Origin of the sequence: Actinomadura hibisca NBRC 15177 (assembly GCF_001552635.1) — a bacterium.
Lineage (GTDB): Bacteria > Actinomycetota > Actinomycetes > Streptosporangiales > Streptosporangiaceae > Spirillospora > Spirillospora hibisca.
On the sequence record NZ_BCRO01000058.1, the window covers coordinates 1 to 57353 of the forward strand.

Genomic DNA, 57353 nt, shown 5'->3' on the forward strand with positions numbered 1-57353 from the left:
GCAAGCCCCCTACAACCCCCGAATCGAAGGCGCTACGCGCCTGCCCTGCCCAAAAGCGCGCGCTGGGACTCTGTCCCCCGCAGCCCCTGGCAAGGGGCGCCGCCCCCTGCACCCCCGTCCCCGGTGGCCGGGGTCGCTGGGCATGTTCGCGCGGGGGCTGAGGTTGTTGGTCTGGTACGGGGCGCGGGGCTGGTGTCGTTGGGCACGCGCGGAGCGCGGGCTGAGGTAGTTGCGCGGAGCGCCAAACGCGGAGCGTGCCTTTGGCGCGGAGCGTGCCTTTGGCGCGGAGCGTGCCTTTGGCGCGGAGCGCTGGGGTTGGGCGCGGAGCGCTGGGGTTGGCGCGGAGCGCTGGGCTTTAGGTCGTTGTTCGGGTGCGGAGTCGGGGCTAGGGCTGTTGATCGGGTGCAGAGTCGGGGCTGAGCTAGCTGGTCTGAGGGCGGGGTGCACCGACCCCTACACGCTTGGGACCGTGTTCCTTCGCCGTCGTCCCACGTACGCCGACGGCTTCTCCGGCTCCACCGGCGTCGGCACAGGACGCCGCCTTCTCCGCTCGTGCCTCGGGTACGCCGCCACCGCCGTTGCCGCCAGCAGCACGCTCGCCATCCGCAGCAGCAGCAACATCCAGTCATGCGGCCACGGTTCCCCGTACAGCAGCGTCGCCGACAGCAGCATGTGCAGCTTCGCCGTCACCGTCACCACCGTCACCAGGATGATCAGGCGGCAGCGTTGCAGGCCGATCGACATCAGGCCCAGGCCGAACGCGCCCGCCAGCAGGAACAGCACCAGGTAGGGGGTGCCCAGCACGTCGGTTCGATCTTCCTTTGGGAGGAGTGCCATGCCCAGGCCGAACACCTCTGCCGTGCCCAGCAGTGCGCCCGCGCCTATCCCGTACGCCACTCCCGTCAACGGACGCGCGTGGCGGCCCATCACCACCCTGTCCCGGGCGCAGAACATCCACACCGGGATCACCAGCGACGGCACCACGACCACCGCCAGCTCCCACAGCGGTGGCACGGCCGCCACCGGTGGTCTGTGCGGGGTGTCGTGCAGCACGTTGCCCGGCTCCAGCAGTACCGACAGCGCCATCAGGCCCATCGCCAGCGCCGCTATCACCGTCGCCGCCCACTCCGGTGCCGTCAGTCGTTCGCCGAAGCGGTGCGAGCCCGCCAGCAACAGCAGCACCAGGCTGAATCCGTACGCCGGTAGCGCCGTCGCCAGCGGCAGGGACAGCAGCGCCAGGTCGCCCATCGCGAAGCCCGCCAGCAGGATCACGAAGCCGATCAGCCACCGCCTGCTGCGCAGTATCCGGCCCACCGTCTGGAAGGGGCGGCGGGCTATCAGCGGGGGCATCCCCCGGGCCGCCGTCTTGAACATCACGAACGCCACCACGTACACGGCCTGCGCTGCGCAGGCCAGGACCACCGCTCGCATGGCCACCTCCTGGGGTGAGGTCCGCAACGGACCAGAGGTGAAAAATGGCTGATATCTCGGATGGTCGCATAACGGGAGCCTCAGATAATCGGCCCCGATGAAGGAGAACCCGCAGGATTTGTGGGCCTGACTGAGTAGCGGCGGACATTAGTGCGCACGGTAGCGTTGCCGCGCCGCCAGAACGAAGCCCCTGGAGCCGCCGTACCCGGCCCTGGGGGCTTCGTTCCGTTTCAGGGTTCGGCGCGCAGTTTTGCGGTGAGCTTTCGCCAGGTGTCCGTGTCCAACACGAGTATGCGGCCCTGCGGGTTCTTCGAGTCGCGGACGGTCAGCGTGGCGGGGCCTGCGCGCCGCACTTCCACGCAGTCCTGGCTGCCGCCGCTGTGGCTCGACTTCCTCCACCGTGTCACGCCTTCACTCCCTGCTCAGCTCCGCCAGGAACGCCGCCGAGTCCTTCGGTGAAAGGGCCGCACCACGGAGGCGTTCCCATGCCAACCTAAGCCGGGTGACCTCTTCCGCGGACTCGGGATACAGATCGCCCGCCGCCGACTCGATGTACGCCACGTCGGGGTCGTCCTCGTGGGCGAAGCCCAGCAGCACGAACCTGCCGTCCACTCCCGCGTGCGCGCCCGCCGAGAACGGCAGGATCCGCACCGTCACGTTCGGGCGGTGCGCCGCCGCCCATAGCTCCGACAGTTGCTCGCGCATCACGTCCGGGCCGCCGATGACGCGTCGCACCACCGCTTCGTCCAGCACCACGTCCAGGTGCGGCGCGCCGCTGGGTCTGCCCAGCAGCGGGCGGCGCGCCATCCTCGCCTGGACGTGCCGGTGCGCCTCCTCCGGGCCGCAGCCCCGGGCGGCCGTGATGACGGCGCGCGCGTACTCCTCGGTCTGGAGCAGGCCCGGCACCGTCTGCGGTTGCCAGGAGCAGATCTCGGCCGCCTGGTCCTCCAGCGCGACGAACGTCCCGTCGAACACCTCGCCGAAGGCCGCCCACCAGTCGCGGCGGCGCGCGTCGCGCGCGAGGGCGAGCAGTTCGTCCCGATGCGGCCCGGTGCAGCCGTACATGGCGAGCAGCGCCGCCACATCGGCTTCGCGGGGTTTGGTGCGCGCGGTCTCGATGCGGCTTATCTTGGAGCGGTCCCAGCCCAGGTCCCGGGCGACGGCGGCGGGGCGCAGTCCCGCGCCCTCGCGCAGCCGCCGCAGCTCCCGGGCCAGCCGGCGGTGTCTCACGGTGGCCATGGCGGATCATTCCCGTGGTCGGTCCCGGTCACCGAGTCCACAAAAGGTCAAGATCAAAGTGCACAGTGCATTGCCCGATCACTCACCGGAGGTGAATGATTGCGGTGCGCCTCGGATCTCTCAATGTGGTGATCAAGTGACTCTCGGCTCGACGCACACCGTCTCACGCGCGCGGTCCGCCGCGCCGCCCTTCGCCGGTACCGGCCGCGGCAGGCCGCGGTGACCCCGGGGATGGAGCGGCTCGGCGACCCCGTCTCGCTGACCGCCGACCGGCGGGCGGGGCAGGCCGCGCGCCGCACCGTGCGCGAGCGCGCCGCCAAGGTGGTCGGCGACGCCGAGACGCTCGACGACATCGAGCTGATGGCCGCCGAGGCCATCGCCAACGCGGTGCTGCACGGCTCGGGCCTCATCCGCGTCACGGTCTCGTCCGACGGCCGCCAGGTCCTGGTGGAGGTCCGCGACGAGGGCCCGGCCGGGCTCGACACCGACCTGCGGCGGCGCGGCGACCACGGCCGCGGCCTCACCGTCATCGACGCCCTGTCGGCCGAATGGGGGCTGGAGCAGTCCGCCAAGGCCACCCACCTGTGGTTCCTGGTGGAGATCCCCGCCGCCTGACCGGCCCCGCGGTCAGGGCTCCGGCGGGCGCAGGGCCCGGCGCACCACCTTGCCGGTCGCGTTGCGCGGCAGCTCGGCCACCACGTACACCTCGCGCGGCACCGCGAAGCGCGCCAGGTGCTCGCGGACGTGGGCGCGCACCGCCTCGGCGTCGATCTCCGCGCCGGGCTCGGCGACCAGGTAGGCGGCCAGGCGTTGCCCGTACCGCTCGTCGGGCACGCCGACCACCGCCGCCTCGCGCACCTCCGGCAGCCGCAACACGACCTCCTCGACGGCGCTGGGGAACACGTTCTCGCCGCCCGACACCACCATGTCGTCGTCGCGGCCGTGCACGAACAGCCGCCCGGCCTCGTCCATGTGGCCGAGGTCGCCCAGGCTCATCAGGCCGTCGCGCATCTCCTTGGCCGCGCCGCTGGTGTATCCGGCGAACAGCAGCTGGTTGGCGGCGAAGATGCGGCCGGTGGTGCCGGGCGGCACCGGTTCGCCCGCGTCGTCCAGGATCGCCACGCGGGTGCCGGGCGGCGCGGTCCCGGCGGTGTCGGGGCGGGCGCGCAGGTCGGCGGGGGTCGCGATCGTCACCCAGGACGCCTCGGTCGAGCCGTACAGGTTGTAGAGCACGTCCCCGAACGCGTCCATGAACGCGGTGGCCAGCTCGCCCGGCAGCGCCGAGCCGCTGGCGGCGGTGATGCGCAACGTCCCGGTGTCGTGCTTGGCGCGGATCTCCGGCGGCAGCTCCACCATCCGCTGGAGCATCACCGGCACCGCCACCAGCGCCGTCGTGCGCTGCTGGTCGATGGCGCGCAGCGTGGCCTCGGGGTCGAAGCGGCGTTGCAGGACGATGGTGGCGCGCAGCGAGATCGCCGTCTGCAACATCGCGTAGCCCCAGGTGTGGAACAGCGGCGCCTCGATCAGCACCCGCTCGTGCACCTGGAACGGGATGCGCGACAGGATCGACGCCAGCGGCGTCAGGCCGGGCCGCGAGTGCCGGTCGGCGCCCTTGGGCGTGCCGGTGGTGCCGCTGCTCAGCATGATGGTGCGGCCGGGCCGGTCGGGCGGCACCAGCCGCGCGGCGGGCGCGCCCGCGATCAGGTCCTCCATCGCGGCGCCGGTGGTGACGGCGTGCACGCCCTCGGGGAGCGCCTGGAGGAACGCGGCGAACTCGGGGTCGGCGATCACCACGCCCACGTGCTGCTGGCGCAGGACGGCGACGAGCTGGTCCACGCTCATCCCGGTGTTGAGCATGACGAGGTCCGCGCCGCGCTTGCTGCACGCCACCAGCGCCTCGACCATGCCGCGGTGGTTGCGGCACAACACCGCCACGCGCGGCGTGCGGCCGAACCGGCCGAGCGCGAGGGCGAGCCGGTCGGTGCGGGCGTCGGCCTGGCCGTAGGTGAGCGCGCCCTCCTCGTCCACCAGCGCGAGCCGGTCGGGGTCGCGGGCCGCCGCCGAGGCCCACGTGCCGCCCAGCAGCGTGCCCCAGCGCTTCAGCGCCGCGAGCTGCCGCGCGACCCGCGCGGGCGGGCCGGGCCGCCACAGGCCGCTGCGGGCGAACATCGCGCCCGTCCGGGCCACCTGCTGGAACGCGCCGCCGGGGTCCGATGGTCCGATCATGTGCCGTCACCGCCGCTTGATCGTTGCCTGCCGTGCGCCGAACGCTACGGGCGGGCCGCGTCCCGGCACTGCTGACCGGGGCCAGGGATCGCGGCGCGGGCTTGTCAACCGCCTGACAATTGTGCGCCGCGGGCGCCGGGACGGGCCGTGGCGGCGGGGCTAGGGTGACGGGCATGCCCGGAGCCGAGCCGCGCCGCCCCTCCTTCCGGCGGCTGCCGTCCGACCGCCGCCGCGAGGAGATCATCAGCGCGGCCGTGGCGCTGTTCGGCCGCCGCCCGGCCGCCGAGGTGTCGATGGACGACGTGGCCGCCGCCGCCGGGACCTCGCGGTCGTCGGTGTACCGCTACTTCGACGGCGAGGGCGAGCTGTACGAGGCCGCGGTGCAGCGCGTCGGCGCGGAGCTGGTCGCGCGGCTGGACGGCGTCGCCGAGCGGCCGCCGTCGGTGGGGCTGACCGAGCGGCTCCGCCTCTACCTGGACTTCCTGGAGGAGTACTCCGGCGGGTACGTCCAGTTCCTCGGCGGCGGCGCGGCGCGGGCCCCGGACGCGGCGCTGGCCGCCGCCCGGCACGTGCGCGACCGGATCGCCGCGATGACCTACCGGGTGATGGAGGTCGACGAGCCGGGCCCGGTGCTGCGCACGACCGTGCAGGCGTGGATCGCCGGGGTGGAGTGGACCGGCATCCGCTGGTTGCGGACCGGCGAGCCCGACCGCCCGACGCTGGAGGCGCTGCTGTCCACCCAGCTCGCGGTGATGCTGGCGGGCGCGGCGACACAGGACGCGGGGATCGCCGAGCGGGTGGCGTGGCTGATGGAGGTCGAGCCGCCGGACTCGGCGTTCGGCGCGATGGTGCGGACGGTGACGGGGTCGTTCGACCGGCGGGCGCTGGCCGGGCTCGCCAAGTTCCTGGTCTTCGAGGAGGGCGCGCCGGGCTGAGGACCCGTGCCGGAAGTCCGGTCAGGCCGGGGTCGTCAGCGGGGCGCGGTCGTCGGCCGTGCCCGCCTGCCGGGCCCGCAGGATCATCTCCAGCTCCAGGCAGCGGCGCGGGTCCTGGAGGTCGGCGCCGAACAGCTCCTCCAGGTGCCGCAGCCGGTAGCGGACGGTCTGCGGGTGGACGTGCAGGTCGCTGCCCGCCTCGGTGGCGTTGAAGTTGTTCTCCAGCAGCGACAGCAGCGTCTCGGTGAGACGCTCGGCCTGCACCGGCGACAACGCGCGCAGCGGGGCCAGCCGGGACGCGGCGGCGCGCTCGATGAGGTCCTCGGCCAGGAAGATCACCAGGGTGGGGACGTGGTCCATGCAGCGCACCACGCCCCGGTCGGGGATGCGGCCGCGCCGGGTGAGCGCCAGCGCCTGGCGGGCCCAGCGCAACGACTCGGCGGCCTGGGCGGGCGGCACCGTCGGGCCGAGCACCACCGTCCAGTCCCGCAGCAGGGCCTCCAGCAGCCGGGAGCGGCCGGGGCCGTCGGGGTCGGGCAGCAGCAGGCAGGGCTCGGTGCGGGCGAGGTCCACCAGGACGTCGGGCGGCAGCGCGGGCGACAGGGCCGCCGGTTGCGGGGACGCGCCGGGTTTGGGGGCCAGTGCCACCGCCGCCAGGGTGCGCGGCGGCCGCCACCCGGCGGCGCGGGCGGCGTCGGCGAGGGACTGGTCGGTGAGGGCGGGGCCGCCGTTCAGCAACGTCTGGAGCAGGCGCGTGCGGTGGCGGCGCACCGCCTCGTCGCTGCCCGCGATCTCGGTGTCGTAGCCGTGCGCGACCTGCGCGGCGACCGCGTCGAGGAAGCCGAACTGCGCCTCGGCGATGCGGCCGAGCGTGGCCCGGTCCACCTCCAGCGTCTCGGCCAGCGCGGTCAGGGTGCGCCAGATGGCCTGCGCGGAGCGGCGCAGCGCGCTGTGCATCTCCTCGGGGTCGCGGCCGCGCACCGCCATGCGGCGGCCGACCTCGCGGTAGGCGGCGGCGATGGCGGGCCAGGCGGTGCGCGGGCGCTCGGCCAGGTCGTAGAAGTGCCGGAGCCCGTCGACGATGGCGGCGCGCAGCTCGCCGGCGGACGCGTCGCCGGTGTCCGGCGTGCCGCCGGTCAGCTCGGCCAGCAGGTCGTCGGCGGCGGCGCCGACGAGCGGGCGCATCCGCCGCATCAGGTCGGGCGGGATGGCCTCGAACGGGCGCGGGTCCGGGTCGGGCTGTTTCATCGGACGACTCCCCATGAACGGTGCAGACCGCTGTGAAACCGTGAGTCCCACAAGGATGCAGCACGCGCGCCGGTCGATGATTGTCACAGAGTTGAGCAAGTTCCTCCGGGGTGCCCGAGGCATGCTGACAAGCATGTGAGAAAGGCGCAGCTCAGACCGTATTTGAGGAAGATTCAAAGAGGCTCTGGACGGCCGGGAAAAGCAGAAAAGGGCGCCCTTTCTTATGAGACTGGCAGTCCAATTATGGAACGGGCGATCCCGGTGCGCCCCCGGTGTCCCGCTGGTCCGGGCCCGCGCGCAGGATCAGTTCCAGTTCCAGGCAGCGGCGGGGATCGCGCAGGTCGTCGCCGAACAGGGCCTGCAACTGCCGCAGCCGGTAGCGCACGGTCTGCGGGTGCAGCCGCAACCGCCGGCCCGCCTGAACGGCGTTGAAGTTGTGCTCCAGCAGCACCCGCAACGTCCGGGTGAGCCGGTCGCGCTGCGCCGGGGACAACGCGCGCAGCGGGGCCAGCCGGGTCTGCGCGGCGTCCTCGATCAGCTCGCCCGCACGGAACACCACCAGGGCCGGGAGGTGCTCGGCGCCGCAGATCAGGCCGGTGTCGTCGATGAGGCCGCGCCGCGCCAGCGTCAGGGTGTCGCGCGCCCAGCGCAGGGACTCGGCGGCGCGCGCGGCGGGCACGGGCGGGCCGACGGCGACCGTCCAGTCGCGGACCAGGGGCTTCAACGCGTCGGCCACCGCGTCGCCGCCCGCGCTCGGGCCGGGATCGGGCAGCAGGAGGGCGGGTTCGGGCATGGAGAAGTCCACGAGTGCGCCGTCGGGTGCTTCCAGGGGGATGGGGCACTGCGTGGCGACGGCGTGCGGCGCGGCTTTTTCGGCGCTAGCCGCGCTGCCCGTGTTGCCTGCGTTGGCCGCAGCACTGCGCGCGTTGCCTGCGTTGCCCGCGTTGCTTGCGCTGTTCGTGCGGCGGTGTGAGCCGGGGCGGCGGGCGGCCTGCCCCGCGTCCCGGCGGCACAGCGCTACGGCCGCCACCCGGCGCGGGATCGGCCAGCCCGCCGCCGCCGCGAGCGGGCCCAGCACGGTCGGGTCGGCGGGCGGTTCGGCCAGCAGCAGCGCCAGCAGGCGGGCGCGCTGCCGCCGCAGGTTCTCGGCGGACTCGCGTGTCGCGTCCCGGCACCCCTCGGCGACCGCCTCGGTGACGGCCTCCAGGTAGCCGAACTGGGCCTCGACCACCAGCCGCAGCGTGCCGTGGTCCAGGTCCAGCGTGTCCAGCAGGTCGGTGACGGTGTGCCAGGCCGTCAGCGCCGCCTCCCGCAGGGCGCGGTGCGCGGCGGCGGGCTCGTGCCCGTCGCGGGTCAGGTCCCGGCCCGCCGTCCGGTAATGCGCCATCAGCCGCTCCCGGCCGGAGCCCGGGTCGGCGAGCAGGCCGCCGAGCCGCCGCGCCTCCGGACCGGGCAGGCCGTCCAGCGCCGTTCTGAGCACTTCACCGGCCCGGCCGGAAATCGCAGTGAACGCGCGCTCGTCCAATGATGCGGTCATTTCCGCACACCCCCTGGCCATCGGATTCGACGATTCAAGGATTGCCCATTCGGGCCGTCCCCCGATTGTGGCCAGGCAAATACGTTCCGCCGGAAACTGTCCAGCCGGATGACAATCGCCATTTCTAGAATGACGTTCTCCCAGCTCAGCGATGCCGGATCGACCCACGGCCGCTCGGCGGGTTCCTCGCGCACCATTACGCAAAAAGGCCCGCCCGCCGCGCAGGAGAGGAGATCCTGCGCGGCGGGCGGGTGGTCGGCGGAGTGCGCGAGGTCAGGGCTTCGCGGGCGCGGTCTTGCAGTTGTCGGCGTTGTCGAACGCCTTGGTCAGCGCCGGGTTGGCCCGCAGGTCCTCCTTCGGGCCCCGGTAGGTGGCGGAGGTGACCATCACCTTCGACAACTTCTGCATCTCGCGCTGGAGCGAGCGCTGGTCGGTGATCTGCACCTTGGCGAGGCGCGCGCGGGCCTGCTCGACGGAGGCGCGGGTGGTGCGCAGCTTGGCGAGGGCCTGGTCCACCGAGCCCTGGCCGCCCGACACCGGCGGCGACCCGGCGCTCTGGAGGCTGGCCTCCATCGACTTGAGGCGGGTGGAGACGTCGCCGAGGAACGTCACCACGTTCCTGCGGTACTGCTTGGGGTCGCTGCTGGTGGACGGCAGCGCGACCCGGGCGGCGCTCTGGTCCACCGCGCCGCACACCTTGGTCGCCCAGGCGACCTCGGGGCCCTTGGCGGCGTCCTTCTTGTCGTCCCCGCCGCACCCGGCGAGCGTTCCGGCGGCCGTCCCGGCCAGCGCCAGGGCGATGATGAGGCGTTTCACGGTCATGTCTCCTCGCAGTTGGGGGTGGCCGGCTTGCCGGCGAGGCGGTCGGCGATGAAGGCCAGCGCGTCGGCGTTGCCGCGGGCGACGCCGGTGATGTGGCCGACAGGGTAGGTCTTCCAGGTGTCGGAGACGCCCAGCGCGCAGTACTTGTCGCGCAGCGCCTTGTCCTGGGGGAAGGCGACGATGTCGTCCTCGGTGCCGTGGTAGTGGAACACCGGCACCTTGATGGCGGTGCCGCCGAGCTTGTTCTCGGCGACGCGGGCCAGCCACGGCTTGTCCAGGAACGGCGACTTGGTGAGGTAGTCGGTGGTGCGCTTGCCCTGGTACTCGGTGATCAGCTCCAGCGTGCAGGTGTCCTTCTGCATCGCGGCGAAGGCGGCGCGTCCGGCGTCGTTGAAGTAGGAGTCGAGCTTGAGGTCGGGGTAGGCGTTGTCCAGGCCGATGAGGGCGTAGGCCAGGAACCCGAAGCCGAGCTTGCCGTTCAGCGGCAGCGACACCAGCGTCAGGTCGGCCGGGACGCCGCCGCCGACCACGGCCGTCAGCTTCAGCTCGGGCGCGTACTCGGGCTGGAGCTGCCCGGCCCACATCGCCGCGCCGCCGCCCTGGGAGTAGCCGCGGAACACCACCGGTGCGTCCGGCGACAGCTTGGCGGCGGGCAGGCGTTGCGCGGCGCGCACGCCGTCCATCAGCGCGGGGCCCATCGCCTTGCCGGACATGTAGGTCGTCTTGGGCGTGGGCTTGTAGCCCTCGTAGTCGGTGACCGCGACGGCGTACCCGGCCTTGAGCATGCCGTTCAGCGCGGCCTGCTCGTAGAACGCGCCCTGGTCGATGAACTTCGACGGCGCGCACCGGAACGCCGGGCCGCTGGTGCCGGGCCCGAACCCGACGATCGGGGCGGTGGCCGGGTCCGCGCCCTTGGGCACCAGGACCGTGCCGGTGACGGCGTTGCGCTCGCCGAGCGCGGTGGTGGACAGGTACATGACCTGCCACGCGTCGGCGAGGGCGCGCGCGCCGGGCGGCCCGGCCTTGGCGGGACGCCAGCGGAGCACGTCGCCGGGCTTGCCGTCGGGCAGCGGACTCGGCGGCACGTAGAAGTCGTCGCCGGGCGGCCCGGGGTCGCCGGGCGCGGCCGTCACGACCGCGGCCTGCGAGGCGGCCTGCGTCGCGGCGCGCGGCGCGGCCGTCGCGACCGGCGCCGTGGCGGCCCATCCGCAGAGCGCGAGGGCTGCGGCCACCGGAACGAGGGCCCGGCCGGACCGGGGGAACTTTCCGAACATCGGTCGAACCTCCTTCACTGGCCGGTCGCGGGTTTGGGGGCGAGCTGGAGCGCGAGGGTGTTGCCGGGTCCGGCGAACGCGCTGCTGACCACGCCGTTCAGGACGCCGCAGCCGGTGAGGGCCGCCAGGTCGTAGGTGCCCTTGAGCGTGCCGCCCTTGGCCGGGTCGAAGGTGCCGTCGGCGGTCAGCGCGACCTCGGACGGCTTCTCGGTGGTGCAGGTGTCGCCGCCGCCCAGCGGGATGCCGAACAGCGTGAACGACGAGACCTTGGTGGTGACGGGGACGGGCTCCAGCTTCAGCGCGCCGCCGGTGAGGCTCCCGGCGAGCGGCCGTTGCGGAGCGAGGGCGATCCCGGCCTGGACGGGCAGGAAGCCGAGCAGCTTGAGGTCGGCCTTGGTGGGGTTGAGCGCCAGCGTGCCGGTGAACGCGCCCGTCTCGTCCGTGGTCGCGTCCAGGCCGCCGGTCAGCGGGGCGGTGCCGTTGCCCGCCTTGACGGTGGTGGTGCCCGTGACGCCGTAGGCGTACGTGCCGCCGCCGGTGCCGCCGCCGATGGTGATCTCCGCGAGCTTGTTGTCCTGGCCTGGCTCCTGCGCGCACTCGGACTCGAAGGTGTCGAGGCCGGTGAGCGTGCCGTCGCCCAGGCGCGGGGTGAGGGTGAGGAGCAGGTCGTTGACCAGGATCTGCGCCTTGCCCGCCTTGGTGAAGCGGATGGCGGGGGCCTGGCCGCGCGCCTTGACCTCGACCTCGCCGGAGGCGGGCAGCGAGGTCTTGTCCAGGACGGCCGGGATCTTCAGCTTCAGCTCGCCCTGCGGGTAGGTGACGGTCACGGCGGCCGACGCGGTGCCTTCGAGGGTGGCCGCGCCGACGACGTTCAGGCCCTGCACCGACTTGGCGCCCACGGCCGAGACGGTGTCCACCAGGATCGGCGGCAGCGGCTTGCCGGGCTCGGCGGTGTCGGGGATGTCGGAGCTCATCCGCACCGTCACCGGTTGCGCGCCGAGCAGGGGGAACTGGCACTGGTACTTCAACGACAACGACACCGGCTTGGCCGCCCGGAGGGGCGACGCTGCCGCAGGCGGCGCGGCCACCGCGACGCCCGGCAGCGCCAGGCCGGCGGCGGCCAGCATGGTCACGGCTTTCAATTGCCACCTCTCAGGGGGCGGGCTGGTGAGGGGGAACGGCCCCCGCCGCGCGCGGGCGGCGGGGGCCGGACGGGTGACCGGGATCCGGTCGCCGAAGGCGCGTCAGGTGCGCGGCTTGGGCGTCAGGTCCAGGTCGATGGTGTTGCCCTTGCCCGCGGTGAAGATGCTCAGGATCGGGGTGAGCAGGTTGCAGTCCTTGATCTCCGACAGCTCGTAGGTGCCCTTGAGCTTGCCGCCCTTCAGCGGCTCGAACTTGCCCTCGGAGGTCAGGCGGATGTCGGACGGCTTGACGGTCTTGCAGTTCTCGCCGCCGCCCAGCGGGATGCCGAACAGGGTGAAGGACGGCAGCTTGGTGACGACCTTGGAGTCGGCGATCAGCTGGCCGTTCTTCAGCGTGCCGGTGGTCTTGCCCTGCGGCTCCAGCACGATCCCGGCCTGCACGGGCAGGAAGCCCAGGATCTTGAAGTCGCCCTTGGTCGGGTTCAGCACCAGGTCGGCGGTGAACTCGCCGGTGGACAGCTTCAGCTTGGCGTCGATCCCGCCGGTCAGCGGGGCGGTGCCGTTGGGGGCCTTGACGAACGTCGAGCCCTTGAGCGTGAAGCCGTAGTCGACGACGGTGCCGCCGCCGTCGTCCGCCTTGGTCTTGATCTTGTAGGTGGTCGCCTTGGACTTGTTGCCCTTGTTGTCCTTGGCGGTCACCGCGAAGGTGTACTCGGTGTTGGCGGTCAGCCCGCCGACGGTGGCGGCGGACTCGGTCACCGACACGGGTGCGGGCCCGCCGGTGACGTCGTACCCGGCCACGCCGGAGCCCTCGTCGGTCGAGTCGTCCCAGTCGAGCGTCACGCTGTCCTTGGTGGCGGTGCCGGTGACGTTGGCCGGGTCGGTGGGCGGGGTGGTGTCCTCGCCGCCGCCGCCACCGGTGGTGGTGACGGTGACCGGCGCGGACGCCGCCGAGTAGTTGCCCTTGGCGTCCTTGGCCTTGACCGTGTAGGTGTAGGCCGTGTTGGCGGTCAGGCCGGAGATCGTCGCCGAGGTGGTGGCGCTGTCGGCGACCTTGGCGCCGTTCTTGTCGTAGACCTCGTAGCCGGCCAGGTCACCGTCCTGGTCGGTGGAGGCGGTCCAGGTCACCGTCGCCGAGTTCTCGGTGGCGGTGCCCTTCACGTCGGTCGGCGCGGTGGGCGGGTTGTTGCCCGGGTTGGTGTCGCCGTCCTCGACCACGAACTTGGCCAGCGTCTTGTCGGCGGTCAGGTTCTTGCACTGGATGTTCTTCATCGACGTGCCGTCGGGCTCGTCGGGGATCTCCACCGGGTTGCCGTCGTCGTCGGTCGTGGTGACGGCCATCGTCATGTCGCCCAGGTCGATCTGGCCGGGACCGGCCTTCTGGAACTTGATGGCCGGGGCCGCGCCGCTACCGGGGATGTCGAACTCGCCCTCGGCCGGCACCTTGGTGTCGGGCAGGACGATCGGCACCTTCAGGTTCAGGTTGCCCTGCGCGGACTTCACCACGGCCGCCGCCGAGGCGGTGCCCTTCAGGTGCGTCGCGCCGACCATGTTCAGGCCGGCGGTGATGTCGGCGTTGGCCCGCGCCGAGACCGACACCTCGATCTTCGGGGTGAAGGTGTTGACCTTGATGCGGTCCGGGATGTCGGTCTTGATCTTGGCGACGATGCGCTGCTCCTGCACCAGCGGGAACTTGCACTCGTACTCGATGGTCTTCTCGACGGGCACGGCCATCGCCGGCACGGCCGACACCAGGCCGCCGCCCAGCACCGCCGCCGCCACGGCCGCGACCGTGGCCGCGTTGCGGGCGGACCTTCTGTTCTCGTTCACTCGTTACCTCTCGTGTTACGAAGCAGTACGGGCTGGAACTCACTCGCCCCCGGGGGTCGTTCACCTCCAAAAGGCGGCCCTGGTACGGGGTGGGAATGGCTCGGGCCGTGACGGGCGCCGAGCCGGGAACTCCGTGGATCAAGAGGCCGAGTCGGCCGAAGAGTTCCCTGGCCGACGTCGTGCCGGCCGGTTCTTCGGCCTGCTCTGCCGGGGCTTTCGGGGGCTTGCCAGGCGGAAACTATCCGGCCCGGAACGCCAAGTCCATACATTCTCCGGCGACCCCGGAAATTTCATGAGTAGTGAGCGATAAAGGCGCGCGCACTATCACGGCCCGGCAATCGCGGCAGGTGGGTACCGGGCGCGGACGCCTTTTACGCGGCCCCAGTTTTCTGCGTCGGGCAACAATTCGCGGCCGGTTTTCATCACCCGGCGACGGGTTCACCGCCGAGCCGGGCGGACTTGTCGGCCGGTGAGCACGCGGCGGGCCGCTTTGTGCTTTTCGCGTACGGTGCGGCGCAGTGGCCTCTGTCACCCTTCGAGATGTCCTGGACCGCGGTGGGCCAGGCGCGCGGGGGTCCCCGCTCGGCGCGTCCCACCCCCCGCCGCGGTGCAAGAGCGACCGTGCGGGCCGCCCCCGGCCCGCCGGTGCACCCGCCGCGCACGCGGCGGTCGAGGAGGTGCCCCATGAAGCAGACGCTCGAACCGGGCGGCCTGGCGGAACCCACCTGGCAGCCCGCGCATCCGCTGCCGCGCCGGCTCGCCCAGATCATGCGGCCGGAGCTGCCCGGCCTCACCGACGAGATCGTCGCCGAGATCCGCCGCGCCATCCCCGAGTACGCGCGGCCCGCCGACAGCCCCTACGGGCAGGTGCTGCGCGCGGCGGTGCGCACGGCGCTCGGCGCGTTCGTGGACCGGATCGCGGCGGGCGCGCCGCTGCCGGGCGGCGCGCACGCCGACGGCGCGCGGCGGCTCGGCCGCTACGAGGCCCGCGAAGGCCGCAGCCTGGACACCCTGCAGGCGGCCTACCGGATCGGCGGGCAGGTGGCCTGGCGGCGGATCATGAAGGTCGCGCCGCGCTACGACGTCTCGTCGGCGATCATGTCGCGGCTGGCCGACGCGCTGTTCGTGTTCCTGGACGAGCTGGCGGCGCTGTCGCTGGACGGCTACCTGGAGGCGCGCGCCACCCCCGTCGCCCCGCTGGACGAGCGCCGCCGCGAGCTGCTGCGGCTGGTGTTGTCGGGCCTGTCGGCCGCCCCGGGCCCGGTCCTGATGGAGCTGGCCGAGGCGGCGTGCTGGCCGGTGCCGCGCGAGGCGACGCTGGTGGCGCTGCGGCCGGGCGCGCGGTGCGTGCGCGGCGCGCTGGACCGCGACCTGCTGGCCGAGTTCGGCGACGGCGAGCCGCACCTGCTGGTGCCGGGCCCGCTGACGCCGGGCCGCCGCACGATGCTGGCGGCGGCCTTCCCCGGCGGCGGGGCCGCCGCCGGGCTGACCGTGCCGCTGGCGCAGGCCGCCGACTCGTTGCGCTGGGCGCGGCGGGGGCTGGCGCTGGTCACCGAGGGCGTGCTGGACGGCGGGCCGGTGCTGGACTGCGCCGACCACCTGGTCACGTTGTGGCTGATGGCCGACCCGGGCCTGCTGGACCAGCTCGCCCGCCGCCAGCTCGGCATGCTGGATTCGATGACCGAGGGCCAGCGCGAGCGGCTGGTGGAGACGTTGCGGACCTGGCTGGTCACCCGGGGCACCGCCGCCGAGATCGCCAAGCTGCTGCACATCCACCCGCAGACGGTGCGGTACCGGATGCGCAAGATCGAGCAGGTGCTGGGCGACCGGCTGGAGGACCCGGAGGCGCGGTTCGGCATCGAGGTCGTGCTGCGCGCGATGGAATTGCGGGAAAGCGTCGATAACTGAGCATCGCTCCGGTCCCGGACGGCGGGTCCGGGACCGGAGTCCGGCGAATGCGAGCGCCTCGCCGGAACCGGAACACCCATTGAACGATATTCAGCCGGCACCATCATTGAATAGCCGATGCCGCACGCGCAGGCGATACTTTCCTTTGCACGTTACACTCCTCTGAATTATCAGCCGACTACCAAAAACACCCCTTTCCGCATGTCAGCGAGCGATGGGCGCATTGACCGGCAGCGGACAAGGAGGATCCCTTCTGCATCCCCTTCTCGGAAAGGCAGTATCGAGAATTCGATCTTCCTTACCGAGGAGGTTTGGTGGCCGTTCTCCGATGGCCTCACCGGCGCCGGCGGGCCCTGCTCGCCGCCGCCCTGGCGGCGGCGCTCCCGCTCTCGCTGGCCGCTCCCGTCCAAGCCGGCGCGCACGCGCCCCCGGCCGCGCCGAGACCCGGCCCGGCCGCCCAGGCCACGCGGGTGACCCTGATCACCGGCGACACGTTCGCCTTCGACAAGGCCCGGGGGTCGGTGCTGCTCCACGAGGGCCGCAGGGGCGTTCAGTACCAGGTCACGCAGGACGGCGACGACTGGTACGCCGTCCCCAGCGACGCCGGGCCGCTCGTCGGCGCGAAGCTCGTCGACCGGGAGCTGTTCAACCTCACCCGCCTCGTCCGGGACGGCCTCGCCGACCCGGGCAGGCCCCTGCCGGTCATCGTCGGCTACGGCGACAAGAAGTCGCGGCTGTCGGCGGGCACGTTGAAGTCGCGCGCCCAGGCGTTGCCCGGCGGCGGCTCCGACCGGGTCCTCGACGCCATCGACGCGGTCGCCCTCAAGGTGGACCGCAAGAAGAAGGGCGCGCTGTGGACCGCTCTAGCGCCCGGCAAGCCCACGGCGAAGCCCGCGCTCAAGGCGGGCGTGCGGCGGCTGACCATGGACGTCCGCGTGCGGGCGACGCTCGACCAGAGCGTCCCGCAGATCGGCGCTCCGCAGGTCTGGCAGGCCGGTTACACCGGCACCGGCGTCAAGGTCGCCGTGCTGGACACCGGCATCGGCGCCCATCCCGATCTCAGCGGCGTGCTCCAGACCGGCAAGAGCTTCGTCCCCGGGGACTCCTCCGTCCTCGACGGCAACGGCCACGGCACCCACGTCGCCGCGACCATCGCGGGCCGGGGCACCGGGAGCACCCCGGCCCGCAAGGGCGTCGCGCCCGGCACCAAGCTGATCGTGGGCAAGGTGCTGGACGGCGACGGGAACGGCAGCCTGTCCGGCGTCGTGGAGGGCATGACCTGGGCGGCCGAGACCCAGGACGCCGACGTGGTCAACATGAGCCTGGGCGTGGACGCCCGGGACGGCGCGGTGCTGGACGAGGCGGTCAACAACCTGTCCCGCTCCACCGGCGCGCTGTTCGTCGTCGCCGCCGGGAACGAGGGCGCGGGGGCCCGGACGGTGTCCTCGCCCGGCACCGCCGCCACCGCGCTCACCGTCGCCGCCGTGGACAAGCAGGACAAGCTCGCGGACTTCTCGTCCCGGGGGCCCGTGCGCGACAGCGGCGCGGTCAAGCCCGACGTCGCCGCGCCCGGCGTGGCGATCGTCGCGGCTCGCGCGCCCGGCACCTCCCTGGGCGACCCGGTGGACGCCCAGTACACCTCGCTGAACGGCACCTCGATGGCCACCCCGCACGTCGCCGGGGTCGCCGCGCTCCTCAAGCAGAAGAACCCCACCTGGACCGGGCCCCGGCTCAAGGCCGCCATCGTCGGCTCGGCCAAGGACGTCGGCCGCACCGCCTTCGAGACGGGCGCGGGGCGCGTGCAGGCGGACCGGGCCATCGGCCAGACCGTGGTCGCCGACCCGCCGAACCTCACCTTCGACCGGCAGGAGGAGGCCGCCCAGCAGGGCACCGAGACCCTCACCTACACCAACACCGGGACCGCGCCGGTGACCCTGTCCCTGACGGCCGCCGTGAAGGGCCCGTCCGGGGAGCCGCTCCCCGCCGCGAGCGTGCGGCTGTCGGCCACCAGCCTGACGGTCGCCGCCGGGCAGAGCGGGCAGGTGAACCTGACGATCGCCACCGCCGCCGGGGCGCGCGGCCTGTACAGCGGGCAGGTCACCGCGACGGCGGGAGCCCAGACCGTCCGCACCGCCGTGGGCCTGGAGAAGACCCGGCCCCTCCGGAAGGTCACGTTCCGCGCCGTGGGCCGCGACGGCGCGCCGCTCACCGGGCCGCGCACGCTCACCGTCTCCGCCAACGACGACGCGGACCGGCCGCTGGAGAAGTACACCCTCGCGGGCACGGGCGAGCTGGAGCTTCCCGAGGGCTCCTACACCTTCGGGCTGACCGGCGCCACCACCGACGACCCCGACCGGCTCGGCTTCGACCGCGAGCAGATCATGGCCGTCCAGCCGCAGTTCCAGGTCCAGGGCGGCGACGCCCAGGTGACCTTCGACGTACGGCAGATGAAGCCGGTCACCGTCAGCACGCCGAACGACAGCCTCCAGGCGGCGGCCACCCCGGCGTGGCGGCGCACCGCCCCCGGGATCCCGCTGCGCGGCGACGCCATGCTCATCAGCGACCCGACCACCGTGTACGTGCTGCCGACCGCCCAGCCGGTCACGCTGGGCACGTTCGTGTTCGGCCTCCGGAGCCAGCGGATCAGCTACCAGGCCAGCATCACAGCAGGTCAGAGCCGCATCAAGGCCCGCTACCTGGCGATCGACCGGGAGGGCGCGTACGGCGGGGACGCGCCCCTGAAGATGTTCGCCGACGGCAACCAGAACGTCGCGCTGGTGTACGGCGGCACCGGCAGCGCCGCCGATCTCGCCGGGGTCCAGGTGAGCGGGAGGCTCGTCCTGGTGCGCCGCCCGACCGACGACTACGACGCGGCGGTGGACCTGGCGCAACGGCTCGCCGCCGCCGGGGCGCTGGGCGTCGTGGTCGCCGAGTCCCGCGACGGGTACGAGACGAGCAGCACCGGCCTGTCCGGCGGCGAGAAGCTACCCGTCGTCGGTGTCACCCGGGAGGACGGCAGGACGCTCCAGCAGGCGATCGGCACCCAGCCCGCCCAGGTGGTGCTGGGCTCGGCCCGCCGCTCGCCGTGGGTCTACAACCCGGTCAAGTTCTGGAAGCAGCAGATCCCGGCCAACCCGGCGATCACGATGACCGCGAACGCCATGGCGGTCGTCAAGACCACCTATCCCGCGCACGAGGACGAGTACCACCTGGCGGCCAACGCCGTCTGGCCCAAGGACCAGCAGCACGGCATCTTCGCCGCCTCGATGGCGTTCTGGGGCCCCGTCCAGCGGCTGGAGGCGTATCCCGTGGACGCCGACCTGCGCTGGCAGCGGATCGTGATCCCGACCAAGGCCATGGCGGACTTCGGCGCGGTCACCTGGTCGCGCTGGGACGTGTTCGCCACGCCGGGCTACCGTCCCGACGAGGTCCGCGGGCGGCTGCCGCTGCGCCTCGGCCAGCTCGCCCGCACCGAGCAGCCCGGCGCGGTCCCGCTGCTGGCGGGGCGGCGCGGCGACACCCTCTACCCGATCCCCTACCTGATCAGCGGCGACGGCCACCACGAGTACGGCCACCACGCGTGGGGGTCGGGACCGCACGGGGCCGGGCTGTTCCTGCCGGACGGGACCAAGGTCGTCAGCACCCTCACCCGCGACGGGACGCCCGTCCAGCCGCGCGCCGACGGGGCGATGACCGTCTACGACCTGCCCCAGGGCCGGGCCCGGTACGAGTGGCGGCTGGCGCACACCCCGGGGATCGCGATCCTCCCCGGCTACAAGGTGGACACCACCTGGGCGTTCGACTCCGCGCGGCCGGGGTCGGGCACCGCCCCGCAGGGCTACGTCTGCGGCCAGACGGGCGGCACCGGGAGCGGCGACTGCGCCGCGACCCCGCTGCTCCTGCTGGACTACGACGTCCCGCTCGGCCAGGACTACCGGGCCGCCCCCGGCCCGCTCACCGTCACGGTCGGCGGCTACCACCAGCCCGGCGCGGCCGACCCCGGCCTCGACAGCGTCCAGGCGTCGGTCTCCTACGACAACGGGGCGACCTGGCAGCCGGTCACCACCAGCAGGAAGGACGCCCGTGCCTTCACCGCCGCCCTGACGCTGCCGCAGGCCGACGCGTCCCACCGGAACGTGTCGCTGCGCTTCCAGGCGCGGGACGCCGACGGCAACACCGTGTCCCAGACGTTCCAGCAGATGTTCCAGATCCGCGGTTAGCGGACCCGCACGCGCCCGGCCGCCGGTCCACCCCGGCGGCCGGGCGTTCCCCTTTAGCGCGGGATGTTGCGCAGGTTGCTCTTGGCCAGGTTCAGCATCTTGCCGACGCCCCCGTCCAGCACGGTCTTGCCCGCCGCCAGCGCGAAGCCCTTCACCTGCGTGCCGGTGATGTGCGGCGGGATCGACAGCGCGTTGGGGTCGGTCACCACGTCCACCAGGAACGGGCCGGGCTCCGACAACGCGCGGGTCAGCGCGTCCCGCACCTCGCCGGGCTTCTCCACGCGCACCGACGGGATCCCGGTGGCCTGCGCGATGGCGGCGAAGTCCACCGGCGCGTGGTCGGTCTCGTAGGACGGCAGGCCGTCCACCATCATCTCCAGCTTCACCATGCCGAGCGAGGAGTTGTTGAACACCACGGTCTTGACCGGCAGGTCGTGCAGCTTCACCGTCAGCAGCTCGCCCATCAGCATGCCGAGGCCGCCGTCGCCCGACATCGACACGACCTGCCGGTCCCGGTCGGCGAGCTGCGCGCCGATGGCGTGCGGCAGGGCGTTGGCCATGGAGCCGTGCACGAACGAGCCCATGACGCGGCGGCGGCCGTTGGGCGTCAGGTAGCGCGCCGCCCACACGTTGCACATGCCGGTGTCGACGGTGAAGACGGCGTCGGCGGCGGCGACGTCGTCCAGGACGTCGGCGACGTACTCGGGGTGGATCGGGGTGTGCTTGGCGATGTCGCGGGTGTAGGCGTCCACGACCTTCTTGAGCAGCTTGTAGTGCTCGTTCAGCATCTCGTCCAGGTAGGTCTGGTCCCGCTTCTGGTCGATCTTCGGCAGCAGCGCGCGCAACGTCTCGCCGACGTCGCCGTGCACGGCCAGCTCCAGCGGCGTGCGGCGGCCCATCCGCGCCGGGTCGTGGTCGATCTGGACGGTGTTGCGGCCCGGCAGGAACGCCCCGTAGGGGAAGTCGGTGCCGAGCAGCACCACGAGGTCGGCCTCGTGCATCGCCTTGTAGCAGGCCCCGTACCCGAGCAGGCCGCTCATGCCCACGTCGTAGGGGTTGTCGAACTGGATCCACTCCTTGCCGCGCAACGAGTGGCCGACCGGCGAGTACACGCGGGCGGCCAGCTCCATGACCTCGTCGTGCGCGTTCCGCACGCCCGCGCCGCAGAACAGCATGACCTTCTCGGCCGCGTTCACCATCGTGGCGAGCTGCTCGACCTGCTCGGCGGGCGGCCGGACCGAGCCGTGCCGCACGAGCAGGTCGCTGGCGCCGGTGGCGGTCCCGGCGTCCTCGGCGGCGATGTCGCCGGGCAGCACGACGACCGAGACGCCGCCCTTGCCCACCGCGTGCTGGATCGCGGTCCGCAGGACGCGCGGCATCTGCGCGGGCCCGCTGATCAGCTCGCAGTAGTCGCTGCACTCGGTGAACAGCCGGTCGGGGTGGGTCTCCTGGAAGAAGCCGGTGCCGATCTCGTTGCTGGGGATCTGCGAGGCCAGGGCCAGGACCGGCGCGCCCGACCGGTGCGCGTCGTACAGGCCGTTGACCAGGTGGGTGTTGCCGGGGCCGCAACTGCCCGCGCAGACCGCGAGCCGCCCGGTGAGCTGGGCCTCGGCCGCGGCGGCGAACGCCCCGGCCTCCTCGTTGCGGACGTGCACCCACTCGATGCCCTCGGTGCGCCGCACCGCGTCCACGATCGGGTTGAGGCTGTCGCCCACCACGCCGTAGATGCGCCGGACGCCCGCCTGGCGCAACACCTCGATGAACTGTTCCGCGACCGTGGTGGCCATGACCGCTCCCCCTCCGCTCGGGCCCGCGCTCGGGCAAAAAGGCCCACGACCTGAGGGAATGCCCGGTGATCTACGGCCTAACCCCGGCCGCCCCGGGGTAGGCGGCAAGTATGGGCAAGGTCACCGACATCCGGCTGCGCCGCGTCTACGAGGAGCCCGAGGCCGAGGACGGCGCACGGGTCCTGGTGGACCGGCTGTGGCCGCGCGGGGTGTCGAAGGAGCGCGCCGCGCTGGCGCGCTGGGACAAGGACGTCGCGCCGTCGGACGAGCTGCGCCGCTGGTACGGACACGACCCGGCGAAGCGGGACGAGTTCCGCGAGCGCTACGAGGCCGAGCTGGACGGGCGCGCCGACGCCGTCGCCGAGCTGCGCGAGGCCGCCCGCTCCGGGCCGCTGACGCTGCTGACGGCGACCAAGGACGTGGACGCCAGCCACCTGCCCGTCCTGGCCGCCCGACTGCGCGCCTGACCTGCGGCTTTTGGTGCTATTTATAAGCCGCCGAGGGCTTGGGCGGACCGGACCCCCGGGTAGGTGATCAACGTTCGGCGATGCTCGTCCACCCACCAGGAAGAAGAGTCATGTCCAGAACGTTGCCCGTCCCCGTCGCGGCCGGTATGGCGGCGACCCTGCTCTTGACCGCCGCCGCCTGCGGCCGGGAGGTGGACACGTCCCTGTCCGGCAATGCGGCCACGGCGACGCCGTCCGGTTCGGCGGCGACCTCGGCGCCCGCGTCCCCGTCCGGGACGATGGAGGGTTCCGGCTCGCCGTCCCCGTCCGGCACCGGCACCGGCGGCGGGAGCGGCCTGGCCACCGGCCCCGGCTCGCTCACCAACCCGCAGGTGACCACCAAGCTGGACGACGGCGACGGCCAGCGTCCCGAGGGCCTGGTCCTGGAGCCCGACGGCTCCGGGAACGTGACCTTCGGCAAGGCGCACCAGGTCGCCCGCATCGGCACCGACGGCAACGTCCGGGTCCTGGGCACCCTGCCCGCGCCCGAGGGCGACGCCACGGGCCCGTCCGGCATCACGCGCGGCACCAACGGCACCCTGTACGTCGCCAACGCGGCGGGCAGCGCCGACCAGAACGGCATCTGGCGGCTGCCGCGCGGCGGCAAGCCCAGCCGGGTCGCCGGGCTGCCCGCCGACGCCGCCGCCAAGGGCGTGGCGATCGACGAGGCCAGCGGCGACGTCTACCTGACCGAGCACGGCAAGGGGCAGATCTGGAAGATCCGCGCCCACGACGACAAGGCGACGCTCTGGGCGCAGGGCGACGAGCTGGCCGGGTCGGGCGACGCCGACGGCGCGGCGGGCGGCGGCGCCAGCGGCATCAAGGTCCGCAACGGCGCGGTGTGGGCGACCAACACCGGCAAGGGCACGCTGGTGCGCGTCCCGATCGACGGCAACGGCGGCGCGGGCAAGCCCGAGGTGAAGGCCACCGACCTCAAGGGCGCCGGGGACCTGGCGTTCACGCAGGGCACCGACGACGTGGCGCTGGTGACGATGGAGTCGGAGAACCAGGTCGTCCGGGTGAAGGCCGACGGCACCCACGACACCGCGCTGAACGCCGAGAGCGGCCTGGCGGGCCCGACGTCGGTGGCCGTGCACGACGGCAAGGCGCACATCTCCAACGCGGGCACCGACGACAAGAAGGAGCCGGGCCTGCTGGTCGCCGACGTCCAGCGGTGACCCGGCCCCGGGATCTCCGGACGCGGCCTGGCGGCTCCGGCCGTCAGGCCGCGGCCGGTACCGCCAGGCCGTCGCGCGACACCAGGGCCGCGTAGCGCCCGTCCAGGGCCAGCAGCTCGTCGTGGGTGCCGCGCTCGGCGACCCGGCCGCGGTCCAGCACGATGATCTGGTCGGCGTCGCGCACGGTGGACAGCCGGTGCGCGATGGTGATGGTGGTGCGGCCCTCGGCGAGGGCGTCGATGGCGTCCTGCACGGCCTGCTCGGTCTGGGTGTCCAGCGCGCTGGTCGCCTCGTCCAGCACCAGGACCGGCGGGTTGCGCAGGATGGTGCGGGCGATGGCCAGGCGCTGCTTCTCGCCGCCGGAGAAGCGGTAGCCGCGCTCGCCGACCATCGTGTCGTAGCCCTCGGGCAACGACGCGATGTGGTCGTGGATCTGGGCGGCGCGGGCGGCGGCGACCAGCTCCTCGTCGGTCGCGTCGGGCTTGGCGAAGCGCAGGTTGTCGGCGACCGAGGCGTGGAACAGGTAGGTCTCCTGGGAGACGACGCCGACCGCGTCCGACAGGTCGGCGAACGACAGGTCGCGCACGTCCACGCCGTCGATGGTCACCCGGCCCGACGTCGCGTCGTACAGCCGGGGCACCAGGTAGCTGAGCGTGGTCTTGCCCGAGCCGGTCTCGCCGACGACGGCGAGGTGCGTCCCGGCGGGGACGGTCACGTCGATGTCGCGCAGCGCGGGGGCGTCGGGGCCGTAGGAGAAGCCGACGTGCTCGAAGCGGACGTCGCCGCGCGCCCTGGGCAGCGGCGTGGGCTCGGCGGGCTCGGTGATGTCGGGCTCCAGATCGAGGTACTCGAAGATCCGGTGGAACAGCGCCATCGAGCTCTGCACGTCCACGCCGGTCTGGAGCAACATCACCATCGGCCGCAGCAGGCCGGACTGGAGGGTGGTGAAGGCGACCAGGGTGCCGATCGACACCAGCGGGCTGCCCCCGGCGGCGGTGAGGCCGGCCGCCCAGTAGATGACCGCGGGCATCGCGGACATGACGATCATGATGGTGGACTGCCGCCAGCGGCCCGCCATGCTGGAGCGGATCTCCAGGTCCACCAGGCCCCTGGACTCGGTGGCGAACTGCTCGGTCAGCGCCTTGGAGCGGCCCATCGTGCGGCCGAGCAGGACGCCGCTGACCGACAACGACTCCTCCACGATCGCCGACATGGCCGCCATCTGGCCCTGCCGCTTGGAGGTGATCTTGCGGCGCTCGCTGCCGACGCGGCGGCTGATCCACACGAAGAACGGGAGCATGGCGAGCGACACCAGCGTCAGCCGCCAGTCCAGGAACACCATCGCGATGACGGTCGCGACCACCGAGGTGAAGTTGGAGACCAGCGAGGTGGCGGTGGAGGTCACCGTGGACTGCATGCCGCCGATGTCGTTGGCGATGCGCGACTGGACCTCGCCGGTGCGGGTCTTGGTGAAGAACGCCAGCGGCATGCGCTGGAGGTGGCCGTAGACGGCGGTGCGCAGGTCGTGCATGACGCGCTGGCCCACGCCGGTGGACAGGTAGGTCTGGAGGACGCCGAACACGCTGGTGGCCACGGCGACCGCGACCATGCCGAGCGCCAGCAGCGTCAGCAGGCCGGTGCGGCCCTGCGGCAGCGCGACGTCGAGCACCTCGCGCAGCATGAACGGCGAGGCGAGGCCGACCAGCGACGACAGGCCGACCAGCAGGCCGACCAGGGCGAGGCGGCCCCGATAGGGGCGGAACAGGCGCAGGATGCGGCGGCCCTGGCGCGGGGACTCGGGGGGTGGAATCTTCGCTGGGGTCTCCTCTGTTCGAGGTGGTGTGTCGGGGGCCATCGGCGGCTCCTCTCGTCGGCGACACCCGTATAACTGAGCCAAGCTCATAATCATTCCCCGGAACTATGAGCTAGCCTCTAGTTATGGAAAGCGAGCTGGCCGACCTCCTGCTGCGGGCGGCCCGGCGGATGCGCCGCCACCAGATCGACAGCCTCGCGCCGCTCGGCCTCACCCCCGCCCAGGCGCGCGCGCTGCGGGTGATCATCCGGTACGCGCCGCTGCGCATGGTGGACCTGGCGGCGCGGCTCGACATCGTGCCCCGCTCGGCGACCACGCTGGTGGACGCGCTGGAGGAGGCGGGCCTCGTCGCCCGGCGGCCTGATCCGGCCAACCGCCGGTCGTTGCTGGTCGAGCCGACCGGAGCGGGGCTGGACGCGCGCGCCCGGATGTCGGCGGTGCGGCGGGAGGCGGCGGAGGAGCTGTTCGCGCCGCTGAGCGCGGAGCAGCGCGAGACGTTGCACGGCCTGCTGGCCGTGCTGGACGACGCCGAGCCGCCGCACGACTGCCCGAAGGGCGGCCACCGGGACTGAGCTTCTTGGGTCTGGCACTGACGATCATGCCAGCATATGGTGGCGGGGTTTTGGTCACTCGTCCCCGCACCGAGGAGTGGTCGGCATGGCCCGAGAGCCCCGCCGGTTCCGACACCGATCCGTCCCCCTGACCTCCGGCGCGGTCGCCGCCGCCGTCGTGGCCGCCCTGGTCCCGGGCGGTGCCGCGAGCGCCGCGCCGTCCCCGTCCCCCTTCCCGGCTCCGGCCCCGCAGGCGCGGCAGGCGGGCGACGGACCGTCCCGCACCGTCACGCTGGTGACCGGCGACCGGGTCACCGTCACGCCGAAGAAGAACGCCAAGCCCGGCGTCGTGGTCACCCCGGGCCCCGGCCGCCGGACCGGGTACAGCGTCACCGTCACCAAGGACAAGATCACCGTGCTGCCGGTGGACGCCGCCGGGCTCGTCGCGGCGGGCCGCCTGGACCGCCGCCTGTTCGAGGTGGACCGGCTGCTGGCCTCCGGCTACGACGACGCGAGCCGCGCCGCGCTGCCGCTGATCGTCAAAAGGCCGACCGCCGCCCTGAAGGCGGGCGCGCAGCGGGTGCGTTCGGCCGGGCCGCTGACCGCGCTGGAGGCCCCCAAGTCCGACGTCGGCCGGACGTGGAAGGCGTTCGTCGCCGACGGTTCGGCCCGCATGTGGCTGGACGGCAAGGTCAAGGCCGCGCTCGACAAGAGCGTCCCGCAGATCGGCGCGCCCGCCGCGTGGGAGAAGGGCCTCACCGGCAAGGGCGTCAAGGTCGCGGTGCTCGACACCGGCGTGGACGCCGACCACCCCGACCTCAAGGACAACCTGACCGAGTCGAGGAACTTCACGACCGCGCCCTCGGCCGGGGACGTCTTCGGGCACGGCACGCACGTCGCGTCGATCCTGGCCGGGACGGGCGCGGCGTCCGACGGCAGGTACCGGGGCGTCGCGCCGGACGCGTCGGTCGTCAGCGGCAAGGTGATCGGCGACGACGGGGAGGGCCAGGAGTCCTGGCTGATCGACGGCATGACCTGGGCCGCCCGCGAGGCCAAGGCCAAGGTCGTCAACCTCAGCATGACCTGCTTCTGCGACTCCCCGGCCGTCGATCCGGTCGAGCAGGCGCTGAACGACCTGTCGGCCGAGACCGGCACGTTGTTCATCGGCGCGGCCGGTGATCTGGTCTGGCCGATCCCCGGCCTGGTCGCGCTGCCCGGCGCGGCGGCCGAGGCGCTGGCCGTGAGCAGCGTGGACGCCCAGGACCGGCCCGCCGTGTCCACGCAGGGGCCGCGCCCGTGGGACTACGCCGTCAAGCCGGAGATCATGGCGCCGGGCGTCGGGATCGTCGCCGCCCGCGCCTCGGGCAGCAACATCGGCTCGCCGGTGGACGACCGCTACACCCGCCTGTCGGGCACCTCGGCCGCCGCGCCGCACGTCGCCGGGGCCGCCGCGATCCTCGCCCAGCAGCACCCCGGCTGGGACGGCCGCCGCATCAAGTCCACCCTGATGGCCTCGGCCAAGGAGCTGGACGGCGTGTCCATGCACGTCCAGGGCGCGGGCCGGGTGGACGTGGCCAAGGCCGTCGCCCAGCGGGTGTCGGCCTCCCCCGCCACCGTCAACGCCGACGCCAAGTGGCCCGACTCGGGCTCGGCCCCGGTCGAGCAGAAGATCACCTACGCCAACGCCGGGGACGCGCCGGTCACCCTCGACCTCGCCGTCGCGCTGGCCGACGCGCGGGGCACGCCGATCCCGGCGGGCGCCGCGCGGCTCGACCGCGCGCAGGTCACCGTCCCGGCGAACGGCACGGCGGCGGTGACGCTCACCCTCGGCGGCACGACCGGGGTCACGGCGGGCCTCTACAGCGGGAAGATCACGGCCTCGTCCGGCGGCGCGCCCGCCGTCCGCACCCTCGTCAACGCCTACGTCGAGCCGCCGACCGCGAACGTGACGCTGCCGACCTACGGCCGCGACGGCGAGCCCTCGGACCTGTTCCCCTTCATCTCGCTCCAGCGGCTGGACACCGGCGAGCGCTTCGACGTCCAGACGACCCCCGACTCGGTCGGCCACGCCCGCGTCCCCCCGGGCCGCTACCTGCTCAGCGCGCACCTGCGCACGGGCACCGCGTGGGACAGCGGCATCAAGGAGATCGTCGAGTTCACGGCGGGCGCGAACCGGCACGTCCTGGACGCCCGGCAGACCACGCCCGTGGACTTCGCCAACGACACCTCCGGCGCGACGTTCTCCAAGGCCCAGGCCATCGTCGGCTACGAGAGCGACAGGATCGCCACCTACGACTTCCACTACGCCGACCCCGGCGTGCGGATGTCGCTGAAGCCGGTCCGCGAGCCGGGCATGACCTACAGCGTCTCGTCCCTGTGGGAGAGCAAGAGCGCGCAGGTGTTCCGCGACCACCGGTTCGCCGTCGGCGAGGTCCCGGCCGACCCGTCGCTGCGCACCCGCAAGGCGCAGATGGCGCAGGTCCGCACCACCGTCCGGTCGCAGGGCACCGGCTCCACGGGCACGATCCGCTGGGGCGGCGTCCCCGCCCTGAGCGACGTCCACACCATCACGCTGGGCGTGGAGCGCGCGTTCCCGTCCACGTTCACGCTGTTCCTCCGGGCCGATCCGAAGATCGCCTGGAGCGGCGAGCTGGACACGCCCGGCGACGCCCCGGACCACGGCGCGACGGTCTACCGCACCCCGCGCTCCTACCGGGCGGGCCCGCAGGCCGACGTGTGGAACGCGGCGGTCCTCGGCCCCAACCTGATCGCCGGGAACAACGTCCGCGACGGCGACCGGCTCTCGGTCACCTCCGCCTGCGCGGTGACCGGCGCGCTGGACGACTGCGGCTACGACGACACCACCGAGGGCACCCTCACCCTGAGCCGCGACGGCACGCAGATCGCCGCCCAGCAGATCCGGCCGGGCTGGCAGGCCGCGTGGATGGACGCGACGGTGCCCGCCGACGCCGCGACCTACACCCTGCACGAGAAGCTCACCCGCACCGGCCCGCCCGCCTCGGTCGCCACCGCGACCGACACGTTGTGGACGTTCCGGTCCGCGCGCACCACGGCCAGGCAGGCGCTGCCGCTGATGACGGTGGACCTGCTCCCGGCCGGGCTGGACGACCACAACCGGGCCGCGCGCAGCCGGACGACGGTCGTCCCGTTCTGGGTGAAGCGCAACCCGGGCGCGCCCGCCTCCGCCGTCGCCTCCAGCACGATCGAGGCGTCCTTCGACGACGGGAAGACCTGGCGGAAGCTCCGGGTGACCGGCACCGCAGGGGCCGGGGCCGTCACCGTCACGCCGCCCGCCGGGGCGGAGCACGTGTCGTTGCGCGCCTCCGCCACCGACCGGAACGGCAACGCGGTCGTGCAGACCGTCATCCGGGCCTACACGCTGGCCTGACATGACGGAAGGGCCGGTGCCGCGAACGCGGCACCGGCCCTCTGGCATTTCCGAACGATCAGTCGGACAGGGCCCCGGCGGGCTCGGCCTGCTTCACCGCCGCGCCCTTGTCATCGTCCTTGTCGGCGGGCAGGTCGAGGCTGTCGCGCAGCGTCACCGGCTTGAGGGCCAGCGCCGCGATGATCCCCACGATCGCGATGGCCGCCGACACCAGGAAGATGTGGCCGGTGGCGTCGCCGTAGGCGGCGCGCACGATCTCCTGGATCGGGCCCGGCAGCGACGTGACGTCCAGCGAGCCGCCCGCGCCGCCCGACTTCGACGCCGGGACGCCCAGCTTGGCGAGGCCGGAGGCGATGTTGGCGGCGACCTGGTTGGCCAGGATCGCGCCCAGCACCGACACGCCGATCGTGCCGCCCAGCGAGCGGAAGAACGTCACCGCGCCGCTCGCCGCGCCGATCTCGCGCAGCGGCACCGAGTTCTGCACCACCAGCACCAGGTTCTGCATCGACATGCCGACGCCCGCGCCGACCAGGAACATCCCGAACCCGATCAGGTACAACGAGGTCGCGTGGTCCATGGTGGACAACACCGCGAACCCGGCCGTCAGCACGATCGTCCCGGCCACGATGTAGCCCTTGACCTTGCCGGTCTTGGTGGTGAGCCGCCCGGCGACCGTGGAGGCCGCGAACACGCCCACCATCATCGGGATGGTCAGCAGGCCCGCCTCGGTCGGGCTGTAGCCCCGGCCGATCTGGAAGTACTGGCCGAGGAACACCGCGCCGCCGAACATCGCCATGCCGACCGCGAGGCTCGCCACGATCGCGAGCGCGGTGTTGCGGCGCGCGATGACGTCCAGCGGGACGACGGGCTCGGCCACCCGCGACTCCACCCATACCGCCAGAGCGAGGATCGCCACGCCCGCGCCGACCATGGCGGCGGTCTGCCAGGAGAGCCAGCCGAAGTTCTTGTCCACGAAGGTGACCCAGATCAGCAGGGTGCTGACGCCCACCGCGATCAGCGTGGCGCCCCAGTAGTCGATCCTGGCGTCGGGGCGGCGCACCACCGGCAGGTGCAGGGTCTTCTGGAGCAGCACGAACGCGACGGCCGCGAACGGCACGCCGACGAAGAAGCACCAGCGCCAGCCGAGCCACGAGGTGTCCACGATGAGGCCGCCGAGCAGCGGGCCGCCCACGGTGGCCAGCGCCATGACGCCGCCCAGGATGCCGAAGTAGCGGCCCCGGTCGCGCGGGCTGATCATCGCGGCGATGACGATCTGCACCAGGATCTGCAGCCCGCCCATGCCGAGGCCCTGGAAGGCGCGGGCGGCGATGAGCTGCGCGGTGTCCTGGGCGAAGCCGGAGATCAGCGAGCCCAGCGTGAAGATCACGATGGCCGCCTGGACCAGCGTCTTCTTGTTGTACAGGTCGGCGAGCTTGCCCCAGATCGGGGTGGTCGCGGTGGACACCAGCAGGGTCGCGGTGACCACCCAGGTGTACTGCGACTGGGTGCCGTGCAGCGCGCCGATGATCTGGGGCAGCGCGGTGGAGACCACGGTGGCGCTGAGCATCGCCACGAACAGGGCCAGCAGGAGGCCGCTCAGGGCCTCCAGGATCTCGCGCCGCGACATCGGCGGCGCGGCGGTGGACGGTTCTGCGCTCAACGCATGGCCTCCCGGGGAGCGGTGGTGGGTGGGGACGACGGTCTCAACGACCGGCCGCCGCATATTATGCCCAGTGGGAAAAATTTCCCAATGAGAAAATTTTCCGCCCCGATAGGCTGGACCCACCATGGCGAGCACGACGGAGAGCACGACCGGGCCCGCGGCCGAACCCGCGCCGGGCCTGCGCGAGCGCAAGAAGGCCGCCACGCGCCGGGCACTGCACGAGGCCGCGCTGCGGCTGACGATCGAGCACGGCCTCGACCACGTCACCGTCGAGGCGATCGCCGACGCGGCCGGGGTGTCGCGGCGCACCTTCTCCAACTACTTCGACGGCAAGGAGGACGCGCTCCTGTACGGCGACGACGAGCGGATGCGCCAGCTCCTGGCCGCGTTCACCGCCCGTCCCGCCGCCGAGCCCGCCTGGGCGGCGCTGCGCGGAGCCGTGCACGAGATGTTCGCCGAGCACGACTTCGACCCCAACCGCGCCGTCCGCACCCGGCTGGCCAAGCGGCACGCCTCGTTGCTGGAGCGCCAGCTCGCCCGCTTCGCCGAGCTGGAGCGCGACCTCGCCGAGCGGATCGCCCGGCGCGAGGGCCGTGACCCCGACGACCTGCGCTCGCGCGTGCTGGCCGCGTCGTTCCTGCTGTCGTTGCGGCTGGGCTCGCTCCGCTGGGTCGAGGAGCAGCAGGCCCGGACGCTGGCCGAGTGCGTGGACGCGACGATGGACGAGATCGCGCGTCCCTTCGACTGACCGCCGCCGGCTAGGGCAGCAGCCCGGCCACGACCGCCCGCAACCCCTCCTCGTAGGAGTCCTCGGCGGTGATCTCCACCCAGCGTCCCGCCAGCCCGGCGAGCCGCGGGTAGGCGTCGCCGTCCAGCCCGGCGAACACGCGCTCCCGGTAGGTGGGCTCGCCCGCGCGCTCGGCGCGACGGCGCTCCCCGGCGGCCCGGACCGTCAGCTCCCCGGCGGTGTAGAACCAGATCGTCCGGTAGGCGCGCACCGCCCGCTCGGGCGTCAGGCCGCAGGCCACCGCCGCGTCCACGATGGTCTCGGCGAACCAGAGCCCGACCGGCGCGAGCAGGTCGTCGGCGGTGATCATCTCGACGGCGCGCGGCCGGGCCGCCAGCAGGTCGTGCATCGCGCGGGCCGCGACGACGATCCGCTCGCGCGGGTCGCCGGGCAGCTCGGGCAGCTCCGCCCCGGCGGCGTAGTCCGCCAGCAGCAGGAGCATCAGCTCCTCCTTGTCGCGCACGTGGTGGTACAGCGCCATCGGCGTGATCTCAAGCTCCCTGGCGAGCCGCCGCATCGTGAGCCGGTCGCCGCCCTCCTCGTCCATGACGCGCCGCGCGACCTGCACGATCTCGGCTCGGGAGACGCGGGGCGGGCGGCCCTTGCGGGGCGCGGGAGAAGGCGGCACGTCCCCATCATCGCGCATCGGCCCCTGGACACGGCCGGGGGCCGGAGCTATTTTCTATACATGTATAAAAACAGAGCGGGGCGGCCCGGGGCCGTCCTCGCGGCGGTGGCCGTGGCCCAGTTCACCGTCGCCCTCGACATGTCCGTGGTGAACGTCGCGCTGCCCTCGATCCGCGCCGCCCTCGGCTTCACCCCCGTCGACCTCGCCTGGGTCGTGCACGTCTACGCGCTGACCTTCGGCGGTTTCCTGCTGCTGGGCGGCCGGGCCGGGGACCTGTTCGGACGGCGGCGGCTGTTCGCGGGCGGGCTCGCGGTGTTCGGCCTCGCGTCCCTGGTGGGCGGCCTGGCGCAGGCCCCCTGGCAGCTCGTCGCCGCCCGCGCCGTCCAGGGCGTCGCCGCCGCCGCGCTCGCCCCGGCCGGGCTGGCGATGCTGACCACCACGTTCACCGAGGGCCGGGCGCGCGTCCGGGCGCTCGGCGTCTGGAGCGGGGTGAACGCGGTGGGCGGCGCGACCGGCGTGCTGGCGGGCGGCCTGCTGACCGAGTACGCGGGCTGGCGCTGGGTGATGCTGGTCAACGTCCCGATCATCGTGGGCGCGCTCGCGCTGACCGCATCCGGCGTGCCCGCCGAGCCGCGCGCCGAGCGCCGCGACCGGCTCGACGTGCTGGGCGCGCTGCTGGCCACGGCCGGGACGGGCCTGCTGGTGTACGGCGTGGTGCGCACCGACGAGAACGGCTGGACGTCGGCGGCGACCCTCGGCACGCTCGCGGCGGCGGCCGTCCTGCTGGCCGGATTCGGGTTCGCCGAGACCCGGACGGCCGCGCCGCTGCTGCGGCTGGGCCTGCTGCGGAGCCGCTGGGTGACGGGCGCGAACACGTTCGTGTTCCTGGCGGCGGCGGGCCAGTTCGCGGCGTTCTACTTCGTCTCCCTGTACATGCAGCAGGTGCTGGGCATGGGCGCGGCGGCGACGGGCGCGGCGTTCCTGCCGTTCTCGGCGGGCGCGGTGGTCGGGACGCTGATCGGCACGCGGATCGCGGGCCTGCGCACGCCCCGCGCCGCGCTCGTGCCGGGCGCGCTGCTGGCGGCGGCGGGCATGGGGTGGTTCGCGCTGATCAGCCCGTCGGGGAGCTTCCTGGCCGACGTGCTGGGCCCGTCGGTGGTCGGCAGCGTCGGCGTGGGCATGTGCCTGGGGCCGGTGGCCGTCGCCGCGACCGTGGGCGTGGCGGCGCGCGAGGCCGGGATGGCGTCGGGCGTGCTCAACAGCGCCCGCCAGCTCGGCGGCTGCGTGGGCCTGGCGGCCCTGGTCACCTTCGCCGCAGCGCACACCGGCACCCGCACCGGACCCGCCGCGCTGAACGACGGCTACTCCGCCGCGCTCCTGGTCACCGGCGCGTTGTTCCTGGCCGCCGCCCTCGTCGCCGTCTTCGTCCTGCCGTCCCACCGGTCCGAGGCCCCCGCGTCGGCCGACCCCGCGCCCCTCCCCGCCGAAACCGTCTGACCAGCACGTCCGGAAAGGAACCACCATCCGGGGGCGGCGCGGCACCCGCCTGGAGCGCCGCGCCGCCCCCGGTACCGGTCACCCCGGCGTCGGCGGCCCGGCGGGCGGCTCGGCGGGCGGTTCGGCGTCGGCTCGCTGGGCGCGGCGCTGCGCCTGCCGCGCCTTGTCGGACTGGCGGCCGAGCGCCGCGACGCGCTCCTCGTCGCGGGTCAGGTTCTCGCCGGTCGCCGGGTCGAACACGTGCATCTTGGCGGTGTTGACCCACAACTCCACCTCGTCCCCGGCGGTGATGAGGCTGGCCGCGTCCAGCGCCACCACGGCCTGGGTGCGCATCTGGTCGCTGTCCAGCTCGCGCGACAACTCGCGGAGCTGCTCGGCCAGGTCGCGCGGGGCCTCGTAGGGGACGTAGGCGTACTGCTCGTTGCCCAGCCACTCGGTGACGTCCACCCGGACCCGCACGACCGCGCCCTGCGCCCGCTTCTCCGCGCTCACCAGCGACGCGTCCTCGAAATCCTCCGGCCGGATGCCGACCAGCACCACCGTGCGGTCGCCCGCCACGCCCGCGCTGGGCAGCGCGCCGGTGTCGAACGCGCCGAGCGGCGTGAGCAGCCGCGAACCCTCCACCTGCGCGGGCAGGAAGTTCATCGACGGCGACCCGATGAACCCCGCCACGAACAGGTTCACGGGCTGCTCGTACAACTCGCGCGGGCTGCCCACCTGCTGCAACTCGCCCTTGCGCAGCACCGCGACGCGGTCGCCGAGCGTCATCGCCTCGGTCTGGTCGTGGGTGACGTAGACGGTGGTGACGCCGAGCCGCCGCTGGAGGCGGGAGATCTCGGTGCGCATCTGGCCGCGCAGCTTGGCGTCCAGGTTCGACAGCGGCTCGTCGAACAGGAACGCGTCGGCCTGCCGGACGATCGCGCGCCCCATCGCCACGCGCTGGCGCTGCCCGCCCGACAGGTTGGCGGGCTTGCGCTCCAGGTGCTCGGTCAGCTCCAGCAGGTCGGCGGTCTCGCGGACGCGCCGGTCCACCTCCTCGCCGGGCTTCTTGGCCAGCCGCAGCGGGAAGGCGATGTTCTCGTACACCGTCAGGTGCGGGTAGAGCGCGTAGTTCTGGAAGACCATCGACAGGTTGCGCCGGCGCGGCGCGACCTGGTTGACGACCTTCTCGCCGATCCGCATCTCGCCCGAGGTGATGTCCTCCAGCCCCACGATCATGCGCAGCAGGGTGGACTTGCCGCAGCCGGACGGCCCGACCAGGATCATGAACTCGCCGTCCTGGACGTCCAGGGACACGTCGTTCACGGCCGGGAAGCCGTCGCCGTACTGCTTGACGATGTTCTGCATGGTGATGGCGGCCATGGCGCGGCTCCCCTATCCCTTGACGGCGCCGGACGTGAGCCCGGCCACGATGCGGCGCTGGAACAGCAGCACGATGACCACGACCGGGATCGTCACCACCACGGCGGCGGCGCAGATCGCGGTGGCGGGCTGCTCGAACTGCGACTCCCCGGTGAAGAACGCGAGCGCGGCCGGGACGGGCCGGGCGCGGTCGGAGGAGGTGAGCGAGATGCCGAACACGAAGTCGTTCCAGCAGAAGAAGAAGGTGAGGATCGCGGCGGTGAACACCCCGGGCGCGGCCAGCGGCACGATCACCTTGCGGAACGCCTGCCAGGTGGTGGCCCCGTCCACCTGCGCGGCCTGCTCCATCTCCCACGGGATCTCGCGGAAGAACGCCGACAACGTCCAGATCGCCAGCGGCAGCGCGAACGAGATGTAGGGGATGATCAGCCCCGGCCAGGTGTCGTACAGCCCGACGTCGCGCCACAGGTTGAACAGCGGCCCGACCAGCGACACCACCGGGAACATCGCGATCGCCAGCGCGAACGACAGGATCAGCTTCTTGCCGGGGAACTCCAGCCGCGCGATCGCGTAGGCCACCAGCGTCGCGAACACCACCCCGACGAAGGTGGCGATGAGCGAGATGCCGATCGAGTTGACCAGCGCGGAGGTGAACAGGTCGGTCTCGAAGACCGTCCGGTAGTTCTCCCACGTCCAGTCGTCGGGCAGGAAGCCGGGCTTGTTGCCGACCTCGCCCGGCTGCTTGAACGAGAGCATCACGATCCACAGGATCGGGAACAACGACCAGACCAGGATCAGCGCCGAGGCGACGATCCACAGCCACTTGGAACGGGCCGACTCCATCAGCGGTCACCTCGCACCCGGGACAGGTCCACCCGGAATCCCTTGATGAACACCGCCGCGATGACCAGCACCGACAGGAACAGCAGCACGCCGACCGCGTTGCCCATGCCGATGGAGGTCCGCTCGATGCCCTGCCGGTAGGTCAGGAACGACAACGACTCGGTGCCCTCCTGGCCCCGGGTCATGATGAAGATGTTGTCGAAGATCCGCCAGGCGTCCAGGGCGCGGAACAACACCGCGACCATGATGGCGGCCTTCATGTTGGGGACGGTCACCCGCCAGAGCCGCTGCCAGGCGGTCGCGCCGTCCACCGTCGCGGCCTCGCCGAGGTCGCCGGGCACCTGCGCGAGCCCGGCCAGCAGCAACAGCGACACGAACGGGGTGGTCTTCCAGATCTCCGACAGGATGATCACGAACAGCGAGGACCAGCGGCCCGAGAACCAGGCGTGGTCGCCGAGCCCGAACCACGGGTTGACGAAGCCCGAGGCCAGGTCGAAGGCGAAGAACCAGGCGAACGCCGAGATCACGGTGACGAAGCCGTAGGGCACCAGGATCGCGGTGCGCACCGTGCGCCGCCCGAAGACCGCCCGGTGCATCACCAGCGCCAGCCCGAACCCGATCACCAGCTCCACGCCCACCGTGATCGCGGTGATGAGGAAGGTGGTGAACACGTCGGACCAGAACAGCCCGTCGCTGAGCGCGGTCGCGTAGTTGGCGAACCACACGAACTCGCGGTCGTCGGGGGCGGTGAGCCGGTAGCTGAACAGCGACAACCAGAGCGCGTTCAGCAGCGGGTAGGCCGTCACCAGCAACATCACGACCACGGCCGGGGCCGCCAGGATGAGACCGAGCCGCCGTTCCGCCCGGCCGCGGTCGGAGATCTGCGCCCGGCCGCGCGCAGGTGGCGCGGGCGCCTTGTCCATCGTCGTCACAGCGCACCTCCGGTGGGCACGGCGGCGGGCGTCACAGCAGCGCCTCGTCGCGCAGGACCTGGCGGACGAACTCGCCGGACCGGCGCGGCGTGGACGAGGGGTCCACCGACGCGGGCGGGTGCCAGCGGCTCTGCACCGCACCCGACACGTCGGTGTAGTAGGGCGTGATCGGCCGGGGCGCGGCGCGGTTGATCGAGTCGCGGATCAGCGGCGCCATCGGGAACTCCTTGACCACGTCGGGGTCGTCGAAGATCTCGGGCCGGGCCGCCGGGTTGCCGGAGTCGAGCATGTAGAACTTCATGTTCGGCGTCGAGGTGATGCACCTGACGGCCTCGACGGCGTGGTCCTTGTGCTTGCCGTACGCGCCGATGCCCAGCTCGATGCCGCCGAAGGGGGGCTTGCTGTCCTGCCCGGCGGCGACCTTCGGGTAGGGGGCCCAGCCGAGGTCGCCGGGGATGGACTTGTCGATGACACCGTCCTTGGCGTCGCCGTTCTCGGCCCGCCAGATGTAACCCCAGTTGACCATGAAGCCGCCGCGCGCCCCGTTCAGCAGGGAGCGGGCCGCCTCCTCGTCGTCGGTGGCGATGGTGGGCCCGGCGGCCTTCGACCGCGCCAGCTTGGCGATGATCGTGGCGGCCTGCCGCCCGGCCGGGGAGTCGATGTCGATGGCGGCCTCGTCGCCGCGCTCGGCGGCGCTGATGATCTTCCCGCCGGCCGAGGCGATCAGGGCGTTCACCCAGACCATGTAGCCCTCGTACCGGTTGCCCTGCACGCCGACGGTGCTGCCGGTGCGCACCGCCGCGTCGATCATCTTGTCCCAGGTGAAGTCGGCGGCCGACGGGTCCACGCCCGCCTTCCGCGCGACCGACTTGCGGTACCAGAGCAACTGCGTGTTGGCCCAGAACGGTGCGCCGTACAGCTTGCCCTCCCAGGTGGAGTTCTCCACCGCCGGAGGGAACACGCCCTGGGTGAACTGCGGCCGTTCGGCGTCGGTGAAGGGGCGCAGGAACCCGGCGTTGGCGGCCTCGGCGACGAACACCGGGTCCAGGCTCATGATGTCGAGCCCGGAGTCCTTGGCGGCGAGCCGCCGGACGAGCTGCTCGCGCTGCTGGGTGGCGTCGTTGGGCAGCACCGACGTCTCGATCCGGTACTTCCCGCCGGACGCCTTGGTGCACGAGGCGGCGAGCTTGGCCTGGCCGCCGCTGTCGGGGTTGATGTACCAGCGCAGCGTGGGGGTGCCGCCCTCACCGCCGCACGCCGCCAGCCCGCTGGCCAGCAGCGCCAGCGCCGCCGCGCCCCGGGCGACGCGGCCCCGTCCGCCGTACCGCTTCCTCGCTCGCTCGACCATCGGGCCTCCCGAAGCCTCCCACCACCTGCGGGCGCTTCGCCGGGCCGCATGCATGGCGGGACCGACCTCCACTCAAACACCGGACCCCGGGCATGTCGAGACACGATTCGCGCACGGTAAGGAAGAGGCGACCCACCGCAAACACGCGGCACGTCCGCAACACGACGGGCACGCGTTCCCCCTCTCGCGTCCGACTCCGGCCGCGGAGGACACGGAGGCGGAATTGGGCCTTGCCGGGCGACAGGAGCCCACCCGCAGCGGGTGCGCGTCGGCCACGTCCCCGCCACCTGGACCGGCCCGCAGGGCTGACCCGGACGGCCCGCTCCGGACGGCGGCAGGGCCGCGGACCCCCGCAGGTCCGCGGCCCTGCCGCTCTCGGAAGCCCCGGCGCGGTTCAGTAGCCGCCTCCATAGCCATCGTCGCCCCCGGCGTCGGCCTTCGCGGTGACCTTCTTCCCCTGCGGCGAGACCGCCCACCACACGTTCTGCACGGCCTGGCCCTTGGTGTCCCCGGCCTTCGCGTCCTTGGCGAAGTAGTACATGGGCCAGCCGTTGATGAGGAGCTGGCACTCGCCCGGCTTGCCGTCCTTGCGCTCGATGAAGCTCACCAGCGCCTTGTCGACGCCCTCGACCTTGAGCTTCTTGAAGCCGTTGAACGTCACGATCGGCCACTTGGCGCGGCAGTCGCCCGAGCAGTTGCTGACCTTGGGGCGGTCCTTGTCGAACCGGTACATCGTCCGGCCCTTGCCGTCGGTGACGATCATGCCGAGCGTCGCGTCCCGCCGGACCTTGATCGTGGTCCACCCGGCCCACCGGCCGCCCGCCGCGTTGTCGCCGTTGGGCTCCTGCTCGGCCTGCGCGGGCGGCGTCGCCGCCTTCACCCCGGCCTTCTTGCCGTCCGGCGCGCTGGCGTACCAGGTGCCGCCGACGCCCTGCCCCTTGACGTCGCCGGGGCTCTGGTCCTTGGCGTACTTGTACAGCGGCCAGCCGCCCAGCGTGACCTGCCACTTGCCGTCCGGCCGCCGCACCTTGCCGACCAGGGCCTCGTCCACGCCCTTGACCTGCGGGTCCTGCTGGCCCGCCCACATCGGCGGCCACGCCTTGGCGCAGGCGTCGGCGCAGGTCGAGGCGGGCGGCCGGGCGGTGTCGTTGTCGAAGCGGTAGAGGGTGCGCCCCTCCCCGTCGGTGACGACCTTGCCGAGCTTGCCGACGCTCGCGACCTCCAGCGCCGACGCCGCCGGGGTCCCGGCCTCCTCGGCGGGCGCCTCGGCGGCCGGGGACTGCTTCAGCCCTGCCGAGCTGTTGCGCTGCGCGCCGCCCTGCTCCTGGCCGCAGGCGGTGACCAGCACCCCGGTCGCGGTCAGGGCGGCCGCCGCGGGGATCGCCCAACGTGGGAATTGCATCTCGTCTCCTCCGTCTCGGTTCCGGTCGATCGAGGCGGAGCGGCCGCACCGCTCTCCCGGATCGTGGAGCAGTACGGGGAGGGGCGCGGCACGGGTTCAACGGCCGGTCCCGCGCGGATCAGGACACCGGTCCCTCACCCGGGACGCGGTGAGAGGCGACACTCCGAAGCAGGGGAACCCGCGCACCGCGGGAGGTCTCTAACAAAAAGAGCAGCGAGGACGAGCGAGGGGCGAAGGCATTGGAGACGCGGCAGAAGCCTCGGACGGACGCCACCGGGCCGGGCGTCGCCGGGCCGGTGACGCTGGTGAAGGCGGACGGCCCCGCCGCCGTGCCCGCCACGCCCGCCGTTCCCGCGCGGCCCGCCGGTCCGCCGTGGATCGTCGTCCCGGCCCGGATCATCGCGCTCGTGGTCGTCCTGCCGGTGCGGCTCTGCTACGAGCTGCTGCTTGGCCTGTTCCGGTCACCCCGGTGGCTGGCGAAGCCGCTGGGCCGCGCCGCGCGCGCCTTCTACAAGTACGTGCTCGCCCCGATCGGACGCGGCTTCGCGTGGGTGGGGCGCGGCGTCTGGTCGGGCGTGCGGGTGGTCGGCTCGGGCCTCGGCTGGTTGTGGCGCAACGGCGTCGCCCGGCCGCTGCACTGGTTGTTCGTCAGCGTGATCTGGGCGGCGCTGCGGGTCTTCGGGCGCGGGACGGGCAGGTTCAGCCGCTGGTTCTACCGGACGCTGCTGGCTCCCGTCGGCCGCGCGCTGGCGACGGTCCTGGACCTGCTCGTGGTGCGGCCGGTCGTCGCGATCGCGCGCGGAGCGTGGTGGTTGTTGCGGATGGCCGCCATCGGCGTCGGCAAGACCATCGAATGGCTGGTGGTGCTGCCGCTGGTCCTGCTGTGGCGGTACGTGCTGCGGCCCCCGCTGGTCGGGCTCGGCTGGGCGGCGCGCTGGCTGGGCGGGCTCCTCGCCCGCTTCGGGCGGGGCACGGGGATGGTGCTGGCGGCGTTCTGGCACGCGTTCACCGGAAGCCTGGCGTGGGCGTGGCGGGTGATCGGGACCGGGCTGCGCTGGCTGGGCCGGGTGCTGTTCGTGATCCCGGCGGTGCTGGTGTGGCGCTACGCGCTGCGGCCGGTCGCCCTGGGCGTCGCCGCCGTGTGGCGGGTCACGGTCGTGACCCCGTCCCGCTGGGTGAAGGCGAGCGTGCTGCTGCCCGCCGGACGCGGGATGCACTCGGCCTGGCGGGTGTCGGTGCGCGAACCGGCCGCGTGGGTGCGCGCGATGGTGCGGGGCACCAGCCGCGAGGTCCGGCTTCAGGTCCGACGGGCCTTCGGCCGCGCCTGACCCACCGGCGGCCGCGATCAGCGCAATCGTGTAGGCCCGGCCGGGGACTCCCCGGCCGGGCCGTGTGTCACGCGTTCTTCTCGGCGTTGCGCTCCTGCATCTTGCGCAGCAGCTCGCGCTTCTGGGCGAGCGCGTTGGTGCCGCCCGCGCCGCCCGCCTGCCCGCCGCGCAGCTCGCGACGAGCGATCTTCTTGCGCTGGCCGCCGACGCCCAGCAGTCCGTTACGGCCCTTGGCCATGCTGTCTCCCGATAGGCAGAGATGGATTCGCGGCATCTCGGCCCGTGTCCCGGGGAGCGCGGGTCTCAGCCGTTCGCGCCCCGGGCGGGCCGGAGGGCCGGGCGGTCGCGGTAGGTCCGCTTCTGGAAGGGCCACCCCTGGGCGGCCCGGGCATGGAGCAACATGTCGGTCAGGCTAGGCGGGCCGTCCCCGCCCCTCAACCGGTTTTCCGGCTGGTCCCTCTGCGATAATCGGCCGTGATGTATCGACTTGTGTTCACCCACGTCATCACGCGGATCTCGGCCGAGACCGCCCATCACTGGACGATGCGCGGCCTGCGTCTCGTCCAGGCGATCCCGGGGGGCGCGCCGCTGGTCCGGCGGGTGCTCGCGCCGCGCGATCCGGGGCTGGCCGTGCGGGCGCTCGGGCTGGAGTTCCCCGGGCCGCTGGGGCTGGCGGCCGGGTTCGACAAGGACGCGGTGGCCTACGAGGCGCTCGGCGCGTTCGGGTTCGGGCACGTCGAGATCGGCACGCTGACCGGGCAGGCGCAGCCCGGCAACCCCAAACCGCGGTTGTTCCGGCTGGTGCGGGACCGGGCCGTCATCAACCGGATGGGCTTCAACAACCACGGGTCGCAGGACGCGGCGCGACGGCTGCGGGCCCGGAAGCCGGGCACGGTCGTGGGCGTCAACATCGGCAAGACCAAGGTCGTCCCGGAGGAGGAGGCGACCGGTGACTACGTGCTGAGCACCGAGCGCCTGGCCCCCTACGCCGACTACCTGGTGGTCAACGTCAGCTCGCCCAACACCCCTGGGCTCCGCAACCTCCAGGCCGTCGAGCACCTGCGGCCGCTGCTGACCGCCGTGCGCGAGGCCGCCGACCGGGTGAGCGAGCGGCGCGTCCCGCTGCTGGTGAAGATCGCGCCGGACCTGGCCGACGACGACGTGGACGCCGTCGCCGACCTCGCCCTCGAACTGGGCCTGGACGGCATCATCGCCACCAACACCACCATCGCCCGCGACGGCCTGGCCAGCCCCGCCGAGCTGGTCAAGGAGACCGGCGGGCTGTCGGGCGCGCCCCTCAAGGAACGCTCGCTGGAGGTGCTGCGGCGGTTGCGCGCGCGCACCGGCGACCGCCTCACGCTGGTGTCGGTCGGCGGCGTCGAGAACGCCGACGACGTGTGGGAGCGCGTCCGGGCCGGGGCGACCCTCGTCCAGGGCTACACCGGCATGATCTACGGCGGGCCGCTGTGGGCCCACCGGGTGCACCGCGACCTGGCCCGGCGGCTGCGCGGCAGCACGTTCGCGACGCTGGCGGACGCGCGCCGCCGCGCTTGACGCGACGGCGGTGATCTTTTTGCCCGGCCGCGCCGGGTCACGGCGGGCCCGCGCCCGGCGGCCCGGCAACAGTGATCACCCATGAGACCAGTGATCACCGTGCTCGCCTGCGCCGCCGTCGCCCTCACCGCCGAACCGGCGCTGGCCGCCGCCCCGGCCCGCCAGGCCCCGGCCCTGCCGGACCCGGCCGGAGCCGACTGCCGCACCGTCCCGATGACCCGGCCCTACGCGCCCCGGCCCGTCCCCGGGCAGCGGGCGGCGGCCGTGCCCCGCACGGCCGAGTTCGCCTTCCCCGGCGCGCCGATGGAGGTCACGCTGCCGCCCGACGGCTGGGACGCCCGGACCGCCTCCGCCGCGGAACTGGAGCGCTACGGCTACCCCGAGCGCCCTTCCGGCGGCCCCGAACTGGCCGAATGGACCGCCGAGAACGTCGGGTACGACGCGGTCGAGCCGAGTTTCTGTCACACCGGCCGGTCCAACGGCGGCGTCGCGGCATCCCGGAACTGGGCGGGCGTCGTCGGCACCGCCGCGTCGGCCCCGCGCCGCCGCAAGTGGAAGCAGGCGTCGGCGACCTGGATCCAGCCCCGGTACGACATGGCCTCCTGCCGGAAGGCGGGCTCCGTCCCGGCCAACTCCATCTGGCCGGGCCTGGGCGGAAACGGCGCCCGGACGCGCGGCCTGCTCCAGAACGGCACCAACACCGACCTTCGCGGCCACCCCTACATCTGGTGGGAGGCCATCGACATCCGCCGGGGCCGCACCGCCTACGACACCCGCGAGGTGCAGGTGCGCGGCCTCAAGGTCAAGGCGGGCCACAGGATCAAGGCCCAGACGGTCTACCGGGCCGGGCGGCGGCCCTCGGTGACCTTCCGCTTCTACAACATCAGCACCCGCAAGCGGCTGATCCTGGGGCCCTGGCACCACATCGACGGCAAGCCGGTCAAGCGCTTCTACGACGGGGCCAGCGCCGAGGTCATCGCCGAGCGCTCCACCGTCAGCGACAACCCGAAGCGGCCGTTCTCCTCGCTGCCGAGGCCGGTCGGGAACCGGATCGCCGTCACCGACTCCTGGTTCGCGACCGGGTGGCGGAACAAGGCCCGCGTCCCGCTCCGCAAGCTGCGCCGTCCCCAGTACACGCGGCTGGAGGAGGGGGCCACCGACAAGATCCTGTTGCAGCCCTCGCGGGTGGCCAAGGGCCGCAAGGGGACCTCGCGCTGGTCGCTGGCCTGGCGGTCGTGCGGGACCGGCCGCCCCTGACGGCACGGCCGGGCCCGCCGCGCAGCCGGGCTCACAGCGCAGCCGGACTCACAGGGCGTCCGGGACCACCTCGAAGAAGCCGTCGGCGACCAGCTCCGGCAGGACCGCCGCCGCGTGCGCCCGCACCTCGGCCGCGTCCAGCCCCATCAGCTGGGCGATCGCGCCGACGAGCGGCTCCAGCGGGATCGTGCCGTCGCAGACGCCCGCGAGCGCCGCCTCGACCGAGTGCACCCCGGCCGCCCGGCCGAGCCGCCCGGTCTGCCGCAGCAGGATGCGCTCGGGGTCCTCGGCCCCGGGCGCGCCGATCTGCTCCTGGACGACCCCGGCGGCCGTCCGCAACAGTTGTGCACAACTTGTGGAAAACTCCTGCGCGGCGGCCAGCCCGTCCACTACCCGGTCCACGTACGCGCCCACCGGCTGCTCGACCGGATGGCGCAACTCCTCCACCCGCACGGCGGGGTCCGCGACACCCGTGCGGCGCAACGTGATCCACCCGAATCCGACCCCCGTGACGCCCTGCCGCTCGAAGTCCGCCAGCCACCGCGCGTAGCGGCGGCGGTACTCCGGGGTGCCCGTCTCGACCGAGTCGCGCAGCCACAACTCGGCGTATTCGGCCGGGTCCTGGACGTCCCGCTGGACGATCCACGCCTCACATCCGGACTCGCTCGCCCAGGCCCCGACGCGCTCCTCCCAGGGCACCCCGTCGACGTGCAGCCAGTTGGCCAGAAGCTGGCAATACCCCTGCTCAGTAAGCATTTCCTGAGCCCCGACCACCAGCCGGCGGCAGAACTCGTCGCCCGCCATCCCCGACTCGCGGTACACGTAGCGCTCGCCGTCGCCGGGGGCCACCACGAACGGCGGATTGGACACGATCAGATCGAAGCGCCGCCCCCGCACCGGCTCCAGCAACGACCCCTCCAGCAGCTCCACGCCGTCCAGCCCGGACAGCGCGAAGCTCATGCCCGCCAGCCGCAGCGCGCGCGGGTTCACGTCGGTCGCGGTGAGGGCCGCCGGGCGGGGCCGGACGGCCGGGTCGGCGACGTGCAGCGCCTGCACGCCGCAGCCCGTCCCGAGGTCGAGAACGTTGTCCACAGGGCTGTGGACAACCAGCCGGGCGAGGCTCCCCGACGCGCCCCCGACGCCCACCACGTGATCGGGCCGCACCCGCTCCCCCGAGCCGGGCCGCACCTTCAGATCCGAGACCGCGTACCCCGCGTGGCCCGCCCCGGTGACCGACTCCAGCGGCTCCACGCGCAGCAGCGGCCGCAACTCCCCGCCGGACTCGGCGGCCAGCCCGGCCGCCACCAGGTCGGCCGCGCCCGCCAGCGCGCCCGCCGGGACCGGTTCCTGGATCCAGAGCAGCCGGGTCAGCGTCTCCAGCGGCGAGCCGCCGCCGGTGGCGCGCAGCGCGGGCACGATCTCGTCACGGGCCAGCGCGCCGCCCGCGACGGGGCCGAGCAGGGCGCGGACGCCCGCGACGGTGTAATCGGCGCCGGTGAGCAGGTCACCGGCGCGCTTCAGGGCTTGTTCACGTTCGGACACCCGCCCCATCCTGCCCGCTGCGCCGCCCCGACCGGGGCAGGAGGCACCGGGTCAGGAGGTGAAGTACTTGTCGAAGCCGGTCACCAGCGACTGCGCGATCTTCTGCCGGAACGCCGCGCTGGACAACTTGGCCGCGTCGCCCGCGTTCCGCATGTTGCCGCACTCGATGAACACCTTCGGCACCGTGGACAGGTTCAGCCCGCCGAGGTCGCTGCGCGGGTCGAGCGCCTTGGTGCCCCGGTAGTTGGAGTAGGCGACGCCGGTGCCCTCGTGGTAGCCGTCGCGGATGGCGCGGCCCAGCTTCTGCGAGGCGGGCACCGCCTTGGCGTTGAAGCCCTTCACCGCGACCGGCTCGATGATGTGGAAGCCGTGCTGGGCGGCCCCGGCCCCGTCGGCGTGGATCGACAACGCCGCGTCGGCCTTGGCGCGGTTGCCGATGGCGGCCCGCTCGTTGATGCACGGCCCGACGCCGGTGTCGTTGTGCCGGGTCAGCACGACGTTGGCGCCCTGCGCGCGCAGCAGCTTGGCCAGCCGGTTCGACACGTCCCAGGTGAAGGCGCTCTCGGCGTACCCGGCGTTGGTCTCGGTGCCGGTGGTGTCGCACTCCTTGCGGCCGTTGCCGATGTCGACCTGCTTGGCGATCGCACTGGGGTTCTTGGCGTTGCCGCCGTTGTGGCCCGGGTCGATCACGATGGTCTTGCCGCGCAGCGCGTCGGCCGCGCCGCCGTCGCCGGTGTCCTCGGAGGCGGGCGGCTGGCTCGCCGTCCCGCCCGCCGGGGCCGTCGCCGCGGGCGGCTGGACCGGTTCGCCCGTCCTGGGCGGGCTCGTCTCCTTGCCGGACGAGCCGAGCCCGCAGCCGGTGAGGGCGCCCAGCCCGAGCACGAGGCCGAGCGCGAGGCCCGGCGCGCGCCCCGGGGCCGCCGTACCGCTTCGGTGGATGCGCACAGGCTCGTCCTCCCGTGATGGGTTCGTTATCGACCTTGACAGTCTGCACACCGGTCCGCGTACGTCAAACGCACTTCTCCGAATAAGCGCAGAACATAGGGACAAAGCAGGAAAGCGGAAAAGCGGAAAACCGGACGGCCGGGACCGCGACCTTCCGGTGGTCGCGCGGCCCCGGCCGCCCCGTCAACGTGCCCGTCCTGTCAACGTGCCCGTCCCGTCAGCGGAGCGGGCCCTCCCTGCCGAGCAGCGCCGCGAGGGCGCGCGCCTCGTCCGCGTCCAGGCCCAGCACCACCCGGGGCCGTCCCCACGGGTGGTCGATCGAGTGGGCCACGTAGCTGGCGACGGACTCGGAGACCTGCTCGGCCAGCCCCCGCGCGTGGCGCCACTCCGACCACGCGCGCTCCAACTCGCTCGCCGCGCGCTGCGCGCACGACACCAATTCCGGATCACGCACGGATGAACCCCCCTGGTGAACATGATCCTTCTCCGTGTCCACTCGGCGGAGTCCCGGCCGGACCGCCTCCCCCGAGCCGGCCCGAGCGCACGGTTCCCCGACCCGCCGAACGGTGTGTCCATTAACCCGCCATGGGCGCGCGACGGCCCTGCGATTGCGCCAGGCTTGGCCGGGCCCTTACCCGCGCGGCACCAGATCGAGAGGATCGATCGACCTGCCGCGGACCCCGCGCGGCCGGGCCGCCGACTCTCTCCGGGAGCGTCTCGGAAGCGTGTTCAGGAGGCGGGCACCGGTCCCGTCGTCGCGCGCACCACCAGGTGCGGGGTCACCAGCGTCTGCCGGGCCGTGCGCGCCGAGTCGGCGATGCGCGCGGTCAGCAGCTCGGCCGCCACCCGCCCCATGTCGCGGCGCGGCTGGTCGACGCTGGTCAGCGAGATGTGCCGGATCGCGGCCAGGTGCGTGTTGTCGTAGCCGACCACCGAGACCTGGCCCGGCACCGCCAGCTCCAGCTCGTCGGCCGCCGACAGCGCGCCGGTGGCCACCAGGTCGTTGGGCGCGAAGATCGCGGTGGGACGGGGCTCGCGGCGCAGCAGCGTGCGCGCCGCCCGGTAGCCGCCCTCCTCGGTGAAGTCGCCCGGCTCCACGGCGATCTGGTCGCCCAGGCCGTGCCGCTTCATGGCCTTCTCGTACCCGGCGCGGCGGTAGCGGGCGGTGGTGGAGGGCGCCCCCTCGATGTGCGCGATGCGCCGGTGCCCCAGCTCCACCAGGTGGTCGACGGCCAGGCTCGCCCCCAGCTCGTCGTCGTCCACCACGATGTCCACGCCGTGCACGTCGCGCTCGCCGACCACCACCACCGGGACGCTGGCCGCCGCCTCGCTCAGCGAGTCCGGCACCACGCTGAGCAGCACCAGCCCGTCCACCCGCATCTCCAGGAACGCCTCGACGGCCTCGGCCTCGAACAACGGGTCCCAGCGGCCGCTGCCGACCAGCATCCGCAGGCCCGCGCCGTGCAGGCTCTCCTGGAGCCCGTCCAGGAACTCGGCGAAGAACGGGTTGTGCAGGTCGGCGACGATCGCGCCGATCAGCCGGGTGCGGCCCTCGACCAGGCTGCGGGCGACCGCGTTGGGCCGGTAGCCGAGCTCCCGGGCGGCCTGGAGCACCGCCTGGCGGCGGCGTTCGCTGACGTGCGGCGACCCGCGCATCACCAGCGACACCAGGGATTTGGACACCCCGGCCCGTTCGGCCACGTTGCGGATGGTGGGCTTGGGGACGGGGGGCGCCGGGGCCCGCGGGGCGGGCACCGTCCGTCCTTGGCGCGGGGGGCTTGATTCGCTTGCTGACATGGCTCTCCGTCCGGGGGGCCTGCAGGACCTGCCGCCTCGACGCGCGGGGCCGTCGCGGGGTCGCAGCGGGCCGGCACGCCCTCCTCACTCGGGAGGAGATGCCATGATGCCCCTCCTTCGCCCCATATCGCCGCAACAGCGAGTAACGGGCGGGCGCCAATGGGAGTTCGGGCCTGTGGTGTTCCGGATCACAGGACGTCCGGGAGCGTTCCGGAGCGCCCCGGGCGCCCCGGCGGCGGCCGGTCGCGCCGCCCCGCCCCGCGGGCTCGGATACCCTGCCCAGGTGGGAGATCGTGTAGTGGCGGATGACAAGGCTGCCGGCAAGGCGGCGGGCAAGGCCGCCGCCAGGGCGCGCGGCGGCGCCGCTCCGCGCGGGCGGCGGGCCGAGCGGGCCGAGCGGCCCGAGGCGCGGCAGGGCGGGCGGCGCAGGCTCAGCGTGGACGAGCGCCGCGACGAGCTGATCGACGCCGCGCTCCAGCTGTTCAGCACCCGGCCGCCCGAGGACATCTCCATCGACGACGTGGCGGCCGCCGCCGGGGCCTCCCGCGCGCTGGTCTACCACTACTTCGGCGGCAAGTACGAGCTGTACATCGCCGCCCTGGGCAGCGCCGCCAAGCAGCTGTCGGTGCTGCTGGAGCCGCCCACCGAGGGCACCCCGCTGCAGCGGCTCCAGATCTCCCTGGAACGTTACTTCGACTTCGTGGAGCGGCACGCGGCCGGCTTCACCGCGCTGCTGCGCGGCGGCCCGGCCGACCGGTCCGGCGAGGTCGGCGAGATCGTGGACGGCATCCGCCAGCTGCTGCTGGGCCGCATCCTGCACGCGCTGGGCGTGGAGGCGCCGCCGCCGGTGTTGCGGATCACGTTGCGGTCGTGGATGGCGTCGGTCGAGACCGCCGGGCTGGACTGGCTGGAGAACCGCGACCTGGAGCGCCCCGAGCTGGAGCGGCTGCTGGTCGACCAGCTCGTGGTGCTGCTGCACGTGGCCGGGAACCACGACGCGGGCATCGGGGAGCTGTTCAACCGGCTGGCGAGCGAGGAGCTGGGCCCGCAGGACGCGCAGGACGCCGCCGGAGAGTGACCGGCCCGCCGCGGACCGGGACACCGAAGACTGTCCCCCGGGACAGCCCGGTGGCCTCGCCTTCCGGCCACACCGGCGTGCGGCCCCGGGCATACGAAAGTCCCGTCCGAGGACACGCACCCCACGCGGGTGTGCGCGCACACGGACGGGACTTCCGGCGAAACGGTGAGCGGGCCGGGACCGCGGTTCTCGGACGACCGTGGTCCCGGTCCTTGCCGGCCGGGAGGCTTCTGAACCGTTCCCCACGCGCAAGCGGCGTGCGGGGGTGTTCAGCGGCCTCCTGACCGCCCCCCAAACTGGCGCGACGTGCGCCCGGCGGCCCCTGCGGCGGGGTCCGCCGACCGGAGAGGGCTATGCCCTACTCCGAGCGCTGCTGCGGGATGCCCGCCAGCAGCGCCCGTACCTCGGCCTCGCGGTAGCGCCGGTGTCCCCCCAGGGTGCGGATGGACGTGAGCTTGCCGGCCTTCGCCCAGCGCGTGACGGTCTTGGGGTCAACGCGGAACATCGTCGCCACCTCCGCCGGCGTCAACAGGGGCTCGGCTTCTGGCGTACGTGCTGACATGTGTGCGGCCTCTCCTCCGTGGACCGATGACAGCGATCCTGCGATTAATCTCGCGTGGTCACTGATGTCCCCTATGGCCCGAAAGAGCCACTATGACATCACAACGTGTAACCTTGCCACCACTCATCGCAACAAGCAAGTACCTTTGCCACCCCTCGTAGGGATTCATGTCGCATCAGAGTGGTCGCCGGGTCACGCTGAGTGATTCTAGCGACACGTATAGTCGTATCGCGCAGGGATTCAGGAAATTTGTTCAGTTCGGCGCAGGGGACGGCGGGTCGACCGGCTGTAACCCCAGGTGAGGGACGAGCGCTACGGCCGGAAGTTCGGGATTCATCCGGGACTGTCCACCGGGTTCCGCGGCCGTCGGCGCCACAGTAGCGCGAGAAGCGCGGGCGCCCCGCCAGGCGGACCGGCGGTGCGTCGGCGCGCGGTCCGGCCAGCGTAGGGGGTACGGACGGGCGGAAGCGACGCCAGTCCGCCGATTCAGTTCGCCGATTCCAGGGCGCGGATCGGACGCCAGCGCGCCAGCAGCCGCTTGTACATCGCGACCGCCAGCTCCACCTCGCCGCGCGCCATCCCGGCGACCGCGACGCCGACCTCGGCCACCGACTCGTCGGCCCGCAGCGCGTCGTCGTCCAGCAGGTGCACCAGCCCGCCGTAGTCCAGCTCGACCAGGGCCTTGGGGTGGAACCCCTCCAGCCAGTCGCCCAGCGCCTCCAGCCGCCCGGCGGCCAGCATCGGCGCCTCCCGCGTCCCCTCGCCGAGGTTGTCGCGCACGACCGGCAGCGCGGCGGCGATCCGGCGGCGGGCCTCGGGCATGGAGGTGACGTAGATAAGGGTGCGCGCGGGGACCGCCGTCGCCGGGCCCCGGTTCGCGGGTTCGCCGTCCCCGGCGGGCGGCCCGCCCAGCAGCAGGCACCGCTCGGCGTGGGCGAAGGGAACGAACCACGTCAGCGGCACGTGCCAGTTGCTGGACCGGATGCAGGGGCGCAGGCTCCGGCCCGCCCGCTTCCAGCGCTCGAAGTCGTCGGCGGTGCGCGCGGCCACCAGCGGCGGCACGAAGCAGGCCGTCACCGCCGCCGGGGTCTGCGCGGCGAACCGCTCGAACGCCTGCCAGGAGCGCAGCCGCGTCTGCCACGGGCAGACGTAGAGCATGTCGCCGGAGCGCCGCACGTAGGCGTGCCCGCTCTCCCGGTCCGGCGCGGGCTCGGGCGGGTCGGCGGCCAGCCGCCGGGTCGCCTCGGCCTGCTCGGCGGCCAGCGCGCGCACCCGGCGGGGCCGCCGCCGGGAGTCGGCGTAGGCCGTCCACAACGTCCGCGCCGGTTCCGGGAAGGCGGTCACCGGTTCGTATACCCGTAGGTAGGCGGCGTACGGAAGCACCATCGCATCGTGGCACGGGCCCGGACGGAACGCGGCCCGGTCGCCGGTCTCCGCGCCCGCCGCGCCCCCGTCCCGCCAAGATCGACGATCGTCACCCCGGAGAAGGGCCCCGGGGTCCCCGAGGTGACTTCCACCACCTTTAGGCTGATCTCAGACTGAGAGGAGGGCACTACCGTGCCTAACGTCTTCGGGTCGCCCCACAAGGGCTCGGAACCCCGACACGAGCAGGTCGTCTTCTGCCAGGACGAGGCCAGCGGCCTGCGCGCCATCATCGCCATCTACTCCACCGCGCTCGGCCCCGCGCTGGGCGGCACCCGCTTCTACCCCTACGGGTCGGAGGAGGAGGCGCTCGCCGACGTGCTGAACCTGTCGCGCGGGATGGCCTACAAGAACGCCATGGCCGGGCTGGACCTCGGCGGCGGCAAGGCCGTGATCATCGGCGACCCCGCCACCGACAAGTCCGAGGCGCTGCTGCGCGCCTACGGCCGCTTCGTCCAGTCGCTGAACGGCCGCTACTACACCGCCTGCGACGTCGGCACCTTCAGCGAGGACATGGACCTGGTGGCCCGCGAGTCGCGCTTCGTGACCGGGCGCACCGTCGCGCACGGCGGCGCGGGCGACTCCTCGATCCTGACGGCGTTCGGCGTGTACCAGGGCATGCGGGCGGCGGCCGAGACCGTGTGGGGCGGGCCGTCGCTGCGCGGGCGGCGGGTCGGCGTCGAGGGCGTCGGCAAGGTCGGCCACCGGCTGGTGGAGCACCTGCGGGAGGAGGGCGCCGAGATCGTCGTCACCGACGTCAACGCGGCGGCGGTGGAGCGGCTGCGCACCCGGCACCCCGAGATCGAGGTGGCCGCCGGCGGCGCCGAGCTGATCAACAGCGACCTGGACGTGTACGCGCCGTGCGCGCTGGGCGGCTCGCTGAACGACGAGACGGCCGGGGTCCTCACCGCCGCGATCGTCTGCGGCGCGGCCAACAACCAGCTCGCCCACCCGGGCATCGAGAAGGTGCTGGCCGACCGCAACGTGCTGTACGCCCCCGACTACGTGGTCAACTCCGGCGGCGTGATCCAGGTCGCCGACGAGATCGAGGGCTTCGACTTCGACCGGGCCAAGGCGCGCGCGACCCAGATCTTCGACACCACCCGGCGGATCTTCGCGCTGGCCGCCGACGAGGGCGTGCCGCCGGCGGTGGCGGCCGACCGCCTCGCCGAGCGCCGCATGTCGGAGGTGGGCAGGCTGCGCGGCATCCTGCTGTGATCCCCCATGTGATCGACATGTGATCCGCATCACGTTCCGGCCCGCCGCCGCCCCCCGCCGCGCGCAGGCGGGCCGGGCCGTGCCGCCCCGTGTCGCCCCGAGTCTGTGAACCCGCAACGACCCGATACACTGGGGTTCTCCGCAACGAGCGTGCCGCCACGTACCGACGATGTACCGAGCCGGGCGCAAAACGGGTACGGTTGTATCCGTGACTGACGCATGGCTCATCAGGCACCGGTTCGTGTGGTACACGCGCGCGTTGATGGGCCCACGAAAGCCCTGACCATCGAGGGGGTCGAGCCAATGGGTCGCGGCCGAGCCAAGGCCAAGCAGGTAAAGGTTGCCCGCCAGCTCAAGTACAACAGCGGCGGCACCGACCTCGACCGCCTGAAGAGCGAGCTGGGAGTCAACGACTCCCCCGGCGAGGACTACGACGAACTCGCCGAGAAGTACGCCGACTATGCCGACGACTACGGCAAGGACGACCGCGACGGCACCTCCGGTCGCTGATCGAGAAGCATTCCGCCACTGCCCGTGACCGCAAGGCCGGGCAGTGGCGTTTGTTTGCGGTCGCCGGCCTCGTCGCCGGACCCCGGCGCCCCTCAGGGGCGGCCGGGGCTCCCGTCGTTCACTGCGCGGCCAGCGCCTCGCGCACCCCGGGCTCGTCCCGGCCGCCGACCGCCGGGGCGGGCCGGAAGGTCAGGCTGCGCACGGCCTTGAGCATGGCCAGCGGCTCGCGCAGGTAGCCGCCGACGGTGGCCTCGGTGCGGTTGCCGCCCATGCTGTCGTCGCCGACGCCGTAGGCCTCCATCCCGGCCGCCCGGCACAGCGCGACGGCCCGCGGCAGGTGGAAGCGCTGCGTGACCACCGTGACCCGCTCCACCTTGAAGATCCGCTTGGCCCGCGCGCACGAGTCCCAGGTGTCGAGCCCCGCGAAGTCGCGGACGACCCTTCCCTCCGGCACCCCGTGCCGGACCAGGTAGTCCCGCATGACGGTGGGCTCGTCGTAGCCGTGCCGCCGGTTGTCCCCTGACACCAGCAGCACCTTGACCTTGCCGGTCCGGTACAGCTCGGCGGCCAGGTCGAGCCGCCGGGCGAGCAGCAGCGACGGTTGTTCCTGCCAGATCCCCGCCCCCAGCACCAGCGCCACGGGCGTCGCCGGGACCCGCTCCACCGGCTGCCGGTAGCGGGCCGTCTCGGCGTAGGCCCACCCGGTGGGCGCGAGGACGGCGAAGACCCCCAGCCCGCCGAGCACCGTCAGCGGCAGGGCCGCCGCGCGCAGGCGCCTGAGCGGCACATCCTTCATTCCCGCCCCCCGATCGTCGTGTCCTGGTTGGACGCTTGGACATTATGCGAGGTTCGCCGGTAACAACCGGCTCCGCCGAGCGGCCCCGGCCGCCCCCTGACACGCCGAAGGCGGCCCGGCCGAGGGCCGGGCCGCCTTTCACGTCGGTCGATCAGGTGTAGGCGGCGGTGCCCTTGCCCGGGACGATCTCGCCCAGCACCCAGGCCGGGACGCCCCGGCCCGTCAGCAGGCGCAGCGCCGCGTCGGCGGTCTCGGCGGAGACGATCGCCGCCATGCCGACGCCCAGGTTGAACGTCTTGTCCATCTCCGCCTGCGGCACCTCGCCGTGGGCGCGCAGGATCTCGAACAGCGGCGGGACCTCCCACGAGGAGCGGTTCAGGACCGCGTCCACCGTGCCCGGCAGGGAGCGGGCCAGGTTCGCCGTCAGGCCGCCGCCGGTGATGTGCGCGAACGCGTGCACGCCGCCGGTCTCCATCAGCGCCAGGCAGTCCTTGGCGTAGATGCGCGTCGGCGTCAGCAGCTCCTCGCCCAGCGTCCGCGCCAGCTCGGCGGGCGTGGACTCCAGCTCCAGGTCGCTGTTCTTCAGGATGTGCCGCACCAGCGAGTAGCCGTTGGAGTGGATGCCCGAGGACGCCATGGCCAGCACCACGTCACCCGACTCGACCCGCTCGGGGCCCAGCAGCGCGCCCGCCTCCACGACGCCGGTGCCCGCGCCCGCGATGTCGAACTCGTCGGGCCCCAGCAGGCCCGGGTGCTCGGCCGTCTCGCCGCCCACCAGCGCGGCCCCGGCGAGGGCGCACGCCTCGGCGATGCCGCCCACGATGTCGGCGATCCGCTCGGGGACCACCTTGCCGCAGGCGATGTAGTCGGTCATGAACAGCGGCTCGGCTCCGCACACCACCAGGTCGTCCAGCACCATGCCGACCAGGTCGTGGCCGACGGTGTCGTAGACGCCGAGGCGGCGCGCCAGGTCGACCTTGGTGCCCACGCCGTCGGTCGAGGTCGCCAGCAGCGGCCGCTCGTAGCGCAGGAACGCCGAGGCGTCGAACAGCCCGGCGAAGCCGCTGGCGTCGTCCACGACCTCGGGGCGGCGCGACTTCGCCACGCGCGCCCTCATCAGCTCGACGGCGCGCTCGCCCGCCGCGATGTCCACTCCGGCAGCCTCGTAGGAGGTGCTCACGGTCTGTCCCCCGGGATAGTTGTCGGCCCTAGGACCGGGTCGGCTCCAGCAGGTGCTTGCCGCGGGCGCTCTCCTCGACCGGGATCGGGTAGACGCCGTCGAAGCAGGCGCGGCAGAGCCGGTCCTTCTGGATCTGGGAGGCGGCGATCAGCTCGTCCAGCGAGATGAAGCCGAGCGAGTCGGCGCCGATGGAGTCGCGGATGCCCTCGACGTCGAGGTTGCCGGCGATCAGCTCGGCGCGGGTGGCGAAGTCGATGCCGTAGAAGCACGGCCAGGCCACCGGCGGGCTGGAGATCCGCACGTGCACCTCGGCGGCCCCGGCGTCGCGCAGCAGCGACACCACCTGGCGCTGGGTGTTGCCGCGCACGATGGAGTCGTCGACCACGACCAGGCGCTTGCCCTCGATGGCCTCGCGCAGCGGGTTCAGCTTGAGCCGGATGCCCATCTGGCGGATGGTCTGGGACGGCTGGATGAACGTGCGGCCGACGTAGGAGTTCTTGACCAGGCCCTGCCCGTAGGGGATGCCGGACGCCTCGGCGTAGCCGATCGCGGCCGGGGTGCCCGACTCGGGGGTCGGCATGACCATGTCGGCCTCGACCGGGTGCTCCAGCGCCAGGCGGCGGCCCACCTCGACGCGGGTGGCCTGCACGCTGCGGCCCGCGATCGTGGTGTCGGGCCGGGCCAGGTAGACGTACTCGAACAGGCAGCCCTTGGGCTTGGCCTCGGCGAAGCGCTCCGAGCGCACGCCGTCGCCGTCGATCTCCACCATCTCGCCGGGCTCGATCTCCCGGACGAAGCGGGCGCCGACGATGTCCAGCGCGGCGGTCTCGGAGGCGACGACCCAGCCGCAGTCCTCCCACTGGCCGAGCACCAGGGGCCGGATGCCCTCGGGGTCGCGGGCGGCGTAGAGCTTGCCCTCGTCCATGAAGACCAGGGAGTAGGCGCCCCGGGTGGCCGGGAGGATCTCCCGCGCCGCCGCCATCGGGCCGCCCTCGAGTCGCTTCAGGGGGGACGACCCCCCTGGACCCCCCGCGCCCTCGCGGGCGGCGATCCTCGCTTCGCTGCGGTCACCGCCCGCGGTGGCCAAAAGGGCGGTCAGGACCTCGGTGTCGGTGGTGGCGGTCAGGTCGGCCGAGTCGAGCCGGGCGGCCAGCTCGGGCGTGTTGATCAGGTTGCCGTTGTGGGTGAGGGCCAGCCCGCCGTGCCCGGTGGACCGGAACGTCGGCTGGGCGTTCTCCCAGGTCGGCGACCCGGTCGTCGAGTAGCGGCAGTGGCCGACCGCGATGTGGCCGCGCAGGGTGTTCAGCACCGACTCGTCGAAGACCTGGGCCACCAGGCCCATGTCCTTGAAGACGACGATGCGCGACCCGTCGCTGACCGCGATCCCGGCCGATTCCTGGCCGCGGTGCTGCAACGCGTAGAGGCCGTAGTAGGCGAGCTTGCTCACCTCCGCGCGGCCTGTCTCCGTCGGGGGGACCCACACGCCGAAGACCCCGCAGGCGTCCTGCGGGGCGCGGTCGGAGGGGTCGATGTCGTGGCTCAGACGTCCGTCACCGGAAGGCACGCTCGCCAGTGTAGAGGCCCCCTTCACCTGCTCCGATCAGCCCATCTCATTGACCGACCTTTACCCGGGACGCCACCGGGCATGTCACGGCGCGCGCGAGTCTTGTCGTCGACAAGGGGGAGGAGCGCATGACGATGCCGGGATACCAGACCTACGCGCCGCCGTCCGCGCCCGAGCGGACCGGGCTGGCCAGGGCCGCGCTGGTGCTCGGGATCGTCGGGCTGGTGGGCCTGGTGTTGTGCTTCGCCGGGATGATCCCGGCGCTGGTCGGGCTGGTGCTGGGGGTGGTGGCGCTGGCGCGCGGCACCAGCGCGCGGGGCATGGCGGTCGGCGGGGTCGTGTGCTCGGCGCTGGCGCTGGTGGTCGGCGGGATCGCGATCTTCTGGCTGCTGAGCAAGGCCGCCGAGTGCGGCGACCGGTCGCACTACCCCGACGACGCGGCGCGGCAGCGGTGCGTGGAGCGCGAGTTCCCCTTCACCGACAAGACCACCGCGCCCTGACCCGTCGCGGCGGGACGGCCGGTCACGGCGGGGACGCCGCCAGGATCCGCACGTCCCGCTCGTCCAGCGCCGAGGCGTAGACGCGGAAGTCCTCCAGCAGTCCGGTCAGCCCCGGCCTGCCGGGCTCGCCGCCCAGATGGAACGGCCCGCCCGGGGTGACCACGGGATGTTCCAGCGGCACGGCCGAATCCAGCCTGCCGTCGATGTAGAGGAACATGCCGTCGGTGTCCACGACGAGCGCCAGGTGGGCCCACTCGCCCAGCGGCACGGTGCGGCGGCTGTCGGCGTACTCGGGCCCCTTGACGGTGAACAGCTGCACCCGCAGCCGCATCGCGTCCGGGTAGAGCCACAGGCCCACGCCGCGCGCGTCGTGCTCGGCGACCGGCTTGTAGAGCAGGCTGCGCCACTCCCCGACCGGGCCGGCCGCCGCCTTCACCCAGAACGCCAGCGTGAACCCGAAGATCTGGCTGAGGACGAGCTGCGGCGCGGCGGGGATCTCCACCCGGCCCCGGCCGTCGAAGGCGAGCGCCTGGCCGTCCGCACCCGGGACGATCTCCACGCCCGCGTCCAGCACGGCGGGCA

The 57353-nt window shown here is 73.1% G+C and carries 47 protein-coding genes (1 of these 47 running past the window's edge); 17 read left to right on the top strand and 30 right to left on the bottom strand.

What is annotated here, in order from left to right; genetic code table 11:
- Positions 1–453: 453 nt before the first annotated feature.
- From AH6_RS26235 to AH6_RS26240, 3 genes are all read right to left on the bottom strand, one after another.
- Positions 454–1431: a hypothetical protein gene (locus tag AH6_RS26235; protein WP_067484878.1), complete on the bottom strand. Its 978-nt coding sequence runs from the start codon at positions 1429–1431 to the stop codon at positions 454–456.
- A gap of 230 nt (positions 1432–1661) precedes the next feature.
- Positions 1662–1838 (bottom strand): DUF397 domain-containing protein, encoded by a 177-nt coding sequence (locus AH6_RS42780; protein WP_083983473.1) that lies wholly within the window; start codon positions 1836–1838, stop codon positions 1662–1664.
- Between the two features lie 4 nt (positions 1839–1842).
- Complete coding sequence (locus AH6_RS26240; protein ID WP_067484881.1) at positions 1843–2670, bottom strand: helix-turn-helix domain-containing protein; 828 nt, start codon at positions 2668–2670, stop codon at positions 1843–1845.
- A gap of 219 nt (positions 2671–2889) precedes the next feature.
- Here AH6_RS26240 and AH6_RS26245 point away from each other — a divergent pair, with 219 nt between their 5' ends.
- Positions 2890–3285 carry an ATP-binding protein gene (locus AH6_RS26245; protein WP_245679471.1) on the top strand — a complete coding sequence of 132 codons (396 nt, stop codon included), beginning with the start codon at positions 2890–2892 and terminating at the stop codon, positions 3283–3285.
- Positions 3286–3297: 12 nt separating this feature from the next.
- On the opposite strand, the gene AH6_RS26250 is transcribed toward AH6_RS26245, so the two are convergent.
- Positions 3298–4896 carry an AMP-binding protein gene (locus AH6_RS26250; RefSeq protein ID WP_067484888.1) on the bottom strand — a complete coding sequence of 533 codons (1599 nt, stop codon included), beginning with the start codon at positions 4894–4896 and terminating at the stop codon, positions 3298–3300.
- A gap of 173 nt (positions 4897–5069) precedes the next feature.
- Between AH6_RS26250 and AH6_RS26255 the strand changes: the two genes are divergently transcribed.
- Positions 5070–5831: a TetR/AcrR family transcriptional regulator gene (locus AH6_RS26255; protein ID WP_067484891.1), complete on the top strand. Its 762-nt coding sequence runs from the start codon at positions 5070–5072 to the stop codon at positions 5829–5831.
- A gap of 21 nt (positions 5832–5852) precedes the next feature.
- Here the strand turns inward: AH6_RS26255 and AH6_RS26260 are convergent, their stop codons facing one another.
- The 6 genes from AH6_RS26260 to AH6_RS46750 all read right to left on the bottom strand — a co-directional run bounded on the left by AH6_RS26260 (position 5853) and on the right by AH6_RS46750 (position 13684).
- Positions 5853–7079 (bottom strand): helix-turn-helix domain-containing protein, encoded by a 1227-nt coding sequence (locus tag AH6_RS26260; protein ID WP_067484894.1) that lies wholly within the window; start codon positions 7077–7079, stop codon positions 5853–5855.
- Between the two features lie 241 nt (positions 7080–7320).
- Positions 7321–8616 carry a helix-turn-helix domain-containing protein gene (locus tag AH6_RS42785; RefSeq protein ID WP_245679472.1) on the bottom strand — a complete coding sequence of 432 codons (1296 nt, stop codon included), beginning with the start codon at positions 8614–8616 and terminating at the stop codon, positions 7321–7323.
- A 273-nt stretch (positions 8617–8889) separates the two neighbouring features.
- Positions 8890–9438: a hypothetical protein gene (locus tag AH6_RS26270; protein ID WP_157431729.1), complete on the bottom strand. Its 549-nt coding sequence runs from the start codon at positions 9436–9438 to the stop codon at positions 8890–8892.
- On the bottom strand, positions 9435–10712 hold the full coding sequence (locus AH6_RS26275; protein ID WP_067484897.1) for a lipase family protein: 1278 nt from the start codon (positions 10710–10712) through the stop codon (positions 9435–9437). Before AH6_RS26275 ends, AH6_RS26270 begins: the two co-directional genes overlap by 4 nt.
- Before the next feature lie 14 nt (positions 10713–10726).
- Complete coding sequence (locus AH6_RS26280) at positions 10727–11845, bottom strand: DUF6801 domain-containing protein (RefSeq protein ID WP_245679476.1); 1119 nt, start codon at positions 11843–11845, stop codon at positions 10727–10729.
- A 111-nt stretch (positions 11846–11956) separates the two neighbouring features.
- Positions 11957–13684 (bottom strand): fibronectin type III domain-containing protein, encoded by a 1728-nt coding sequence (locus AH6_RS46750; RefSeq protein WP_067484900.1) that lies wholly within the window; start codon positions 13682–13684, stop codon positions 11957–11959.
- Positions 13685–14368: 684 nt separating this feature from the next.
- Between AH6_RS46750 and AH6_RS26290 the strand changes: the two genes are divergently transcribed.
- Positions 14369–15592: a PucR family transcriptional regulator gene (locus tag AH6_RS26290; protein WP_067484903.1), complete on the top strand. Its 1224-nt coding sequence runs from the start codon at positions 14369–14371 to the stop codon at positions 15590–15592.
- Between the two features lie 314 nt (positions 15593–15906).
- Positions 15907–19812: a S8 family peptidase gene (locus AH6_RS26295; RefSeq protein ID WP_067484906.1), complete on the top strand. Its 3906-nt coding sequence runs from the start codon at positions 15907–15909 to the stop codon at positions 19810–19812.
- Positions 19813–19865: 53 nt separating this feature from the next.
- Here the strand turns inward: AH6_RS26295 and AH6_RS26300 are convergent, their stop codons facing one another.
- Complete coding sequence (locus AH6_RS26300) at positions 19866–21599, bottom strand: pyruvate dehydrogenase (protein WP_067484909.1); 1734 nt, start codon at positions 21597–21599, stop codon at positions 19866–19868.
- 110 nt (positions 21600–21709) lie between these two features.
- On the opposite strand from AH6_RS26300, the gene AH6_RS26305 reads away from it, so the two are divergent.
- Positions 21710–22066 carry a DUF488 domain-containing protein gene (locus tag AH6_RS26305; RefSeq protein WP_067484912.1) on the top strand — a complete coding sequence of 119 codons (357 nt, stop codon included), beginning with the start codon at positions 21710–21712 and terminating at the stop codon, positions 22064–22066.
- 110 nt (positions 22067–22176) lie between these two features.
- Positions 22177–23283, top strand: coding sequence for an NHL repeat-containing protein (locus AH6_RS26310; RefSeq protein ID WP_083983474.1), 1107 nt, complete (start codon positions 22177–22179; stop codon positions 23281–23283).
- Between the two features lie 43 nt (positions 23284–23326).
- Here the strand turns inward: AH6_RS26310 and AH6_RS26315 are convergent, their stop codons facing one another.
- Positions 23327–25138, bottom strand: coding sequence for an ABC transporter ATP-binding protein (locus AH6_RS26315; protein ID WP_067484915.1), 1812 nt, complete (start codon positions 25136–25138; stop codon positions 23327–23329).
- An 83-nt stretch (positions 25139–25221) separates the two neighbouring features.
- Between AH6_RS26315 and AH6_RS26320 the strand changes: the two genes are divergently transcribed.
- The gene (locus AH6_RS26320; RefSeq protein WP_067484918.1) at positions 25222–25668 is read left to right on the top strand and encodes a MarR family winged helix-turn-helix transcriptional regulator; all 447 of its coding nucleotides are present in this window, start codon (positions 25222–25224) and stop codon (positions 25666–25668) included.
- An 85-nt stretch (positions 25669–25753) separates the two neighbouring features.
- Entirely contained in the window at positions 25754–29056 is a 3303-nt protein-coding gene (locus AH6_RS26325; protein WP_067484921.1) for a S8 family serine peptidase, read from the top strand.
- 58 nt (positions 29057–29114) lie between these two features.
- On the opposite strand, the gene AH6_RS26330 is transcribed toward AH6_RS26325, so the two are convergent.
- Positions 29115–30683, bottom strand: coding sequence for an MDR family MFS transporter (locus tag AH6_RS26330; RefSeq protein WP_174555120.1), 1569 nt, complete (start codon positions 30681–30683; stop codon positions 29115–29117).
- A gap of 160 nt (positions 30684–30843) precedes the next feature.
- Here AH6_RS26330 and AH6_RS26335 point away from each other — a divergent pair, with 160 nt between their 5' ends.
- Positions 30844–31467, top strand: a complete 624-nt coding sequence (locus AH6_RS26335) for a TetR/AcrR family transcriptional regulator (RefSeq protein ID WP_067484927.1) — start codon at positions 30844–30846, stop codon at positions 31465–31467.
- Positions 31468–31477: 10 nt separating this feature from the next.
- Here the strand turns inward: AH6_RS26335 and AH6_RS26340 are convergent, their stop codons facing one another.
- Positions 31478–32134, bottom strand: a complete 657-nt coding sequence (locus AH6_RS26340) for a TetR/AcrR family transcriptional regulator (RefSeq protein WP_067484930.1) — start codon at positions 32132–32134, stop codon at positions 31478–31480.
- Between the two features lie 60 nt (positions 32135–32194).
- Here AH6_RS26340 and AH6_RS26345 point away from each other — a divergent pair, with 60 nt between their 5' ends.
- Positions 32195–33631, top strand: a complete 1437-nt coding sequence (locus AH6_RS26345; RefSeq protein ID WP_067484934.1) for an MFS transporter — start codon at positions 32195–32197, stop codon at positions 33629–33631.
- Between the two features lie 78 nt (positions 33632–33709).
- Here AH6_RS26345 and AH6_RS26350 read toward each other — a convergent pair whose 3' ends face one another.
- The 5 genes from AH6_RS26350 to AH6_RS26370 all read right to left on the bottom strand — a co-directional run bounded on the left by AH6_RS26350 (position 33710) and on the right by AH6_RS26370 (position 39518).
- Positions 33710–34993, bottom strand: coding sequence for an ABC transporter ATP-binding protein (locus AH6_RS26350; protein WP_067484937.1), 1284 nt, complete (start codon positions 34991–34993; stop codon positions 33710–33712).
- Positions 34994–35005: 12 nt separating this feature from the next.
- The gene (locus AH6_RS26355) at positions 35006–35836 is read right to left on the bottom strand and encodes a carbohydrate ABC transporter permease (protein ID WP_067484939.1); all 831 of its coding nucleotides are present in this window, start codon (positions 35834–35836) and stop codon (positions 35006–35008) included.
- On the bottom strand, positions 35836–36759 hold the full coding sequence (locus tag AH6_RS26360; RefSeq protein WP_067484942.1) for a carbohydrate ABC transporter permease: 924 nt from the start codon (positions 36757–36759) through the stop codon (positions 35836–35838). The genes AH6_RS26355 and AH6_RS26360 overlap by 1 nt, the downstream gene beginning before the upstream one ends.
- Positions 36760–36799: 40 nt before the next feature.
- A complete protein-coding gene (locus AH6_RS26365; protein ID WP_067484944.1) occupies positions 36800–38116 on the bottom strand; it encodes an extracellular solute-binding protein in 1317 nt (438 codons plus the stop codon).
- A 394-nt stretch (positions 38117–38510) separates the two neighbouring features.
- Positions 38511–39518, bottom strand: coding sequence for a hypothetical protein (locus tag AH6_RS26370; RefSeq protein ID WP_067484947.1), 1008 nt, complete (start codon positions 39516–39518; stop codon positions 38511–38513).
- 239 nt (positions 39519–39757) lie between these two features.
- On the opposite strand from AH6_RS26370, the gene AH6_RS26375 reads away from it, so the two are divergent.
- Positions 39758–40846 (top strand): hypothetical protein, encoded by a 1089-nt coding sequence (locus AH6_RS26375; RefSeq protein ID WP_067484950.1) that lies wholly within the window; start codon positions 39758–39760, stop codon positions 40844–40846.
- 67 nt (positions 40847–40913) lie between these two features.
- Here the strand turns inward: AH6_RS26375 and AH6_RS44785 are convergent, their stop codons facing one another.
- On the bottom strand, positions 40914–41084 hold the full coding sequence (locus AH6_RS44785) for a DUF6243 family protein (protein WP_169807911.1): 171 nt from the start codon (positions 41082–41084) through the stop codon (positions 40914–40916).
- Positions 41085–41323: 239 nt separating this feature from the next.
- Here AH6_RS44785 and AH6_RS26380 point away from each other — a divergent pair, with 239 nt between their 5' ends.
- Together AH6_RS26380 and AH6_RS26385 are read left to right on the top strand one after the other, a co-directional pair.
- Entirely contained in the window at positions 41324–42400 is a 1077-nt protein-coding gene (locus tag AH6_RS26380) for a quinone-dependent dihydroorotate dehydrogenase (protein ID WP_067484953.1), read from the top strand.
- A gap of 81 nt (positions 42401–42481) precedes the next feature.
- Complete coding sequence (locus AH6_RS26385; RefSeq protein WP_083983475.1) at positions 42482–43657, top strand: G1 family glutamic endopeptidase; 1176 nt, start codon at positions 42482–42484, stop codon at positions 43655–43657.
- 48 nt (positions 43658–43705) lie between these two features.
- Here AH6_RS26385 and AH6_RS26390 read toward each other — a convergent pair whose 3' ends face one another.
- The 4 genes from AH6_RS26390 to AH6_RS26405 all read right to left on the bottom strand — a co-directional run bounded on the left by AH6_RS26390 (position 43706) and on the right by AH6_RS26405 (position 47899).
- Positions 43706–45208: a DUF7059 domain-containing protein gene (locus AH6_RS26390; RefSeq protein ID WP_157431730.1), complete on the bottom strand. Its 1503-nt coding sequence runs from the start codon at positions 45206–45208 to the stop codon at positions 43706–43708.
- Between the two features lie 42 nt (positions 45209–45250).
- A complete protein-coding gene (locus AH6_RS26395; protein WP_245679473.1) occupies positions 45251–46144 on the bottom strand; it encodes an N-acetylmuramoyl-L-alanine amidase in 894 nt (297 codons plus the stop codon).
- Positions 46145–46361: 217 nt separating this feature from the next.
- On the bottom strand, positions 46362–46598 hold the full coding sequence (locus AH6_RS26400) for a hypothetical protein (RefSeq protein ID WP_067484971.1): 237 nt from the start codon (positions 46596–46598) through the stop codon (positions 46362–46364).
- A gap of 275 nt (positions 46599–46873) precedes the next feature.
- The gene (locus AH6_RS26405; protein WP_245679474.1) at positions 46874–47899 is read right to left on the bottom strand and encodes a LacI family DNA-binding transcriptional regulator; all 1026 of its coding nucleotides are present in this window, start codon (positions 47897–47899) and stop codon (positions 46874–46876) included.
- Positions 47900–48224: 325 nt separating this feature from the next.
- On the opposite strand from AH6_RS26405, the gene AH6_RS26410 reads away from it, so the two are divergent.
- Positions 48225–49019, top strand: coding sequence for a TetR/AcrR family transcriptional regulator (locus AH6_RS26410; RefSeq protein WP_083983476.1), 795 nt, complete (start codon positions 48225–48227; stop codon positions 49017–49019).
- A 358-nt stretch (positions 49020–49377) separates the two neighbouring features.
- On the opposite strand, the gene bldC is transcribed toward AH6_RS26410, so the two are convergent.
- Together bldC and AH6_RS26420 are read right to left on the bottom strand one after the other, a co-directional pair.
- Entirely contained in the window at positions 49378–49581 is a 204-nt protein-coding gene (bldC, locus tag AH6_RS26415; protein WP_012850682.1) for a developmental transcriptional regulator BldC, read from the bottom strand.
- A gap of 486 nt (positions 49582–50067) precedes the next feature.
- Positions 50068–50964: a DUF8083 family protein gene (locus AH6_RS26420; protein ID WP_067485030.1), complete on the bottom strand. Its 897-nt coding sequence runs from the start codon at positions 50962–50964 to the stop codon at positions 50068–50070.
- 174 nt (positions 50965–51138) lie between these two features.
- Here AH6_RS26420 and AH6_RS26425 point away from each other — a divergent pair, with 174 nt between their 5' ends.
- Both AH6_RS26425 and AH6_RS26430 read left to right on the top strand, forming a co-directional pair.
- Entirely contained in the window at positions 51139–52221 is a 1083-nt protein-coding gene (locus AH6_RS26425) for a Glu/Leu/Phe/Val family dehydrogenase (protein WP_067484974.1), read from the top strand.
- Positions 52222–52524: 303 nt separating this feature from the next.
- Complete coding sequence (locus AH6_RS26430; protein ID WP_067484977.1) at positions 52525–52731, top strand: DUF3073 domain-containing protein; 207 nt, start codon at positions 52525–52527, stop codon at positions 52729–52731.
- A 118-nt stretch (positions 52732–52849) separates the two neighbouring features.
- Here the strand turns inward: AH6_RS26430 and AH6_RS26435 are convergent, their stop codons facing one another.
- The 3 genes from AH6_RS26435 to purF form a co-directional block, all read right to left on the bottom strand.
- Entirely contained in the window at positions 52850–53527 is a 678-nt protein-coding gene (locus tag AH6_RS26435; protein ID WP_067484980.1) for a SanA/YdcF family protein, read from the bottom strand.
- A 151-nt stretch (positions 53528–53678) separates the two neighbouring features.
- The gene (gene purM / locus AH6_RS26440; RefSeq protein WP_067484983.1) at positions 53679–54707 is read right to left on the bottom strand and encodes a phosphoribosylformylglycinamidine cyclo-ligase; all 1029 of its coding nucleotides are present in this window, start codon (positions 54705–54707) and stop codon (positions 53679–53681) included.
- 28 nt (positions 54708–54735) lie between these two features.
- A complete protein-coding gene (gene purF / locus AH6_RS26445) occupies positions 54736–56271 on the bottom strand; it encodes an amidophosphoribosyltransferase (protein ID WP_067484986.1) in 1536 nt (511 codons plus the stop codon).
- A 128-nt stretch (positions 56272–56399) separates the two neighbouring features.
- Here purF and AH6_RS26450 point away from each other — a divergent pair, with 128 nt between their 5' ends.
- The gene (locus AH6_RS26450; protein WP_067484989.1) at positions 56400–56771 is read left to right on the top strand and encodes a DUF4190 domain-containing protein; all 372 of its coding nucleotides are present in this window, start codon (positions 56400–56402) and stop codon (positions 56769–56771) included.
- 22 nt (positions 56772–56793) lie between these two features.
- Here the strand turns inward: AH6_RS26450 and AH6_RS26455 are convergent, their stop codons facing one another.
- On the bottom strand, positions 56794–57353 hold the 3' portion of the coding sequence (locus AH6_RS26455) for a LamG domain-containing protein (RefSeq protein ID WP_067484991.1). The gene runs 73 nt beyond the window's last position; 560 of the gene's 633 nt are visible here — the last part of the coding sequence; its start codon lies off the right edge, out of view; its stop codon occupies positions 56794–56796.

Excerpts from the sequence above, each read along its gene's own strand:
- AH6_RS26235 (WP_067484878.1), bottom strand. The coding sequence starts at position 1,431 with ATGCGAGCGGTGGTCCTGGCCTGCGCAGCGCAGGCCGTGTACGTGGTG.
- AH6_RS26240 (WP_067484881.1), bottom strand. The coding sequence starts at position 2,670 with ATGGCCACCGTGAGACACCGCCGGCTGGCCCGGGAGCTGCGGCGGCTG.
- AH6_RS26250 (WP_067484888.1), bottom strand. The coding sequence starts at position 4,896 with ATGATCGGACCATCGGACCCCGGCGGCGCGTTCCAGCAGGTGGCCCGG.
- AH6_RS26255 (WP_067484891.1), top strand. The coding sequence starts at position 5,070 with ATGCCCGGAGCCGAGCCGCGCCGCCCCTCCTTCCGGCGGCTGCCGTCC.
- AH6_RS26260 (WP_067484894.1), bottom strand. The coding sequence starts at position 7,079 with ATGAAACAGCCCGACCCGGACCCGCGCCCGTTCGAGGCCATCCCGCCC.
- AH6_RS42785 (WP_245679472.1), bottom strand. The coding sequence starts at position 8,616 with ATGACCGCATCATTGGACGAGCGCGCGTTCACTGCGATTTCCGGCCGG.
- AH6_RS26270 (WP_157431729.1), bottom strand. The coding sequence starts at position 9,438 with ATGACCGTGAAACGCCTCATCATCGCCCTGGCGCTGGCCGGGACGGCC.
- AH6_RS26275 (WP_067484897.1), bottom strand. The coding sequence starts at position 10,712 with ATGTTCGGAAAGTTCCCCCGGTCCGGCCGGGCCCTCGTTCCGGTGGCC.
- AH6_RS26290 (WP_067484903.1), top strand. The coding sequence starts at position 14,369 with ATGAAGCAGACGCTCGAACCGGGCGGCCTGGCGGAACCCACCTGGCAG.
- AH6_RS26300 (WP_067484909.1), bottom strand. The coding sequence starts at position 21,599 with ATGGCCACCACGGTCGCGGAACAGTTCATCGAGGTGTTGCGCCAGGCG.
- AH6_RS26305 (WP_067484912.1), top strand. The coding sequence starts at position 21,710 with ATGGGCAAGGTCACCGACATCCGGCTGCGCCGCGTCTACGAGGAGCCC.
- AH6_RS26310 (WP_083983474.1), top strand. The coding sequence starts at position 22,177 with ATGTCCAGAACGTTGCCCGTCCCCGTCGCGGCCGGTATGGCGGCGACC.
- AH6_RS26315 (WP_067484915.1), bottom strand. The coding sequence starts at position 25,138 with ATGGCCCCCGACACACCACCTCGAACAGAGGAGACCCCAGCGAAGATT.
- AH6_RS26320 (WP_067484918.1), top strand. The coding sequence starts at position 25,222 with ATGGAAAGCGAGCTGGCCGACCTCCTGCTGCGGGCGGCCCGGCGGATG.
- AH6_RS26325 (WP_067484921.1), top strand. The coding sequence starts at position 25,754 with ATGGCCCGAGAGCCCCGCCGGTTCCGACACCGATCCGTCCCCCTGACC.
- AH6_RS26330 (WP_174555120.1), bottom strand. The coding sequence starts at position 30,683 with ATGTCGCGGCGCGAGATCCTGGAGGCCCTGAGCGGCCTCCTGCTGGCC.
- AH6_RS26335 (WP_067484927.1), top strand. The coding sequence starts at position 30,844 with ATGGCGAGCACGACGGAGAGCACGACCGGGCCCGCGGCCGAACCCGCG.
- AH6_RS26345 (WP_067484934.1), top strand. The coding sequence starts at position 32,195 with ATGTATAAAAACAGAGCGGGGCGGCCCGGGGCCGTCCTCGCGGCGGTG.
- AH6_RS26350 (WP_067484937.1), bottom strand. The coding sequence starts at position 34,993 with ATGGCCGCCATCACCATGCAGAACATCGTCAAGCAGTACGGCGACGGC.
- AH6_RS26355 (WP_067484939.1), bottom strand. The coding sequence starts at position 35,836 with ATGGAGTCGGCCCGTTCCAAGTGGCTGTGGATCGTCGCCTCGGCGCTG.
- AH6_RS26360 (WP_067484942.1), bottom strand. The coding sequence starts at position 36,759 with ATGGACAAGGCGCCCGCGCCACCTGCGCGCGGCCGGGCGCAGATCTCC.
- AH6_RS26365 (WP_067484944.1), bottom strand. The coding sequence starts at position 38,116 with ATGGTCGAGCGAGCGAGGAAGCGGTACGGCGGACGGGGCCGCGTCGCC.
- AH6_RS26370 (WP_067484947.1), bottom strand. The coding sequence starts at position 39,518 with ATGCAATTCCCACGTTGGGCGATCCCCGCGGCGGCCGCCCTGACCGCG.
- AH6_RS44785 (WP_169807911.1), bottom strand. The coding sequence starts at position 41,084 with ATGGCCAAGGGCCGTAACGGACTGCTGGGCGTCGGCGGCCAGCGCAAG.
- AH6_RS26380 (WP_067484953.1), top strand. The coding sequence starts at position 41,324 with ATGTATCGACTTGTGTTCACCCACGTCATCACGCGGATCTCGGCCGAG.
- AH6_RS26385 (WP_083983475.1), top strand. The coding sequence starts at position 42,482 with ATGAGACCAGTGATCACCGTGCTCGCCTGCGCCGCCGTCGCCCTCACC.
- AH6_RS26390 (WP_157431730.1), bottom strand. The coding sequence starts at position 45,208 with ATGGGGCGGGTGTCCGAACGTGAACAAGCCCTGAAGCGCGCCGGTGAC.
- bldC (WP_012850682.1), bottom strand. The coding sequence starts at position 49,581 with ATGTCAGCACGTACGCCAGAAGCCGAGCCCCTGTTGACGCCGGCGGAG.
- AH6_RS26430 (WP_067484977.1), top strand. The coding sequence starts at position 52,525 with ATGGGTCGCGGCCGAGCCAAGGCCAAGCAGGTAAAGGTTGCCCGCCAG.
- AH6_RS26435 (WP_067484980.1), bottom strand. The coding sequence starts at position 53,527 with ATGAAGGATGTGCCGCTCAGGCGCCTGCGCGCGGCGGCCCTGCCGCTG.
- AH6_RS26450 (WP_067484989.1), top strand. The coding sequence starts at position 56,400 with ATGACGATGCCGGGATACCAGACCTACGCGCCGCCGTCCGCGCCCGAG.